Source organism: Streptomyces roseirectus (assembly GCF_014489635.1).
Taxonomy (GTDB): Bacteria; Actinomycetota; Actinomycetes; order Streptomycetales; family Streptomycetaceae; genus Streptomyces; species Streptomyces roseirectus.
Map to the genome: position 1 here is coordinate 3667188 of NZ_CP060828.1, position 57671 is coordinate 3724858.

Consider the following 57671-nt stretch of genomic DNA (forward strand, 5'->3'; position numbering starts at 1 on the left):
GAAGCAACTGCGGATGAAACGGAGCTTGTTGTCGACGAAGCGGCCGGAGAGGCGGTCGAAGCCGATGTCCTCGACGGGGATCCACTCCGTTTCCAGGCCCGCCTGTTCGGCCGTCTCCTTGAGGTAGGCGACGGTCATCAGGTCCTCGCCGAGTTCATCGGCGGTGGAGTGCGCGAAGTGGAGGGGGGCGCCCGGGGGAAGGAGGGCGGCCTGCTTCTTCCAAGCCGCTACCAGGCGTTCGTGGAGGGAGTTCCACTGGTCGGCGCCGGGGAAGCGGTCCTCCATCCAGAACCACTGGGGGGAGGCCGCCTCCACGAGCGAGGTCGGGGTGTCGGCGTTGTACTCCAGCAGCTTCGCCGGGCCCGTGCCGTCGTAGCGGAGGTCGAAACGGCCGTAGACGGACGGGAGTTCGGCCCGGCGGTGCCAGGACTCGGCGACGGCGGCGGCGACGCGGGGGTCGGTGATGCCGAGGTCCGCGAAGCGGTCCGTGTCGACCATGTGGGCCGCCGCCGCGAGGCACATGCGGTGCAGTTCCTCGACGGTCTCCTCCAGCGCCTCGACCTCGTCGAGGGTGAAGGAGTAGTAGGCGCTCTCGTCCCAGTACGGGCGCAGGGTGCCGTCCGGGTGGCGGGTGAGGGGGTAGATCAGGCCCTGCTCCTCGACCGTGCGCTGCCAGTCGGGGCGGGGGGTGATGGTGTGGCGGATCATGTTCGGGGTTCTGCTTCCGCTGCCGTCGCCGCTCAGCCGCCTGAGCTGTGGCCGTCGCCGCCGCCGAAGCCGCCTCGGTCTACACCGCTGCTGCCGCTTCCGCCGCTGCTGCTGGACGAGCCTCCGCTCGAACTCCCCGAGGACTTGCGGGACTTGCTCAGGGAGCCGCCCTCCACGTACGAGCCCTTCTTCTTTCCGCCGTAGTACCAGACCGTGTGCGAGGACGACGAACCGCCGCTGGAGCCGCCCGACTTGCAGTTCTTGTCCGCGACGACCTTGTAGCCCTTCGCCGCGTCGTAGCTGTCCCGGTCCACGCAGCGTTTGTCCGGGTCGGAGGAACAGGCGGTGAGGGCCACCGCGAGGATTCCGACGCCGCCGAGGACGACCGTGCTCGAACGCAGCCTTCTGGGCGTGTCCGCCATGTTCTGTTCTCCCCGTGTTTGTTCGATCTCTCGTTCGGGGGTCAGCCTAGAGATCGGTGAGAGTCCGTGTGCGGGCGCCCCCAGGGGGTGCCGCTCCCCTACAGTCCGTTTGTGATGTTTGGGATGGTGTGTGCGCTGGCTGCCTCGGTGTGTTTCGGGACGGCCACGGTCTGGCAGGCGGTGGCCACTCGGGCCGTGGTGGACGGTGGGGGCGGGGATACGGCCCTGCTGCTGCGGGCCCTTCGGCAGTGGCGGTATCTCGCCGGGCTGCTTCTCGACGGGCTCGGGTTCGTGTTTCAGGTGCTCGCGCTTCGGGCTGTGCCGATCTATGCGGTGGGTGCCGCCCTCGCCGCGAGTCTCGCGGTGACCGCTGTTGTGGCGGCTCGGATGCTTCGGGTGCGGCTCAGTCGGGTCGAGTGGGGGGCCGTCGGGGTCGTCTGTGCGGGGCTCGGCATGCTGGCGCTCGCCTCCGGCGCGGAAGGGTCTCGGGGCGGCTCCGAAATCCTCCGTTGGGGCATCCTCTGCGCCGCCCTCTGTGTCCTCCTCCTCGGCTCCCTCGCCGGGCGGCTGCCCGAGCGGGGGCGGGCGCCCCTGCTCGGCCTCGGCGCCGGGTTCGGCTTCGGGGTCGTCGAGGTCGGTGTCCGCCTGATCGACTCCCTCCGCGTCCCCGCCCTCCTCACCAACCCCTCTGTTTACGCGCTCCTCCTCGGCGGCGCTGCCGCCTTCCTCCTCCTCACCTCCGCCATCCAACGCGGGTCCGTCACCTCCGCCACCGCCGGCATGATCCTCGGCGAAACCCTCGCGCCCGCCGCCGTAGGCATCCTCTGGTTGGGCGACCACACCCGACCTGGCCTCACCTGGCTAGCCCTCCTGGGCTTCGCAGTCGCCGTGGCAGGCGCACTGACCTTGGCCCGATTCGGCGAGGCGCCGGAGGAAGTGGCCGAGGCGGTGCCGTAACCGCAGGTGCGTCGTGGCTGATCGCGCAGTTCCCCGCGCCCCTGGAGAGGGGGTGGCTGAGGTGGCTGTGTCGCCTGCGGGCGCGTCGTGGCCATTCGCGCAGTTCCCCGCGCCCCTGAGGAAGTGGCAGCTCAGGCGGTCATGTTGCCTGCGGGCCCGTCGTGGTATTCGCGCAGTTCCCCGCGCCCCTGAGGAAGTGGCAGCTGAGGCGGTCGTGTCGGCTGCGGGCCCGTCGTGGTTTTGCGCAGTTCCCCGCGCCCCTGAGGAAGTGGCGGCTCAGGCGGTCATGTTGCCTGCGGGCCCGTCGTGGTATTCGCGCAGTTCCCCGCGCCCCTGGGGCGGTGGTGGCTGAGGTGGTGGGGTGTGTGCTTGCGGTGGTAGTTGCAGAGCAGTCACAGGCCCGCGCCCCCTGACCATGGCGCGACAGCGCCTGTCAGGGGCGCGGGGAACTGCGCGACCAGCCACGGCGGACCCGCACTGCACCACCCCACATCAGCCCACCACTTCCTCAGGGGCGCGGGGAACTGCGCGAATGGCCACGACGGGCCCGCGCATGATCCACCACCCCCGTCGGCCCCCTCCTCATGGCAGGACTCTGCACAGGGCGTCCAGGGCCGGAGGCCAGGTGTGGTCGGAGGGGGTGCCGTAGCCGACTACGAGGGCGTCGGGGGATGTGGGGATCGTGGTGTGGCGGAAGCGGGAGAGGCCGTAGAGGGCGAGGCTCTGCCAGGCGGCGGCGTGGATGACGGAGTCTTCGGTACCGGGCGGAAGGAGGAGCACGGCGTGGAGCCCGGCGGCGATGCCGGTGACGTGGACGTCGGGAGCGTGGGCGGCGACGGCGGCGACCAGGTCGTCCCGGCGCCGCCGGTAACGGAGCCGGGACGCGCGGACGTGACGGTCGTAGGCACCGGAGTCGATGAATTCAGCGAGGGTCAGTTGCTCCAGGACGCTCGTCGACTGCGCCCCGCTCAAGCGCGCCGCCTCCGCCGTGAGCGCCGGCGGCAGAACCAGCCACGCGAGCCGCAACCCCGGCGCGAGGGACTTGCTGGCGGTCCCGAGGTAGACGACGTGATCGGGGTCCAGGTCCTGGAGCGCGCCCACAGGTTGACGGTCGTAGCGAAACTCCCCGTCGTAGTCGTCCTCAAGGATCAGTCCCCCCGTCCGCCGGGCCCAGTCCACGATCGCGGCCCGCCGCTCGGAGTGGAGGGCGACGCCCATGGGGAACTGGTGCGAGGGCGTGAGGAGGAGGGCCCCGGCGTCGGAGGGAAGGTCGGAGACACGCGTGCCGTGGGTGTCGAAGGGCAGCGGCGTCGTCGTGAGCCCGGCGTTCTCGAGGATCGCCCAGTGGGGCGGGAGCCCGTACGTCTCGACGGCGAGTGCGCGCACGCCGCGCGCGTGGAGGAGTTCACCGAGAACCCGGAGACTGTGGGAGAACCCGGTGGAGACGAGGATGTGCTCGGGATCGGCCCGCACACCCCGCACCCGCGCGAGGTACCCCGCGAGCGCGGCCCGCAGTTCGATCCGCCCCCGGGGATCCCCGTACCCGAGGGCGTCACTCGGCGCCGCGGTGAACGCCCGCCGCGCCGCCTTCAACCACTCCGCACGCGGAAACGCGGCGAGGTCGGGACTCCCCGGCAACAGGCTGTACCGGGGCCGCCCCGGCTCCCGCCGATGCCCCGCCCCCCGGACGACCGGCTTCGGCACGGCCCGCTCGGCGACCCGCGTCCCCGCCCCTTGCCGCGCGGTGAGCCACCCCTCGGCCACAAGATCCGCATACGCGTCGGCGACGGTGTTCCGAGCCACCCCCAGATCCACCGCCAACACCCGCGACGACGGCAACCGCGTCCCCGGCGCCAACCGCCCACTCCGCACAGCCTCCCGAATCGCGTCCGTGAGCCCCCGCCTCCGACGCGACCCGCTCAGATCAAGATGCAGATCAACCCCAAGCGCCCCAAGCCCACTCCCACCACCACCAACCTCACCGTCCCCGGCATCCCCGTAAACGGCCACAGCGGCATCCCCCACCCCGGCCGCCGGAATCCCCGCAAGCCCGGGGGTAACAACGGCGTCGTCCCCCGACACCCCCTCCTCCTGCGCCATCCCGCCTCCCAAATGGCCCACGTTTTCCGTGCCGGAGTGGACCATATCGCTGGGCTGCCCGGCTCCTAGGCTCGATGACATGAGTGCGACGGAGACGAAGCGGGAGAAGACGGACGACGAGGGGTACGTGGGGGAGCACTGTCCGAGGATGGTGCTGGCGGAGCGGGCGCCGGAGGTGTACCGGGCGCTGGTGAGGCTGGACGCGGCGGCCCGGCAGGGGGTCGAGCCGGCGATGAGGGAACTCGTGAAGGTACGGGTCTCGCAGCTCAACGGGTGCGCGTTCTGCGTGGACATGCACAGCAAGGACGCGCTGGCGGCCGGCGAGAGCGTGGAGCGGCTGATGCAGCTGACGGTGTGGGAGGAGTCGCGCCACTTCTACACGGAACGGGAGACGGCGGCACTGGAACTCGCGGAGGCGATGACGCTGCTGCCGAGCGGCCCGGTGTCGGACGAGGTGTACGGCAGGGCGGCGAAACTGTTCGGCGAGGAGGAGCTGGCGCAGCTGATCTCGGTCGTGACGGTGATCAACGCGTGGAACAGGATCGGCGTCACGACGAGGATGGTCGCGGGCCACTACCAGCCCGGGAACGCCGGGTGAGCAGGACGGAGTTCTTCCGCGCGCTGCACCGCAGACGCCGTCCGGACGACCCGCTGGTGCTGGCGGGCGCGTGGGACGCGGTGAGCGCGCGGGTGTTCGCGGACGCGGGCTTCCCGGCGCTGGCGACGCCCAGCGCGGGCGTGGCGGCCTCGCTGGGCTACGCGGACGGCCGGACCCCGGCACGGGAGATGTTCGCGGCGGTGACACGGATCGCGCGCGCCGTGGACGTCCCGGTGTCGGCGGACGTCGAGGACGGGTACGGGCTGGCGCCGAAGGAGCTGGTGGAACGGCTCCTGGAGGCGGGCGTGGTCGGGTGCAACCTTGAGGACTCACGTGGGGAAGTCCTCAAGGATCCGCACGAGCACGCGGACTGGCTCGCGGAGGTGAGGGCGGCGGCGGGCGCGAGCCTGTTCGTCAACGCCCGGATCGACACCTTCGTACGCGGTGTCGCCTCTCCGGAGGCGGCGATCGAGCGGGCCGCGCTGTACGTGGCGGCCGGCGCGGACTGCGTGTACCCGATCCTCGCGCCCCCGGTGACCCTGCCCCTGCTGCGGGCGGGCATCGCGGGCCCGATCAACGTCTTCGGCGACCCGACGGACGGCCCCACCCCGGCCGACCTCGGCACGCTCGGCGCGACCCGCGTGACCTTCGGCCCCGGCCTGCTGCGCTGCGCGACGGAGGCCCTGCGGGAGATCGCGACGGACCTCGCGCCATAACACCACCGCCGGCAGCGCGGTTCGGGCAGGGCCGCTCTCGCATATCGGCCCGAGCCGCGGCCGGCGTTCCGCGAGGGCGCTCTTCGGACGGACCTGGAAACGTCCGGAGAGCGCCCTCAACCCCCTTCGTGGCAGGGGAACTTCACGGCGAGGGCACCTCACGGCACCAGTACTTCCCGCACCACCTTCCGCAGCCACGCGTGCGCCGGATCCGCCTCATACCTCGGATGCCAGGCCATCCCGAGCCGCAACGGCGGCAGCGCGAGCGGCACGTCGAAGTGGACGAGCCCCAACGACCGTGCCAGCGGCGCCCCCCACCCCGTGTCGAGCCCGACGAGATCGGTGTCCCGCAGCACGAACAGGGACGACGGCAGCGACCCGACGGTGCCCACGACCCGGCGTTCCAGGCCGAGTTCGGCGAGCGCGGTGTCAACTGGCCCGTGCAGCCTGCCCCGCCGGGACACGATGAGGTGATCGGCGTCCCGGGCGAACCGCTCGGGCGTCAACTCGCCGTCCAGCAGGGGGTGTCCGGGGCGGCAGACGCCCACCATCCGGTCGTCCAGGAGGAGTTCGGTCCGTACCTCGGGCGAGGTCGTGTCGATGACGCCGACTTCGAGGTCGGCGGTGCCCTCGCGCAGGAACGGCCCGTCGAGGTGGCTCTCGGAGAGGAAGCGCAGGCGGACGCCGGGCGCCTCGGCGGCGGCGCGGGCGAGGAGGGCGGGGCCGTGGGCGGCGGCTATGGCGTCGTGGCCGAGGATCGAGAACGTCCGGACGACGGTCGTCAGGTCGGTGTCGGCCGGGGTGAACACCGCGCGGGCCCGTTCGACGACGGCGCCGACCTCCGCGCGGACGGCGAGGGCGCGGGGCGTGGGGACCATGCGGCGGCCCGCCCGGACGAGGACCGGGTCGCCGAGGGCCTTGCGGATGCGGCCGAGGGTGCGGCTCATCGCGGGTTCGGAGAGGTGCAGGCGGCGGGCGGCGCCCTGGACGCTCTGCTCTTCGAGGAGGACGTCGAGGGCGAGCAGGAGGTTGAGGTCGACATCAGCGGATTGCGTCACGCGCATTCATCCCTTGTGAAGGTTGCACTGGAGCGCAGGTCGGTCCGAGCCTACGGTGAGAGGGCCCGCCGGCCGGGAATCCCACACCGTCATCCGCTCCTGGAGGAGCCGTGCCCTCGCCTGCCCTGAAACGCTCCACCCTGCTCGCGCTGTGCGCCTGCGTGCTCGTCGCGCAGAGCATGGTCGCCGCGATCAACCTGCTCATCCCGCAGCTCGCGGGGTCGGGGCTGCGGCCGTCGCACGCGGAGATCCTGTGGACCGTCGACGCGTACGTCATCGTCTTCGCCGGGCTGCTGATCCCCGCGGGGGCCTTCGGCGATCGGTACGGCCGCAAAGGGGCCCTTCTCGCCGGGCTCGGGTTGTTCGGGGTCGGGGCCGGGGTCAGTGCGCTGGCGGGCGCGCCCGCGCTGCTGATCGCCGGGCGGGGGATCTCCGGGGCCGGGGCCGCGCTCATCACGCCGGCGACGATGTCCCTCGTCGTGCACCTCGCGGGGCCCGCGCGGCGGGCGCAGGCGATGGCGTCCTGGACGCTGGCGATCGGGCTCGGCGGGATGGTCGGCAACCTCGGGGGCGGGCTCGTGGGGCAGTTCCTCACGTGGCGGGCGCTGTTCGGGGTGATGGTCCCGCTGGCGGGCGTCCTCGCGCTGGCCGTCGCGACGACCGTCCCCCGTACCCCCCGTACCCCCCGTTCCCCCCACAACTCCCTCGACCCCCTGGGGACGTTGCTCCTCACGTCCGGTCTGGTCGCGGTGCTGTTCGGCATCATCGAGAGCCCCGAGCACGGCTGGACGTCCCCGTCGATCCTGACGGCGTTCGGGGCGGGGGCGGGGCTGGTCGGGGGGTTCGTGTGGAGGTCGTTGAGGGCGGCGGGGACGGTGTCGGCGGTGGGGTCGGTTTCGGGGCAGCCGCGCGGAGGCGAACCGCGTAGAGGCGGACCCCGTACCCCCCTCTTCGACCCCCGTGTCTTCCGCTCCCCCGCCCTCCGTGCCACCGTCCTCGGTCTGGCCACCGGCTTCTTCGGTCTCTTCGCGCTGTTCTTCGTCAACTCGCAGTACCTGCAAGAGGTGAAGGGGTACGGGCCCGGCGTCACCGGCGTCGCGATCCTCCCGGTGATCGTCGGCATGGCGCTGGTCCCGAAGTTCGCCGCGCGCTGGTCGGCGCACCCGCGTCCGGTGGTCGGCGCGGGCCTCGCCCTGATCGGCGTCGGCCTGCTCGCCGCGTCCACGGCGGACGCCGGTACCCCGTACCCCCTGTACGCCTGCTGGCTCCTGACGATCTCGGCGGGCACGGGGCTGGCCATGCCCGCCCTGACCCTGGGCGTCGCGACGTCCCTCCCCACTCCCCAGGCGGGCCTGGCCTCCGGCCTCGGCACCTCCGCCCGCGAGATCGGCGCGGCCCTCGGCGTCGCCGTCTCGGGCACGCTGCTCGCGGGGCACACGGACCTGGCGGCGGGGATGGGCGCGGCGCTCCGGGCGGTCGGCATCGGGGTGTTGGCGGCGACGGTGGTCGTGGTGACGGGGTTGCGGGGCACGGCCCAGCCGGGGACGGCACCGAGGAAGCCGACCCCGGCCGAGGAACCCGCAACGCCGGACCGCGTGTGAGGGGACGTCGGCGTGATCGCGGGTGGGCCCGACGCCGGACCACCCTGGAGGAGGTCCGGCGTCGTCGTCAGTCCAGGTCGCGCATGCCCCTTGCCTTGCGCCAGGCGCGTTTGCGTTCGCGTTCCGCGTCCCAGAGTTTGCGGTAGGCGTCGATGTCGGCGGAGACCTGGGGGTCGAGGGGGGTGGGGTCGTCCTCGTCCTCGTTCAGCAGGCCCTCGGCCTTGAGGCGTTCGGCTTGGACGTCGGCGGGGTCGTCGGGGTCGTAGTCGGAGGGGCGCGGGGGTTCGGGGCCGTCGGGGCCCATGCGGACGAGGCGTTCGACGCGGGTGACGCGGTAGCGGACGCCGTCGACGAGGAGGGCGTTGGCGCGGGTCTCGTCGAGTTTGTCGGCCAGCGCCGCCCACTCGGCCTTCTTCGCGTCGTCGAGGCCGAGTTCCCAGGGCCCGTGCAGGCGCAGCCACATCGCGAGGGCGTCGCGGGCGCCCTGTGCGGTGGGGTAGGAGCTGGCGATGTTGAACGCGCCCCAGACTCCGTCGCGGCGCTCGGAGACCGTGAACACGGGCGGCATCAGGACGCCGCCGGGGTACGCCCGCTTGGCCACGTGCGAGTCGATGTACCCCTCCTCGCTGTCGGAGTCGCGCGCGTTGACGAAGTCGAGGAGTTCCATCTTGAGGATGCCCTCGGAGAGGCCCGTCCAGTTGTAGACGTCGACCACGTGGCCCTTGTCCTTCGGCGTCAGGACCTCCTGATCGCCGACGTCCGGGCTGTCACGGTCGGAGGGGCGTGGCGGCTCCGGCCCGCCCTGCCCCATCCGCAGGAACCGGCAGACCCGGACGATGCGGTGACGTCGGCCCAGCACCGTGATCTCGTCGATGGCCTCGCGGTCCATCCGCTTCGCGGCTGCCTGCCACTTGCGGCGGATCTTCTCGTCCTCCTCGGACCTCGCCTTGATGTGGAAGTACGCGCCGAGGGAGTCCCGCGCGCCCTGAGGGAGCACGTGCCCGAACCCCAACGTCTCCCAACCCCCCGACTCGCACTCCCCCATATACAGAAACTCCGGCAACCCCAGCCCCATCACCTTCGGATACCGGTCCCTCGCCTGCCACGCCTCCTGCTCCGCGAACGCCGCGAGCGGGCCGTCCATCACGGTCATCCGAAACGTGAGGTAAGCCGGATGGTTGTCCTGGTAATCGGTCATGCACGTACCGTGCCCGGTGAAGGTGCCGGGCAGACCTCCCAATTACCCACTCTTGGCAAACCAGTTGCACTACTGTGCGTGCCAACGCCGCTACAGGGAGGGGTGCTCGCATGTCACGGAGGCGGCCGATCTCAGGCCGGAGCCAGAACCCACGCGCACGGTACGCGGAGGAGGTGAAGAAGCTGCGCCTCGCCCACAAGTTGACGCTCGTGTAGTTGGGCCAGCGACTGGGCTACGACTCGACGATGCTGAACAAGATCGAGAACGGCCATGTGCTGGGCGGGCCGGAAGTGGCCGAGGCACTGGACGCGCTGTATAAGACGCCGGGTCTGTTGCTGGCGTTGTGGGAGCTGGCGAACGCGGACGTGAGTCAGTTCCGGCAACAGTACCGGCGGTACATGAAGCTGGAGGGCGAGGCGCTGTGCCTATGGCACTTCGGCGTCAGCATCCTGCCGGGCCTGCTCCAGACCCCGGAGTACGCACGCGAGATCCTTGCCGTGGGCGGCCTCAAGGGCGATGAACTGGACCAGCAGGTCGAGGCGCGTACCAGCCGACGGAAGGTGCTGGAGGGCGATGACGCACCACCGTTCCGGGCGGTCCTCTCCGAAGCGTCGCTCCGCACGCCGCTGAGCGACCCGGCAGCGTGGCGACGGCAGTTGGAGTCGCTGCTGGAAGCCTGCGACCAGCCGGGCGTCACCATTCAAGTGCTGCCGCACAGCGCGGGGTTGCACGGGCTGGTGAACACCAACGTGATGTTCATGCGGCTGGCGAACGGGACCACGGTCGCATGGACCGAGAACGCCACACGAGGTGAACTGATCGAGGACAACGCCCGGGTCGAGGAATTGCAACGCAAGTACGATGCGATGCGTGACCTGGCGCTTTCCCCGGCCGAGTCGCGCAAATTCATCATGCGTCTGTTGGAGGAACTCCCGTGCGAGCCATCGACCTGAGCCACGTCACCTGGCGCAAGTCCAGCTACAGCAACCCCGATGGCGGCGAATGCCTCGAAGTCGCCGACCACATCCCGGCGTTGGTCCCCGTCCGCGACAGCAAGGCCCCCGCGCGAGGCACCCTCGTCTTCGGCGACGCCGCGTGGTCGACTTTCCTCGGAGCCGTCAAAGCCAACTGAGGGAGCGCCCATGCGGAACGCTGATCTGAGCAAGGCGAATTGGCGCAAGTCGAGCTACAGCAACCCCGATGGCGGAGCGTGCCTGGAAACCGCCATCACCTGGCGGAAGTCCACGCACAGCAACACCACCGGCGGTGAATGCCTCGAAGTCGCCGACCACATCCCCGCGTTGATCCCCGTCCGCGACAGCAAGGCCCCCGCGCGAGGCACCCTCGTCTTCGGCGACGCCGCGTGGTCGACTTTCCTCGGAGCCGTCAAAGCCAACTGAGGGAGCGCCCGTACGAAATACTGAACGGGACGGACTGCCACTGGGGGACGCGATGCCTCGTTGGAGCGCTCTGCCGGACGAACTCGACGCGCGTGCGGCCGAGTTCGTCGTCCATATGAGGCGTTCGGTGGACCGCAGTGGACTGAGTCTGACGGCGCTGGCGGAGCGCACGGGGTACAGCCGGACCTCCTGGGAACGCTTCCTGGACGGCCGTCTCCTCGCCCCCCGCCGCGCCGTCGACGCGCTCGCGGAGGCCACCGGCACGTCTCCGGTCCACCTCACGACCCTCTGGGAGCTGGCCGAACAGTCCTGGCACCACCCGGAACCGGCCCCCACCGACCGCACGACCACCCAACTCCGCGCCCCCCTCACGACGTTGCCGGTGAGAGAGGTGGGCGGCCCGACGGAGGGCAACTCGTGGGGGCTGGCGGGGTACAGGGGGCCGTCGAAGGCGAGGGACGCCACCAACGCGGGCACCTCCAACGCGGGCGCCACCGAGGCGAGTTCACCCGCGATCCCCGGCAACCCCGCCACACCGCCCCCACCCGCCCCGTCCACTCCCACCGAACCCGGCGCTGAAGGCCGCGCTGAAGGTGGCCCCCGCCGCTGGCTCACCTTCGCCGCCGCCACCGCAGCCACCCTCGCCCTCGCCACCACCGCCTTCCTCCTGACAGACACCGGCCCCACGACCACCCCGGCCGCCGCCACCAACTCCCCCTCCCCGTCGACCGATTCGCGTACCCCCCTCCCACCGGGCGTGAAGTGCGCCGGCACCACCTGCACCGGCGAGGACGCGGAGACGATGGGCTGCGGAGGCCCCCTCGCGACGACGGCCGAGCGGACGACCGTCGCCGGCACGGTCGTCGAGGTGCGGTACAGCAGGACGTGCGCGGCGGCATGGGGCCGGATCCTCCGGGCGGGCCCGGGGGACACCGTCCAGGTGAGCGCGGGACGCGACCGGCAGCGCGGGGACGTCACCGTCGCGGGGGACACGGACGCGTACACGCCGATGGTGGCCGTCCGGGCGGCCCGGGACGCGAGGGCGTGCGCGGTACTGGCGTCGGGGGAGCGGGGCTGCACGCAGTAATCCGGGCCGCAACGCCATGGTGCCGGGCGGCACGCCACAGCCGGGGGCCGCACGCCATGGCCCGGGGCCGCACGCCGTAGCCAAGGGCCGCACGTCGTACTCCGGGGCCGCACGGCGTAGCCAGGGCCGCGTGCCGTACTCCGAAGCCGCGAGGAACAGTTCCGGAGAACCCGCGTTTGCCCGCCCCACTCCGGGGCACGCGAACAGCAACCCCACGGGAGTTCGGCTCGCCCGGCCGAACAGCCCGTCCTGGCGACCGCCGGTCACTCCTCTCCCGGACCGGCGGTCGCTGTCTGCCGTGCGCCCCGTGAAACACCCCCACCTCACCCCGTCCCAAGATCTGTGGGCTGGGCCACACAACCCCGCGCGTCCGGCATCCCGGATGCGCGATAGCCTGACCGCGGATTCTCTTGATGCCGAGAGATCGATCAAAACCCCGGGGCAGGGACGCCCCACCGCCAGCTGTCATACGGAGAACGCCATGACCCGCACTCCCGTGAACGTCACCGTCACCGGCGCGGCCGGCCAGATCGGTTACGCCCTGCTCTTCCGCATCGCCTCCGGCCAGCTGCTCGGCGCGGACGTGCCGGTCAAGCTCCGCCTCCTGGAGATCACCCCGGCGCTGAAGGCCGCCGAGGGCACCGCCATGGAGCTGGACGACTGCGCGTTCCCGCTGCTCCAGGGCATCGACATCTCGGACGACCCGAACGTCGCCTTCGACGGCACGAACGTCGCCCTCCTGGTCGGCGCCCGCCCCCGCACGGCCGGCATGGAGCGCGGTGACCTCCTCTCGGCCAACGGCGGCATCTTCAAGCCGCAGGGCAAGGCGATCAACGACCACGCGGCGGACGACGTCAAGGTCCTGGTCGTCGGTAACCCGGCGAACACGAACGCGCTGATCGCCCAGGCCGCCGCCCCGGACGTCCCGGCGGAGCGCTTCACCGCGATGACGCGCCTCGACCACAACCGCGCGCTGACGCAGCTCGCGAAGAAGACGGGGACGACGGTCGCGGACATCAAGCGGCTGACGATCTGGGGCAACCACTCGGCGACGCAGTACCCGGACATCTTCCACGCGACGGTCGCGGGCAAGAACGCGGCCGAGGTCGTCAACGACGAGAAGTGGCTCGCCGAGGACTTCATCCCGACCGTCGCCAAGCGCGGCGCGGCCATCATCGAGGCCCGTGGCGCGTCCTCCGCCGCGTCCGCCGCGAACGCCGCGATCGACCACATCCACACGTGGGTCAACGGCACCGCCGAGGGCGACTGGGTCTCCATGGGTATCCCGTCGGACGGTTCGTACGGCGTGCCGGAGGGCCTGATCTCCTCGTTCCCGGTGACCGCGAAGGACGGCGTGTACGAGATCGTCCAGGGCCTGGAGATCAACGAGTTCTCGCGGGCGCGGATCGACGCGTCGGTGAAGGAGCTGGAGGAGGAGCGCGAGGCGGTGCGTGCGCTCGGCCTGATCTGAGGCTCAGCCTGTTCTGATCAGTTCTGATCGAACCTCGGCCCCTGGGTGACCGTAACGGCACCCGGGGGCTGTCGTTTTCGGGCCGCCTCGATCATGCAGGTCTGCGGCGCGGCCCGCTCGGGCACCGTAGACGCATGCGCGATTTTCGGGACAGTGCGCCCTCCTACCTCACCTTCCGGATCACCCCGCAGGACGGCCCCCTCGCGGCGTTCGCGGAGCAGGAGGCGACGGCGGCGATGAAGCGGTATCCGGAGGTCATGGGGCTGGGGCTGCCGCAGTTCTTCCCCACCCGTGAGTGCGAGACCGGCGGCTGGGAGATCCTGACCTGCGGCGCCGGCACGCCCCAGGGCGCCCGCGACTCCCTCGGCAGCCACTTCCGGGGCCTCGCGAAAGAGGCGGAAGAGGCCGGGGACGAGAAACTGCGCCGCAAGTGGATGGCGGCGGCGAAACGGATGGACCGGGAGGCCGTCGACGAGGTCCGCGTGCTCGGGCAGCGGTTCCGGATCGCTCGCACAGGGCGGTTCATCCGCATGGGGCAGGCCGGGCCCGAGCCGCCCCGCCCGTCCGACAAGGACATCCCGGACGTCGGCATCGCGGACAAACTCGCGGGGGACGACGTCGGCCACGTCATCGACTCCTACACGTCCACCGGGCTCTCCGACGGGCTCCTCAAGGTCGAGCTGCTGAGCCTCATCGGCGTCCCCTCCGCCGACGCGCCCCCCGAGATGCGGGCGGAATCGGAAGCGGCCCAGATCAACTACCCCGGCGGAGTTCTCCTCCCCCCGGTCTTCATCATCTCCCAACGCCAGCACGGCCGTTGGACGACCTTCCACCCCGAGTCGTCCTACTCCACCCCCCAGGGCGCCCGCGACTCCCTCGCGATGTACCTCCGGGTGACGGGCCCCTGGAGCCTCGGCCTGGACGACGAAACGAAGGCGGCCTGGGCAGCCCGAGCGGACCACCTGGACGAAACCCGAGCGGACGTCCTGCTGGTGGACGACATCCGCTACCGCGTCACCCGCGTCGAACGCATCGTCCGCATGGGCCCCGACGGCCCGGAAGGCTCCCGCCCCTCCGACTACGACCCCGAACCCCCCATCGACGTCCAGGTCCGCCAGCTGAAGGAAGAGGGCCTGTGGGAGGAGAACGACGACGCCCCCGTTGAACTCCCCGAGGGCGTACCGGACATCTTCCGCATGCAGGCCATGCTGGAAGCGGAACGCGACCGCCAGCGGGAGTGGAGGAAGGCGCGGGGGATGCGGGAGTTGGACTGAGGGACCACACACCCGCCGCCGAGGGTGATGTTCGCGTGGGCGGTGGTCCCGGCGGAGATCTGGCGCCAGATCAGGTTCCAGGGCCTTCCTGGAGACGGTGGAGCTCGGCGAACAAGGAGTCCTGGTTGAGGAGTTCCTGGTAGGTGCCGGTTTCGGTGATCTTTCCGTCCCGCATGACGATGATGCGGTCGGCTGTGCGGGTGTTGGCGAGGCGGTGGGTGATGACGAGGGCGGTGCGTCCGGTGGCCAGGAGGCGGAAGGCGTTGAAGACCTGGTGTTCGGCGCGGGCGTCGAGGGCGGCGGTGGGTTCGTCGAGGATGTGGACGGCGGCGTCGGCATGGAAGGAGCGGGCGAGGGCGATGCGCTGCCACTGGCCTCCGGAGAGGTCGTGTCCGCCCCACCAGGAGCGGGCGAGGGAGGTGTCGAGTCCGTGAGGGAGGCGGTCGAGGACGTGGTCGGCGCCTGCGGCTGCGGCGGCGTCGTGGATGGCGGTGTCGCCCAGGGGGTGGGGGGTGCCGAGGGTGATGTTCTCGCGGGCGGTCAGGGGCCAGCGGGTGTAGTCCTGGGGAGTCATGGCGACGTGCCGCCACACGTCGGCGGGGGCGGCGTCGGCCAGGGGGGTGCCGTCCCAGGTGACGGTGCCGGTGTCGGGGAGGTAGAGGCCGGTGAGGAGGTGGACGAGGGTGGTCTTGCCGGAGCCGTTCTCTCCGACGACGGCGACGATCTCGCCGCGTTTGAGGTCGAGGTCGACCTGGTCGACGGCGGGGCGGTCGCTGCCGGGGTAGGTGAAGGTGAGGTTGCGGGCGCTGATGACGGTGGGGCCTTCGGGAGGCAGGGGGCGGGTGCCTCGGTGGGTGCGGTGCTGGGCGGCTTCGTCGAGGAAGGCAGACCAGTCGTCGAGGTGCAGGCCGGTGCGGAAGATACGGGCGGCGGCGCGGGTGAGGGTGGTGAGGGCGGCGGTCGCGGTGCGCAGCGCGAACAGCGCGGTGCCGGCGGCTGCGGGTTCGAGACGGCCGGTGGTGACGAGGAGGGTGAGGGCGGCGAACGCGGCGAGGAGGGTGAGGGCGGAGAGGGTGTCGCCGGCGAGCTGGACGCGCAGGCCGCGCAGCGCGGCCGTGACCGCTTCGGTTTCGAGGCGGTCGGAGACCTGGCGGTAGCGGGCGGACAGGAAGGGGCCCATGCGGGCTGAGCGGATCTCGGCGGCGGTGTTGCGGTCGGTGCTGTAGCCGCGCAGGGTCGCGCGCAGGCGGCTGTCGGAGCGGGCGGCGGTGACCGCCGCGTGTTCCAGGCGCGCGGCCCGCAGCGAGGCGTACGCGCGGGGGACGGCGGTCAGCAGCAGGAGGGCGACGAGGAGCGGGTCGAGGACGGCGACGACGGCGGTGACGGCGGTGAGCTGCGCGAGGACGGAGATGCCGCTCTGGACGTCGAGGACGAGGTCGCGGGCTGACTCGGCGCCCTTGCCCGCCGCTTCCAGGCGGTCCTCGAAGCCGGGGTGTTCGTAGGCGATCAGCTCGACGCGGGCGGCGGCGTCCAGGACGCGCAGATCGGCCTCCCGGAACACGCGGGGGCTGAGGCGGGCGGCGGCGGCGCGGGCCGCGGTGTCGGCGAGGGCTGCGGCGGCGAGCGCGCCCGCGACCCAGGCCGCCGGGGCTGCCGCGTCGCGCAGGAGGGGGCCGAGGGGTTCGTGGCGGTCGTAGGCGCCGGCCGCGTCCAGGGCCGCGCCGATCAGGGCCGTGGTGGCGGTGAGGGCAAGTGCGGCCAGGGCGGCGGCGGCCGTCTGGGCGGCGAGCATGGTGGTCAGGGCGCGGCGGTCCGCGTGCCAGGCCAGGCGCAGGGTGCGGGCCAGGACGGCGGGCAGGCGGCGCGCGGTGGCGGCCAGGCCCAGGGAGGCGGGTTGGTCGTCGGCAAGCCGCATGACTGGCGCGGGGCCGACGGCGGCGGGCAGGGGCTCTGTCACCCGTCCGGTTTAGAGGCCCTGCCCGCCGCCGCGCACGCCGTTTCCTGATCCGCTGTCACAGGCGGGCAGGCAGACGGCACTGGCGGTCAACTCCGGTCAGTTCCGTTCATCCTGCGGGGGGATGGGGGGTGCGGCGGCGACGGCGGTCCACGGGCGGCGGGGGTCGTCGGCATCGCGTCCGGACAGGCCGAGCGCGCCGGCCGGGGTCCACACCCAGGCGTGCGCCTCGTTCGGCAGACGCCGCGCCCCGATCACCCAGTGCGCCCGACGCCCGCGCAAGGCCATGGTGAGGACGGCGGCCAGCGACACCTCCATGCACGCGATCCGGCCCGGCCACCAGGGCGGGCGCACGGCCGAGACGGCGGCCACCGCCTCGGCGGCCACGGCGGGCGGGGCCGGCGGGAGGCGGTGCAGGAGGCCGAGCAGCCGCATCCGCGCCCGCAGCGGCAACCGCATCAGCGCGAGCGCGAGCACGAGGGCGGGAGCGGCCAGCACCCGCACCAGGCGGCCGGGCCGCGTGCACGGTTCGGCCGGTGAGGTTGCCGGGGGCATCGGCGGCGGCAGCACCGGCGATCCGCTCTCCGCGTCCGTGAGCAGCCCCGCCTGCGTCAGGCGCTCGACGGTCTGGGCGACGACCGCCTCGACGTCGCCTCCCATCCCCTCCGCCCGCAGTTCCTGCGCCACCTGGGGCAGAGTCCCGGCGAGCGCGGCCGACCAGATCCGTTCGGTGGCGGTGTTCATCCACTGCCACCGGCCGCTCGGCGCGTGCAGGACGGCCACGCAGCCCTCGCCGAGGTCGGCCCGGTGGACACCGGGTGGTACCCGCATCACCGCGCACTCCCTGCCGGGACGGTGATCCGCGACAGCCACCAGGAGGTGATCAGGAAACTCTCCAGGGCACCGAGCGGCGGCCGTCCGACGCCCTCGACCGCCGCGTCCAGCGCCGCGTGGACCGCGTCGGCGTCCATGAGGCCCGCCGCGGTCAGCGCGCTCGCGTCCACCACGGCGTGCAGCTCCCGGCGGTGCGCGCGCAGCCCCTCGTACAGCAGCGGCGTGAAGTTGCCCTTCGACTGCCGTCCGGCCAGCCATCCCGGCAGGTCGGGGCGGGCCAGCGCGAGCAGCGGCTTGTAGCGGCCGGGGCGGCGGCGTTCGCCGGCCCCGATGCGCAGGCACGCGGCGACGACCTCGTTGTCCAGGAACGGGGTCACCGGGACGATCCCGTGCTCGGCGTACAGCGGTGCGCTGTCGTGCAGGGCGCCGCCGTTGTAGCGCAGTGCGGCCCAGTCCTCCCATTCCCCGGCGTCGACGTCACCCACCGTCCGCCCGGAGGCGTCGAGCATCGCGGCAACTGTCCGCCGCCCGTGGCCGGTGAGCCAGCGGGCGGGCGCCCCGATGGGGCACCACGTCCACACCCCGGGCCCGTCCCCGTACGCCTGCCCGGCCGCGACAGCCTCCGCCGCCCGCTCCAGGGCGTAGGGCCGCCCGCGCCGGGCTGCCTCCTTCACCGCCCGCCACAGCGGGCCGGGCGCGGTGTTCACCCGGCGGGCCCGCTCGGCGACCGCCGCCTTCGCCTGCCGGGTTCGTCCGTTCTGCGCGAGGGAGATCCACGCGGCCGTCGACGACTCCAGCACCACGTCCCCGCCGTGTCCCGTCAGGTGCACGGGCGAGACACCGCGTGCGGGCGGGAGGTAGTCGGCGTCCAGCGCGCTGGAGGCGACCGTCAGGACCGGCGCGTGGGGCACCGCGCGCGGCCATCCCGTGTAGTGCGCGCTCGCCGCCCCGCCCGCGCTGACGTGGTGTTCGGCCCCCGTGTAGGCGGCGACCTGCCGGGCCAGGCGGGTGTCCTCGCCGTCGGCGAGGGGGCCGCCGTAGGTGACGGCCACGACCGGGGTGACGGCCGAGGCGGCGATGACGACCGTCGAGGAGTCCAGGCCGCCCGACAGGTCCGCGCTCACCCTGGGACCGGCTGTGCCGGCGTAGTCCTGTACGGCCGTCCACAGCGCGGCCCCCGCCTCCGGGGCACCACTCTCCATGCTCCGCCCGTCCGGGCGGGGCCGTACGTCGACTGTGCGCGCGACGCCGTCCTCCAGGACCAGGGCGTACCCGCCGGGCACCCGGTCGACGCCGGTCCACACCGAGCGGTGCGGCCAGTGCGACGCCGAACCCGCCGCGACCGTGGCCGCGAGCAGGTCCAGGTCCGGGCCCCGGCCGAGTTGCGCGGCCAGCAGCTCGGCGTCCGTCGCCCACACCATGCCCCGCCCGTTCTGCGCCGTGAACAGGGGCCGCATGCCCGCGAGGTCCCCCGAGACGACCGTCCGTCCCCGGACGGCGTCGTGGACGGCCATCCAGTACGAACCGCCCAGCGCACAGACCTCGCCGTACCGGCCCCCGGCGACCGCCTCAGCCGTGCGGGCGATCGCGTCGTCGCCGCCCCGGCACATCCCGGCCACCACCGCGGTCACCGCCCCGCGCTCCACCACCCGCAGTACGGCACCGGGCGGATGCCACACCCCCGACGTCCGCACCGCTCCCGCCGGAGCCTCCACCGTGCCCCCGGCCAGCCACACCGTCGTCATTCCGTCCCCTCATTCTTTTCGTCGGTCGCGGACATGCCTGGGGCGGCACGGTGTGACACCGCGCCGCCCCAGGGTGTTCAGCCGGTCAGCCCTCGAAGTAGTTCGACTTGTCGGAGTCGTTGAAGGTCTGCCGGCCGAGGGTGACCTCGTCGACGTCGGCCGACGACAGCACCGGCACCGGCACGGCCTCGATCGAGACCACCGCGCTCGTGCCCGGGTTCGTGTTCGCGTTCATGACGGGGTGTCCTTCCTGTTACGGGGACGGCTGGCACCGGGGCGGCGCCGGCCGGTGGTGCGGGAGTGGTCCACGGGGACCCGCCCCGGAGAAGGAGCGGTCAGTTGTAGTAGGCGACGTCCGCCTCGCGGGCACCGTTCTCACGCTCGCCGAGCGTCACCACGTCGGCGTCCTCCGCGTACAGCACGGGGAAGACGATGAGGATGTGCTCCATGGCGTGTTCTCCTTCCGCGGCCGGTGTCTCCGGCGCCCTCACAGCACACCGCCCCGAACGCCTGCGCGGTAGCCCGGTGGGGTGCGGTGAACAGCGGTGCTCGACGCGACACCGCACCCTGCGCCCGGCCCGGCGCTTTACGGCGAACTACCATCAGGCACGGGCGAGTTGACGAACCGGCCGATAGCCTGGAAGGCCCGCCGCCAGGCACAGAAGGGCACAGCCATGGGCAGGCCCCCGCTCGACCGGCAGCCGAACACCCGCCTGGCCTACTGGATGAGCCGGGCACACATGGGCAACAACCGGCTGGCCCGCCTGATCACCGAACGCGCCGCCGCCCAGGGCATCACCGGGATCGCCACCGACGAGAGCCGCGTCCGGGCCTGGCTGAAGGGCACCGTGCCCCGTGACCCCGTGCCCCGCCTGCTGGCCGACGTCCTCAGCGGCGCGACCGGCACCGACCTCACCCTCGCCGACGTCGGTCTGCCCGGAGAGACAGGCCCCACCGGTATCCGGAGCCCGTGGACCCGTACGGGCGCCCTCACCTCCCTCAGCCAGATCATCCGGAGCGAACTGATGCTGCCCGACACCCGCACCGGCCCCGATGCCGCCGACGTCCTCACCAGCAACGACCTCCTGGCCCCCTTGCAGGAATGGCTCCTGTCACAGCCCGACGACGCCGACACCGCCCGGCCCGGCCACCGCATCGGCATGTCCGAGGTCGACGGCATCCGCCAGATCACCACCGCGTTCCGCGACCTCGACAACCGGCACGGCGGCGTCCTGTCCCGCTCCGCCGTCCTCGCCCAGACCGACACCGTCCTCACCCTGCTGAAGACCAGCACCTACACCGAGGCGGTGGGACGCGAACTGTTCTCCGCCGCCGCCGACCTCGCGAGCGTCGCCGGCTGGATGACTTTCGACGCCGGCCGCCACACCGCCGCCCAGCGCACCTTCGTCTCCGCCCTGCGCGCCGCCGCCGAGGCCGGCGACAAACGCATCGGCGCCCACATCCTCCAGTGCATGGCCCGCCAGATGTCCCACCTCGGACACGTCGACGACGCCCTCGACCTCGTCGCACTCGCCCAGTACGGCGCACGCCGCGACCTCACCCCCGCCGCAGCCTCCATGCTCGCCGCCCTCGAAGCCCGCTTCCACGCGATCACCGGGAACACCGCCGACAGCGAAGCCGCCGCCGCCCGCGCCCTGGACGCCTACGAGCGCGTCCAGCCCACCGCCGAGGCCCCCTACATGGCCTTCTTCGACCTCCCCGAACTCCAGGCGACCCTGGGCATGGCCCACCAGATCGCCGCCCGCCACCTCGACGGCACCGCCCGCACCCGCCACGTCCGCCGCTCCGCCGACCTCGTCCAGCAGGCCCTCGACGCCCGCCCCGAACACCGCCGCCGCAGCAAAGCCTTCGACCACCTCGGCCTCGCCCGCACCCATCTCGCCGGCAGCAACCCCGACGCAGCCGCCGAGGAAACCGCCCGCTGTCTCCAGCTCCTGGGCGCCGTCCACTCCCGGCGCGTCACCGACCGCCTCGGCGAGCTCTACCGCGAAGCCGAACCCTTCACCACCACCGCACCCGGCCGCGACCTCCGCGAACAGATCCACGACCGGCTCACCACCCCGACCGGCCCCGGCATCTGAGCGCCGCTCTCAGTCACTTATTCACGCAGGGACTCCGTGGACAGCGGTACGCCGGGGACACCCCGGGATGTACCTCAATGGCTCCCGTACCTTGTGCGGGAGCCATTGACGTCCCCTGGGGGAAGAGGTGGTGCCAGTCCGGTTTCCGCCTCACGTCTGCACGGTGAAGTGGAGGGTGTCCTTGAGGAAGGGGATCTGAAGCAGCGGATCGGGCTGCGCCATCAACGCGAGCAACACGATGACGACCCCCAACACCCCGTACGTGACGATGTCGGTGAACCGGGACCGCACGGCGAGCATCCCCACATCAGGCATGACCCACCGCATAGCGGCCCCCCCGATCAACGCCACCCCCACAAGAATGCTCCCCACCCGAAACTGATCGAACGCCGTAACCAACAACCCCACCCCCACAGTGCCCAACACAGCCAACATCGGCCACTGCCTCGCCTGCACCGACCGCGCCCCCGCGACCGCCCTCCCACTCCCCTCCGGCCGAGCCGTGTCCCGCGTGATCCGCGGAAACCTCCGACTACGCCGCACTACCTCTTCGCCCACAGTCCCCTCACCTCGCTCGATGTCGCCCTGCCGCACTGTCGGCCGCTCCCCAGTCTCCTGCCCGAGGACGCCGTCCCGCCCCACCGGGGTTCCCCCCGAAGCCGCCGCCCGCCGTTCACCCCCGCTCACCTCACCCAACCCCCCGCTCAGCCGCCTCCACCACGTTCACCAGCAACTGGGCGCGGGTCATGGGGCCGACGCCGCCGGGGTTGGGGGAGAGCCAGGCGGCGACTTCGCGGACGTCCGGGTGGACGTCGCCGAGGATTTTGCCGTCGGGGCCTCGGGAGACGCCTACGTCCAGGACTGCGGCGCCTGGTTTGACGTCTTCCGCTCGGATCAAGTGAGGGGAGCCCGCTGCCGCGATGATGATGTCGGCGCGGCGGAGGTGGGAGGGGAGATCGTGGGTGCCGGTGTGGCACTGGGTGACCGTCGCGTTCTCGGTGCGGCGGGTGAGGAGGAGGGGCATGGGGCGGCCGATGGTGACGCCTCGGCCGACGACCACGACGTGGGCGCCGGCGATCTCCACGCCGTGGCGGCGCAGGAGGGTGAGGATGCCGTTGGGGGTGCAGGGCAGGGGCGCGGGTTCGCCGAGGACGAGGCGGCCGAGGTTCACGGGGTGGAGGCCGTCCGCGTCCTTCGCGGGGTCCATCAGCCCGAGGACGCGGTTCTCGTCGAGGCCCGCGGGCAGCGGGAGTTGGACGATGTAGCCCGTGCAGGCGGGGTCCTCGTTGAGTTCGCGGACGACCTTCTCGACGTCGTCCTGCGTGGCCGTCGCGGACAACTCGCGTTCGATGGAGGCGATCCCGACCTCCGCGCAGTCCCGGTGCTTGCCGGCGACGTACTTGCGGCTGCCGGGGTCGTCCCCGACGAGGACGGTTCCGAGGCCGGGCGTGACGCCCCGCTCTCTCAGCGCCGCCACACGTGCGGTGAGGTCCGACTTGATCTCGGCCGCGGTGGCCTTGCCATCGAGGATCTGGGCGGTCATGCGGCCATCCTCGCGGATGACGGGGCCCGGGTTCCAATCCGGTCACACCCCGGGTGGATGTTGCACTTGCACAACACCCGGCGAATCGGGCTGGACAAGAACTGACCGATCGATCAACGATGAAAACCGCAGATTTGCGGTCCGGTCGGGGGGCAAACCGCTCAAGAATTGACATTCCTCCGCTCTGTCCGCTTCGTCCCCGCGCACACCAACGGAGGAATCCAGCCATGAGTTTCGGCGCGCCGCCGCCCGGCAACCCCTACGGCCAGCAGCCCCCGCAGCCGCAGCCCGGCGGCTACGGACAGCCGCAGCCCGGGTACGGCCAGCCGCAGCAACCGGGGTACCCGCAGCAGGGCTACGGCTACCCGCAGGACCCGTACGCGCAGCAGCAGCCCCCGCAGCCCGGCGCCTACCCGAGCTACCCGCAGGCCCCCGGCGGCGGCTACCCGCAGGGCTACGGCACCGGCCCCCAGGTCGCGTCCATGGGCCGCCGCTTCGCCGCGCGCCTGATCGACGGCGTCATCATCGGCGTCCTCTACACCGCCTTCGCGATAGCCGGCGTCGCGGGCAGCATCAGCTCGATGCAGGACTGCGACCCGAACGCCTCCACAGCCGTCTACAACGCCTGCATGGACGGCGCCGCGAACGACTTCGCCTCCAAGTTCGGCGCGGTCCTCGCCGTCCTCGGCATCGTCAGCCTCCTCTACGAGTGGCTGATGGTCGGCCTCAAGGGCGCGACCCTCGGCAAGCTCGCCCTCGGCCTGCGCGTCGTCAACGTCGAAACGGGTCAGAAGCCCGGTCTCGGCTCGTCGTTCATCCGCTGGATCATCCCGATCGTCGGCAGCTTCGCCTGCGGCATCGGCCAGCTCCTCGTCTACCTGTCCCCGTTCTGGGACAAGTCGGGCCGCCAGCAGGGCTGGCACGACAAGGCGGCCAAGACGATGGTCATCCACAACCAGTAGCCCGCCGCGACTCAGGCGTGCACCCCCGGTACCGTTCCGGGCGTGCACGCCTGAGTGCTGTCCGCGCGCCTGACCCTCCGGTATCGGGCATAGCGTGGCGGAAAGCGCCAAGGCACCTTTACTCTCACTCCCATCGGATCGGGGGCCGAGCCCCCCGACCTGTCTGGAGAAGGGGGACGTCTCCATGCACAGCCTCATCGTCGTACCGCCGACGTGTGCGGACGCGAACGGGCAGATCAAGCTCCGCGCGGGCGAACGGCTGACGTTCGGCAGAGCGGACGCCGGACTGGTCATCGCGCACGAGGGGGTGCCCCGCGTCGCCGGGGAACTCACTCCCGACCGCACCTTCTGGCTGCTGAGCAACCACAGCGAGGACCAGACCTACGTCGTCGAGAACCCGGAGGGCGCCGGCGAGCACGTGAAGGTCGCGCCGGGCCGGCTGGACGCGCCGGTGCCCTTCGAGTTCTCCCGCGTCGTCCTGCCCGCCGCCGGCGACCTCCTCACCTTCGACGTGTGGGCCCCGCGCCACGCCTTCCGCAGCGTGTCCCGGCACGGCCTCGCGGGCGCGCTCACCGCTCCCGCGTTCTCCCTGGACCGCACGAAGCGCTACTTCGCCGTCCTGACGGCCCTGTGCGAGCCCCGCCTGCGCGGCGAACCGCACGCCCCGCTGCCGGCCGTCGAAGACCTCGTCGTGCGCCTGCGCGAGGTGTGGCCCGGCGTGACCCGTTCCGCCGTCTACTGGAACATCGACTACCTCGCCGTCAAGCTCCGGCTGCGCGAGGACACCGCCGAGCCCGGCGGCCGCCGTCTCAACGGCAAGAAGGAGACCCTGGTGGCCCTGGCCCTGCGCTTCGACCTGGTCCAGGAGGACGACCTGAGGCTGCTGTCCGCGCCGGCCCTCAGGGAGGCGTGATGAGCGTCGACGTCCCCCAGGGGTACCGGGTCGGCGGCTGGGAGGTCCGCGAGCCGCTGGCGTGCGGCGCGTTCGCCACGGTGTACGCGGGCCGGCGCGCCGGGGACACCCCCGGGCTGCCCCGCCAGGTCGCCCTGAAGTTCCTGCCGACCGGCACCCGCACCCCGCGTCAACTCCACCACCTGCGTGAACTAGCCGAACGTGAGGTCGAGTTGCTGTCCCGGCTGCGGACGCCCCGGCTGATCCGCCTCTACGAGACGCTGACCGTCGAGGACCCCGGCCGGCCCGAACTCGACGGCGCCACCGTCCTCGTCCTCGAACGCGCCGAGGGCTCCCTGGACAACCTGCCGCTGGGGAACGTCCGGGTGCTGGCGCAGATCTGCGAGGGCCTGCACCAGCTGCATCACGCCGGCTGGGTGCACGGCGACCTCAAACCGGCCAACGTCCTGCTGATGAAGGACGGTTCGGTACGGCTGGCCGACTTCAGCACGGCCGCCGAACTGGAGGGCACCTACGCCTACGCCCCCGCGTTCACCACCCCCGACTACACCCCGCCGGAACTCCTGTGGCCCGAGGTCAGCGAACGCGGCACCCGGACCCGTCCGTCCGCCGACATCTGGGCCTTCGGCGTCCTCGCCCACGTCCTGCTCACCGGCACCTACCCGCTCCCCGGCGCCACCCCGCAGGCCCGCACGGACGCCGCCCTGCGCCACGCCCAGGGCACCGAGGAACTGCGCCTGTCCCCCGAACTCCCCGCCGGCTGGCCGGAGATCGTGCGGGACTGCCTGGCCCCGGCGCACACCGAACGCGTCTCCACCGAGGCGCTGCTGCGCCGCGTGGAACACCTGGCCGGCACCACCCGCTCCCCCCGCCTCCCCCGCCTGCGCCCCCGCCGCCTGCGCCGCACCGCCCTGGTCACCGCCCTCGCCCTCGCCCTGCTGGGCGCGGGGACGGCCACGTACGCGGCCCTGCGCGAGCAAGAGCCGACGACCAGCACCGCCCCGCCGACCTGCGAGAAGCCCGCGCCGCACACGGACACGAAGAACCGCACCGGCTACACGGCCGGCTGGAACACCACCTGGGACTTCACCGTCCGACGCGGCGACGGCGGCAGCCAGGTCCGCGAACTCCAGTGCCTGCTCCGCCACTTGCACGACATCCCCGAAGTCGGCACGGTCGACGGCGACTTCGGCCCGATGACCGACGACGCGGTCGTCACCTTCCAGAAACGCGCGGGCCTCGACGCGAACGGCGTGGTGGACGCGCGCACTTGGACGGCGCTGCGCAAGGCGGACTAGCCGGGGCTGGGCGTGGGCGTCGGCGAAGCGGGCGAACGCGGTGCGGGTCAGCGGGCCGGCCTTGCCGTTGATCGCGCCGGTGTAGTCCGACGTCTCCGTCAACTGCCGCTGGAGCGCCTTGACGGTCTCGGTGCCGAGCAGACCGTCGATCGCCCCGTCGTACTCCCAGTACTCGGCCGGCCGGCGCTGGACGTTCTTGGCCTGCTCGATGCTCAGGCCGAGGTTGACCACCGCGGCGGCGCTGACCAGCGCCTTCGGCAGGGGATGGCGTCGCATCCCGTGTTCCTTCCCTCGGGCCCGGCGTGTCGCCCGCCAGTCTGCTCGCACGAACGGGCGCCCGGAACCTGGAATGTTCCAGGTTCCGGGCGCCCGTCGAGTACGGCTCGGCTCAGTGGAAGAAGTGCCGCGTCCCCGTGAAGTACATCGTCACGCCCGCCTTCTTCGCGGCCTCGACGACGAGTTCGTCGCGGACCGAGCCGCCCGGCTGGACGACGGCCTTCACGCCGGCGGCGACGAGGATTTCGAGGCCGTCGGGGAAGGGGAAGAACGCGTCGGAGGCGGCGTAGGAGCCCTGCGCGCGCTCGGCGCCGGCCCGCTCGACCGCGAGCTTCGCGGAGTCGACGCGGTTGACCTGGCCCATGCCGACGCCGACGGAGGCGCCGTCCTTGGCGAGGAGGATCGCGTTGGACTTGACCGCGCGGCACGCCTTCCAGGCGAACGCCAGCTCGGCCAGCTCGTCGGCGGACAGGGCCTCGCCGGTCGCAAGCTGCCAGTTCGCCGGATCGTCGCCGTCGGCCTGGAGGCGGTCGGTGACCTGGAGGAGCGCGCCGCCGTCGATCGGCTTGACCTCGGCGGGGTGCGCGGGCGCGGCCGGGGCCTTCAGGACGCGGATGTTCTTCTTCTTGGCGAGCGCTTCGAGGGCGCCGTCCTCGTAGTCGGGCGCGACGATGACCTCGGTGAAGATCTCCGCGACCTGCTCGGCCATCTCCTTGGACACCGGCCGGTTGACCGCGATCACCCCGCCGAACGCGGACAGCGGGTCACACGCGTGGGCCTTGCGGTGCGCCTCCGCGACGTCCGAACCGACCGCGATCCCACAGGGGTTGGCGTGCTTGATGATCGCGACGGCCGGCTCGTCGTGGTCGTACGCGGCACGGCGCGCGGCGTCCGTGTCCGTGTAGTTGTTGTACGACATCTCCTTGCCGTGCAGCTGCTCGGCCTCGGCGAGACCGACACCCGTACCGTCGACGTAGAGCGCGGCCGGCTGGTGCGGGTTCTCGCCGTAGCGCAGGGTGCTCTTGCGCTCCAGGGACGAGGCGATGAACTCGGGGAACTGAGAGTCGTCCGCGGGGGCGTAGGTGCTCGCGAACCAGCTCGACACCGCGATGTCGTACTCGGCGGTGTGCCGGAACGCCTCGGCGGCGAGCCGCTTGCGGGCGACGAGGTCGAAGCCGCCGTCCGCCACGGCCTTCAGGACGTCCGCGTACCGGGCCGGGTCCGTGACGACCGCCACCGACGGGTGGTTCTTCGCGGCGGCGCGCACCATGGACGGGCCGCCGATGTCGATCTGCTCGACGCACTCGTCGGGGCTCGCGCCCGAGGCGACCGTCGCGCGGAACGGGTAGAGGTTGACGACGACGAGGTCGAACGGCTCGACCCCCAGCTCGGCCAGCTGCTCACGGTGGCTGTCGAGCCGCAGGTCCGCGAGGATCCCGGCGTGCACCTTGGGGTGCAGGGTCTTGACGCGGCCGTCCAGGCACTCGGGGAACCCGGTCAGCTCCTCGACCTTGGTGACGGGGACGCCCGCGCCGGCGATCCGGGCGGCGGTGGAGCCGGTGGAGACGAGCTGGACCCCGGCCGCGTGCAGGCCCTGGGCCAGCTCCTCCAGGCCGGTCTTGTCGTACACGCTGACGAGCGCGCGGCGGATGGGCCGCACGTTCTCGGAGATTGCAGCCTCGGCGGTCACGGGATAACTACCTTTCGTCCCTCAATGCGGTGGCCGCGGCGGGCGAGCCGTCCCACGACCTCGACGAGCAGCCTTCGCTCGACTTCCTTGATGCGCTCGTGCAGCGCGCTCTCGTCGTCCTCGTCCCGGATCTCGACCACGCCCTGGGCGATGATCGGGCCGGTGTCGACGCCGTCGTCGACGAAGTGGACGGTGCAGCCGGTGACCTTGGCGCCGTACGCGAGCGCGTCGCGGACGCCGTGGGCACCGGGGAAACTCGGCAGCAGCGCCGGGTGCGTGTTCACGAACCGGCCGCCGAACAGGGCCAGGAACTCCTTGCCGACGATCTTCATGAAACCGGCGGAGACGACGAGGTCGGGTTCGTGCGCGGCGACGGCGGCGGCGAGAGCGGCGTCCCAGTCGTGCCGGGTGCCGTGGTCCTTGACGCGGACGACGAACGTCGGGATCCCGGCGCGTTCGGCTCTGGCCAGGCCCTCGATGCCGTCGCGGTCGGCGCCGACGGCCACGACACGGGCCCCGTACTCCTGCTCGCCGGTCTTCTCGATGTGGTCGAGGAGGGCCTGGAGGTTCGTACCGGAGCCGGAGACCAGGACGACCAGGCGGTGCGGCTCGGCCACGTTCAGGCCCTTTCGTGCGGTGGTTTCGTGCGGGGGTTTCGTGCGGGGGTGCGCGGTGGTGCTGCGCGGTCTTTGTGCGGTCTTTGTGCGGTCGTACAAATGCTTCGTCGCCCGGGATACGGGGAAGTCTACGAAGCGGCCGACCGGCAGCAACGATACCGGCACACCCGGCGGCCCCCACGGGACGGGGGCGGGGGCGGAGGGTAGCGTCTGCGGGGAGCGGGGCCTGTGACGCGGTGGAGCGGGCTCGGGAACGCGGCGGGGTTGTGGCACGTTTCCGCTGTGACAGCTCGTTTAGCAGGACATCCACCCGACCGCCCCGACTTGTCCGACTGACCTCCGACTCACCTAGGGAAGACGCTCACTTGATGCCGGACCGCAGTCTGCGACCCACCCCGACGACCTCGCAGCCCCCCACGCCCTTCGCCCACCGGAACAGCCTTGCGGGGGTGCTGTTGAGGGAGGGCCGCGTCTCCTCCCCGGGCGCGGAGGGGTCCACACCGGGGTCGGAGGAAACGGTTCCCGAGGCGGGGGGTCAGGGGGCTGCGCCGGGCGCTGGAGGTTCGGCGGGCGGGGGCGGGGCTCAGGGGGCGGAGTCAACTCCGGTGCCCGGGGCGGGTGTTGGCGGGGGCGCTGGGGCGCCGGGTGCTGGGCCGGGGGGCGTGGCGGGTGCCGCGTCCGGCGGGCCGGGTTCTGGTGCGGGCGCTGCTTCCGGAGGGTCGGGGGCTGCTGCCGGGCCTGGTGCGGGTGGCGCTCCTTCCGGGCCGGGGGCCGAGGGTCAGGGGGGTTCGGCGCGGGAAGGGTCGCAGGGGGGTCGTGGGTCTCAGGGAGGTCAGGGGAGCCAAGGGGGTCAGGAGCACGGGGGGAATCCGTTTGCCGCGCCGCCCGAGGGGGCGCCGGATCAGCCCTGGCGGCCTCGTCAGCCCTCGCAGGGGGAGGGCGGGGGCGGTGAGGGGGGTTCGCCGTGGGGGCGGTGGAGTGATCGGCAGCCCGGTCGGTCGCAGGGTGGCTTCGGGGAGCGGCCCGGCGCGGGGCCCGAGGGACAGGGGGGCGGTCAGACGCCGGGGCCCCGGTGGGATCCGACGGATCCGTCCCAGCGGCGTGCGCGGTACTCGTTGCTCGGCGGCATGTGGTCCATCTTCTTCGTCCTCTTCGGGTGGACGTACGTCGCGCTGCTCCTCGGCGCGCTCTCCGTCTACTGGGCGCTCAGCGCGCTGAAGGCACGGCCGCGTCCGGGGTCCCCCGAGAACGCCGCCGCCGACAACGCCGCCCCCAACGGCTCCCGTCCCCAGACCACCGCCGCGATCAGCGGTCTCGTCACCGCGTCCATCGCCCTCGCCTTCGTCGGCACGATCTTCACGACGCAGATCGTGTACCGGGACTACTACACGTGCCGCTCCGACGCCCTCACCAACGAGGCCCAGCAGTCGTGCGAGGACCTGCTGCCGAAGCAGTTGAGGGATCTGCTGGGGACGACGGAGTAGCCGGGGGATCGAGGTCGGCCGGGGGTGTGGTCTGCGGGCGGGATCGGTGAGGTGGGGTGGGGTGGGGTTCGGGGGCCGCGCCCATGAGTCCTGACCGGCGTGCGTCCAGGTCTGATCACGCCCTCGCCACAGGTACGGGCCCGTCGCACGGTGTGCCGTCGGCCCTGTCGTCGCCGGGCTCCCGCATCACCCCGGCGCAGTTGAACTCTCGGGCTCGGCGCGGCTGATCCGGCAACCCGCTGCCGCCGGCTCCTGCGCCCCGGCTCAGTTGCGTCACGTGCCGGAACACCACCTCGCAGCCCTGCCGTCGCCCCGCCCTCACCTCGCCGGGAGCGTCCCCATCAGCGTCCCGGGTTCTCACCCCGTTCCTCCTCCGGCGTCTCTCCCTCCGCTTCCTCCCACGGTCTCGCCGCCTCCCTGAGTGCGGCCCAGCGGGTCTCGCGGGCGGAGTCGTCGTGCCAGGCGGGGTCGGGTGGGGTGGTGAAGTCGTAGGGCTCGAAGAGGGCGTCGGGGGTGCCGGTGTCGTACGGGGCGTCTTTGAGGAGGGACGCGTAGACGGGGTCGTCGGCGAGGGAACTGGCCGGCTGGGGCACCCCGTTCGCCTCGGACTTCGTCCCGTTCGCTTCGGACTTCGTCCGGAATGCCCGCCTCGGCGACAGGAACCGCGTCCAACGACGTCCACGTCCACGTGGCCCCGGTACGGCGTCGTACGCGTCCCAACTTCCGTCCGCCTCACCGGCGTCCACACCCCGCGCACCTCGACTCGCCGGCACCTGAGCCTCGTCCGCGTTCCACGCGTCCCAACTCCCGGACGTCTCGGCGTCGTACGCGCCTTCCGCACCCCAACTCCCCGGCGCCTCAACCTCGTCCGCGTGCGGCTCGCGGCACAGCCACCCCCGTACCGCGAGCGCGACCGGCACGCCGACGCCCGCGCCCCAGGCGAGCGCCGCACCTCCCGTCTGCCACCACACGGGGCCGAACTGTGCGAGCGCGCCGGTGCCGAGGGGGCCGCCGGCGGCGCCGGCGGTGAGGGACGTCGCGGCGGCGAGGACGAGGGACGAGGCGGCGGCGGAACCGGCGGTCAGACCCCAGGACCAGGGGACGTCGGCGTCGCAGGCGCCCCGCGCGACGAACCACCCGAGGACGAGCCCTCCGGCGACGGGAACCGCCCCGGCGGACCAGGTCAGCGGCCCGCCCGCACCCGCGTCGGGGACGGCCGCGAGGAGCGGGAACGGCGGGAGGAGGGACGCGGGGTCGGAGGCGAGGGGGGAGACGAGGTGGCCGGCGCCGAGGGTGAAACCGGGCCCGAGGGCGTAGGCGGCGCCCCAGACGGCCGCGTTGGGGACGAGCGCGACGCACAGGAGGAGGACGGCGAACCTGCCTGACCAGCCTTCGGTCAGGTCGAGGAAGGAGGCGCGGGCGGCGCCGCCGTGGAGGACCGTGGAGACGGCGACGAGGAGGGCGCCGCCGGCGAGGAGGACGCCGGTGGCGGCCAGGCCGGCGCGGAGGGTGGTGGGGAGGGTGGTTCGGAGGGTTGCGGTGTGGAGGGTTGCGGTGTGGAGGGTGGCTCGGGGGTGTTCCCCGTGCGCCTGTGCGCCGGTCGCTCGCGCCTGGGCGCCGTCCGATCGGGGCTCGGTGCCGCCGTCCGGCCGTGCCGGTGTGCCGACCGCGAGGCCGAGCCATCGCGCCGCGCGGGCCAACGCCCCGGCGGGATGGGCCAACGCCCCGGCGAGGTGGGTCAACCTTCCGGCGGGGTGGGTCAACCTCCCTGCGGCGGGCGGCGTCTCTCTGGGTGAACGCCGCTTGTCCGAACGTCCCTCGCCCGAACGCCCCTCGTCCGCGCCGTCCTCGCCCTCGCCCCTCTCACCCCCGCCCCAGACCCCCACCGCGGCGGCACCCGCGACGACGACCGGCAGGCACACGCCCGTCCACCCCCAGGACGGCCGCAGCGCACCCCCGGCCGCGTACCCGGCTGCCCCGGCGGCGACGACCAGGTACCCGCAGACGACACCGCCCCACGCCGCGACACCCCCCTCCGCGTCCCGCGCGGCACGCCGCACGAGCCACACCGGCAGCAGCAGAAGCAGCAACGGCGTCACCCCCACGGGCGCGGGAACACCCGAAAGTGTGTCGACGCGGACGAGTTCCGCGCCGTGCGCGAGGAGCCAGAGGGACGCGGCGACGTGGAGTGCCCCGCCGGGCCCGCTGTCGGGGTACGGCGAGCTGATCCACAGGACCATGACGAGCACGGCGACCGACCCGAGCCCGAGCCCCGCGGCGAGCACGCCGCCGAGGAACCCTGCGGCGAGCCCGGGTGAGCGGTCGCGCAGACGGGCGGGGAGGGACGACAGGGCCGACAGCGGCGGGCGGCGGGCGGTCATCGGGTTCACGCCCGTCATGCTCCCAACGACACGCGCTTTCCCGTCGTAACAGGCGAACATTCGCCGTGTCACTCAAAATACGTTTATGTACTTTTTCGTACGGAAGGGTGCCCTGTGACACAGAGTCAAGCCACCCCTCTCCCCCCTCCCAAGGAACGCCGACGCCTGCGCGTGGCCCACGCGCTGACCCAGGCTCAGATCGCCTCCACGGTCGGCGTCACCCGAGAGACGGTGCGCGCGTGGGAGACCGGCCGTACGACACCGCGCGGCACCAAACGGGAGGCGTACGCGCGGCTGCTGGCGTCGCTGGAGGGTGAGGTGACGGGGGTTCGGGGGGTGACGGAGCCTCAGACGGCGGGGGCTCAGGTCTTCGTGACGGACATTCAGGGGCCGACGGCTCAACCCCCGGTGCCGGTGGCGGCGTCTTCCCAGTCAGCACCCTTCAAGGAACCCGGTCGGCCCCAGGAACCCGCTCCGCCCCAGGAACCCGGCGAGCGCCCGCCCCTCACCCCCGCGCAGGCGTTCGACGCGCTGTACGCCTTCTGCGCCCCCGCCCTCGTCCGCCAGACCTACCTCCTCACCGGCCGCCGCGAGCTGGCCCGCGAGTCGGTGGAGCGCGCGTTCCAGTCGGCGTGGCAGCGCTGGCCCGAGGTCGCGACGGACCGCGACCCGGCGGGCTGGGTGCGCGCGACGGCGTACGAGTACGCCCTCTCCCCCTGGCACCGGCTGCGCCCCCGCTACCGTCACCCCGAACCCCCGCCCGCCTCCGCCCCCGACCGCGCCCTGCTCGACGTCCTCCTGCGCCTCCCCCCGTCCTACCGCCGCACACTCGTCCTGTACGACGGCGTCGGCCTGGACCTGCCGGAGACGGCGGCGGAGACGGAGGCGAGCACGCCCGCCGCGGCGAACCGCGTGCTGCACGCGCGCGAGGCCCTGGCCATCCGGCTGCCCGAACTCTCCGACCCGGCGACCCTCCACCGCCGGCTCGCGGAGGTCGCCTCGGCGGAACGCCTGCGCGCGCCCCGGCCCGCGGCGGTACGGCTGACCGGCGAGCGCCGCGCCAGCTTCTGGACGCGGGCGGCCATCGCCTTCACCGTCGCGATCATCGGCGCGACGGCGCTGACGCTGAACACGGCCCCCACGCACTACGAACCCCCGGTTCCCCCGGGCGCGACGGTCAGCGGGGTTCCCCCTCGCCAGGCCCCCGGCGCCCTGTCGGACGCGGAGCTGGCGCTGCGGGCGAAGCTGCGCAGGGAGACGGCGCACGGTCCGGAGAGGCTGGTGCCGGAATCTAAGTGACGGTGCGACGGTAGTTTTTTAGGGGCGCGGGGCTGCATCCATATGCGGCTCCGCCGCGCGAGCGCGACCAGCCACAACGAACCCGCACCCAGCAACGTTGAAGGGCCCGCCCCACCTGGGAAACGGGCCCATCAGCGTTCAGTCAGCCAAGCTTTCAGCCGGCCAGAATCTCTCGCGCCAGCTTGGCCGTCTCCGTCGGCGTCTTGCCGACCTTGACGCCCGCGGCCTCAAGGGCCTCCTTCTTCGCCTGGGCGGTGCCGGACGAACCGGAGACGATGGCGCCCGCGTGGCCCATCGTCTTGCCCTCGGGCGCGGTGAAGCCCGCGACGTAGCCGACGACCGGCTTGGTCACGTTCTTCGCGATGAAGTCCGCGGCCCGCTCCTCGGCGTCGCCACCGATCTCACCGATCATCACGATCAGCTCGGTGTCGGGGTCGGCCTCGAACGCGGCGAGCGCGTCGATGTGCGTGGTGCCGATGATCGGGTCGCCACCGATGCCGACGGCCGTCGAGAAGCCGATGTCACGCAGCTCGTACATCATCTGGTACGTCAGCGTGCCGGACTTCGAGACGAGCCCGATGCGGCCCGGCTTGGTGATGTCGCCGGGGATGATGCCGACGTTGGACTGGCCCGGCGTGATGATGCCGGGGCAGTTCGGGCCGATGATCCGGGTCTTGTTGCCCTTCTGGCCGGCGTACGCCCAGAAGTTCGCCGAGTCGTGCACGGCGATGCCCTCGGTGATCACGACGGCCAGCTCGATCTCGGCGTCGATCGCCTCGATGACGGCGTCCTTCGTGAACTTCTCCGGCACGAAGATGACGGTGACGTTGGCGCCCGTCTTCTCGATCGCCTCGGCGACGGTCCCGAACACGGGTACCTCGGTGCCGTCGAAGTCGACGGTCGTACCGGCCTTGCGGGGGTTCACGCCGCCCACGACGTTGGTGCCGTCGGCGAGCATCAGCTTGGTGTGCTTCTGCCCGGTGGCGCCGGTCATGCCCTGGACGATGACCTTGCTGTCCTTGTTGAGCCAGATAGCCATGGTGTGTCGGTGTCCTCGTCCTGAGTGCTTACTTGGCGGCGGCCAGCTCGGCGGCCTTGTCGGCCGCGCCGTCCATGGTGTCGACGCGCTGCACCAGCGGGTGGTTGGCGTCGGTGAGGATCTTCCGGCCCAGTTCGGCGTTGTTGCCGTCGAGGCGGACGACGAGCGGCTTCGAGACGTTCTCGCCGCGGTCCTCGAGGAGCTTCAGCGCCTGGACGATGCCGTTGGCGACCTCGTCGCACGCGGTGATGCCACCGAAGACGTTCACGAACACGGACTTGACGTCCGGGTCGCCGAGGATGATCTCCAGGCCGTTCGCCATGACCTGGGCGGAGGCGCCACCGCCGATGTCCAGGAAGTTGGCGGGCTTGACGCCACCGTGGTTCTCGCCGGCGTAGGCGACGACGTCCAGGGTGCTCATGACGAGCCCGGCGCCGTTGCCGATGATGCCGACCTCGCCCTCCAGCTTGACGTAGTTGAGGCCCTTCTCCTTCGCCGCGGCCTCGAGCGGGTTCGCCGCGGCCTTGTCGTGAAGTTCCTCGAAGTCGGGGTGGCGGAACTCGGCGTTGTCGTCCAGCGAGACCTTGCCGTCCAGCGCGATGACCTCACCGGAGGCGACCTTCGCCAGCGGGTTCACCTCGACCAGGAGGGCGTCCTCCTTGATGAAGGTGTCCCACAGCTTGACGAGGACGTCGGCGACCTTGTCCGCGACCTCGGCCGGGAACTTCGCGGCCTCGACGATCTCGCGGGCCTTCGCCGGGGTGACGCCCTCGATCGCGTCGATGGGCGTCTTGGCGACGGCCTCGGGACGCTTCTCGGCGACCTCCTCGATCTCCATGCCGCCCTCGACGGACGCGATGGAGAGGAAGGTGCGGTTCGCGCGGTCCAGGAGGAAGGAGACGTAGTACTCCTCCACGATCTCCGGCGCGGTCTCGGCGATCATCACCTTGTGGACCGTGTGGCCCTTGATGTCCATGCCGAGGATGTTGCCCGCGTGCTCGACCGCCTCGTCGGTGGTCGCCGCCAGCTTCACGCCGCCGGCCTTGCCGCGGCCACCGACCTTCACCTGAGCCTTGACGACGGACTTGCCACCCAGACGCTCGGTGGCTGCGCGGGCCGCCTCAGGCGTGTCGATGACTTCACCGGCCAGCACCGGTACATCGTGCTTGGCGAAGAGGTCCCTCGCCTGGTACTCGAACAGGTCCACGCGCTTCCGTCCCTATCAGTGATCTCGCGGTTCGTTGGATGCGTGGGCGTGCCGCGAAGGGCAACGTGACGACCGCATGTGTCACAAGCAGGGCGCACACGGTGTCCGAGCGCGCGGCATGTCCGTCTCGCAGGTTATCCCCGCGACCCGAGCCCTTCTAAATCGCGAGTCCCGCCCGAGCGGTGATACCTGTCACATGATGCCGCCCACCCCCCTCCCGCCTGGCACCGCGTGCCGTCCCCAACGGTCCCCTGAGGTAGGGGGCTCGAGGGAGACGGGAGGCGCGGAGGGGCGAGGAGGGGGTGAGGAGGGAGGTGGGAGGCGGAGCTTCGGATGAGGGGTGTGCGAGAGGTGGGGGCGAGTCGACAACTTCACCCACGGAGAGGAGTCGCAAAGATCCGGAGAGTTACCACTCTCGGGTGTGCCGGGCCCTCCACGACCCAGCCTTTCCGAGCAGTCCCCCGCCAGAACCCCCACGCCCCACCCCCGACGGCCTCACCCGACCGCCCCGCACCTCTCACCCCGCACCCTCGGCCCCACCCCGGCCCTCTCAGGCCGGCCTCCCTCAGGCCACCTCCCTCAGGCCGTCTCCGGTATCGGCAGGGGCCTCCTCTCCAGTGCCGCCGCCATCACCTCGGGAAACAGCTCCGGGGTGCAGGCGAAGGCGGGTACTCCCAGGGCCGCGAGGGCCGCGGCGTTCTCCCGGTCGTAGGCCGGTGCCCCCTCGTCGGAGAGGGAGAGCAGGGAGACGAACTCCACGCCGGCCGCCTTCATCGCGGCGACCCGCTTGAGCATCTCGTCCTTGATCCCCCCTTCGTAGAGATCACTGATCAGTACGACGACGGTGTCGGCGGGCCGCTCGATCCGCGCCTGGCAGTACGCGAGCGCGCGGTTGATGTCGGTCCCCCCTCCCAGCTGCGTCCCGAACAGGACGTCCACCGGGTCGTCGAGTTGATCCGTGAGATCAACGACCGACGTGTCGAACACGACGAGTCGCGTGCTGATCGTCGTCATGGACGCCAGCACCGCTCCGAACACCGACGCGTACACCAGCGACGACGCCATCGAACCCGATTGATCCACGCACAGCGTTACCCCCTTGTTGAGTGACTGCGCCGCCCGCCCGTATCCGACGAGCCGCTCCGGCACGACCGTCCCGTGTTCCGGGAGGTAGTGCTTGAGGTTGGCGGCGATGGTGCGGCCCCAGTCGATGTCGCGCGGGCGTGGCCGCCCCGTCCGCGCGCTTCTGTCGAGTGCTCCCCTGAGCGCGGCCCGGGTCCGCCCGGCGAGCCGCTTCTCCAGATCCCTGACGACCTTGCGGACCACGGCCCTCGCCGTGTCCCTCGTGGTCTCCGGCAGGGCCCGGTTCAGTGAGAGCAGGGTGCCGACCAGATGCACGTCGGCCTCGACGGCCTCCAGCATCTCCGGCTCCAGCAGCAGTGACGCGAGTCCGAGCCGTTCGACGGCGTCCCGCTGCATGACCTGGACGACCGGCGAGGGAAAGTACGTCCGTACGTCTCCCAGCCAGCGGGCCACCGACGGTGCGGACGCCCCCAGCCCCGCTCCCCTTCCCTGCCGCTCCCCCTCCTTTCCGTACAGGGCTCCCAGCGCGCCGTCCATCCCCGCGTCCCGCCCGTCCAGCACGCATCCGGTCCCCTCCGCGTCCGCTCCCCCGAGCACCAGCCGCCACCTGCGCAGCCGCTCCCTCGCCTCGCCCTCTTCGACGAGGCCGTCCGTCTTCTTCACCGTCCTTCACCTCCCCCTCGGTCGCCGGCCGCCATGACCCCCGTGGTCCTGTCCGAGCCGTCAGGTCTTTGTGATGAGTCGTCAATTCGTCGTGTGAGTCGGGTAGTTGCCTTGTTTTCTTGCCCCTCACCCATTCATCGCTCCAGCCTCCCTCATCGGTTCACAGATCCGCCCATCAATTTCTCAACCCTCGAAAATCTCCTCCAATCACGGCCAACCCCCGCTAACCTCCGCCCTCACAGGTCTCCTCTCTCACCGACGCCGAGCAGCAGCCGCACCACGGGAACGACCGCGTCGGCTCGTTCCTCGTCGAGTTCGGCGGCGAACCCGTCGGTTCCCGGCCCGGTGCCGGCCGCGTTTCCTCTTCTCACGACCTCGCCGAGCGTTCGGCGCACCCCGGGTCCGAAGGCCGCGAACGTCCGCCGCAGCAACGGCAGTACGTCGACGAACTCTTCTTCTGAGACGCCGGTGAGCCAGGTGTCGACGATGCCGAGGAGCCGTTCGTCGTGGACCAGGAGCAGGCCGCCGCCCGATCCGCCGCCGACGAATCCCTCGACCCAGTCGGCGGCCTCCCTCGGCACGGTCCCGGGAGACAGAGCGAGCCCCATCCACCGGGCGGCCTCCTCCGGTCCCGCCTCTCCGCCGTCCAGCAGGAGCCGCGCCGCCCGGCCCCGGATCACGGCGGCGACACTGTCACGCCCGGCCAGCGTCCGCAGCACGGTCCGCCAGCGTCCGCCCAGGTCTGTCCGGCCTCCCTCGGCGAGGAGGGCCACGGCGCCGTGGACGGCGTCCACATGACTCCGTATCTCCTGTGCCGCGTCGGTGTCGAGGCCGGTGCAGGCGGCGGGCAGGCCGACGCAGATCCGCAGGGCGAGCCCGGCGGCGACCTCGGCGAGCGCGCGCGTGTCGGTGCCTCGGACGTCGCCGTAGCGCAGGGCGCGGACGAGGGCGGGCAGGGCCTGGGCGAGGTGGCCGACGTCGGTGTCGAGGGCCGCCCGGTCGGCGAGGGCCCGCATCACCTCGGGGAGGGCGTCGGACAGGCCGGCCAGGAGGCAGTGCTCGGCGAGCGCGGTGACCTCGGCGAGGGCTGTCGCGGCGTCGGCGTCGGCCCGCGCCTTCGCGGTGGCGGCGGCCTGTACCGTCGTCCCCCAGCCGCCCGCCTCGGCGATCCGCACGGCCAGTTCGGGTTCCCAGCGCAGCCGCCAGGCTTCCCGGAACGTCCCCGTGCTTCCCCGGGCCTCGGCCGGTGTGCCCCAGTCCACGCCGAGCAGCCGCAGCCGGTGCAGCAGGCGGCTGCGCGCGGCGTCGGTGTCGCCTCGCAGGTCCAGGTCGATGTCACGCCCGGCCGCCTCGGGGCGCAGCCGCAGCCTCCGCTGCTCGCGCTCCAGGTCCCGCTGCAACGGCACGGCGGGCACCCCTTCGGGCACCTCCCCCATGACGTCCCCGACGACGAGCCGGTCCCACACCAGCGCCAGCGGCACGTCCGACCCCTCGCACAGCACCGCGCGCGCCGCGTCGGTCGCCTCCCCGAGCCCGGCCAGCGGGCGCCCGCGCACCGCCGCCAGCGTCTCGGCGAGCCGTACGGCCTCGATGACGTGGGCCGGGGAGACGACGCGGTCCTCGTCCCTGAGCAGGCGCGCCACCTTCGTCATCCACCGCTCGACCGGCCGGTCCGGCGCGCTGAACAGGTGCCCGTACCAGCCCGGCGACTCGATGCCCGCCCCGTAGCCTCCGGCGCGCGCGAGCCTGCGGTACGTCCACGGCACCCAGGTCAGTTCCGCCTTGGCCTTCGGCAGCCCTTTCAGGAGCGCCCGGTCGGCCGCGACGGTCGTCCGGCGGCGCAGCGCGGGCACGTGCCACGCCCCGCACACCACGGCCACCCCGTCCGCTCCGAACTCCTTGACCGCCGCCCGCACCTGGAGCCGCATGTACGCCTCCCGGACGGCGTCCCGCTCGTCCTCCTGGTCGTCGTAGGTCTCCCGGACCGCTTCCATGGCCTCCTCCACGGCCGTGAACGGGTCGCCGGTGCCCCGGTGTTCGATCACGTCCTCCCACCAGCGCTCCGGGTCGTCGTACCCGGCGGCCTCGGCGAGGGCGCGCAGGGGGTCGACGCGTACGGCGGCGGGGCCGGTGGCGGGCGGCAGCGCCAGGGTGTGGGCGGCCGGCAGATCGACGAAGCGGACCGGTGCGCCGTGCGCGAGCGCCCACTTCATGGCCGCCCACTCCGGCGAGAACTCGGCGAACGGCCAGAACGCGGACCTCCCGGGCTCGTCGACGACGTGGGCCAGCAGGGCGACCGGCGCGCGCATGCCCGCGTCGGCGACGAGCGGCACCAGCGCGTCCGCGTCGGCGGGGCCCTCGATCAGCACGATCCGGGGGCGGGCCTCCTCCAGCGCCCCGCGCACGGCACGCGCCGAACCCGGCCCGTGGTGGCGTATCCCCAGCAACCTCATCCTGTTCACCTCCCTCTCGTCCTCAGCCACTCGGTAGCCACTCGGTCTCACCCACGCTCACCCGGTGCCGTCGCCGGTCACGCGCTCGCCTCGCGGCAGGCCCGGTAGAAGTCCGTCCACCCCTCGCGCTCCCGGACGACGGCCTCCAGGTACTCCTGCCAGACGCCCCGGTCGGAGGCCGGGTCGCGGACGACCGCGCCGAGGATCCCGGCGGCGACGTCGGCCGGGCGCAGCACCCCGTCACCGAAGTGGGCGGCGAGCGCCAGGCCGTTGGTGACGACGGAGATCGCCTCGGCCGTGGAGAGCGTGCCGCTGGGCGACTTGACCTTGGTGCGGCCATCCGCCGTGACCCCGTCGCGCAGTTCGCGGAAGACCGTCACGACCCGGCGGATCTCCGCGATGCCGTCCGGCGCGGAGGGCAGGTCGAGGGAGCGGCCGATCTGCTCGACGCGCCGGGCGACGATCTCGACCTCCGCCTCCGCGCTGGCCGGCAGCGGCAGCACAACCGTGTTGAACCGGCGGCGCAGCGCGCTGGACAGGTCGTTGATCCCCCGGTCGCGGTCGTTGGCCGTCGCGATGAGGTTGAAGCCGCGTACGGCCTGCACCTCCTGGCCCAGCTCCGGCACGGGCAGGGTCTTCTCCGACAGGATCGTGATCAGCGAGTCCTGTACGTCGGCCGGGATGCGCGTCAGCTCCTCGACGCGGGCCGTCATCCCCTCCGCCATGGCCCGCAGCACCGGGCTCGGGACGAGCGCGGCGCGGCTCGGGCCGTTCGCCAGGAGCTGCGCGTAGTTCCAGCCGTAGCGGATCGCCTCCTCCGGCGTCCCCGCGGTGCCCTGCACCAGCAGCGTCGAGTCGCCGCTGACCGCCGCCGCGAGGTGTTCCGACACCCAGGTCTTCGCGGTGCCCGGGACGCCCAGCAGGAGCAGCGCGCGGTCCGTCGCGAGCGTGGAGACGGCGACCTCCACGATCCGGCGCGGGCCCACGTACTTCGGCGAGATCACCGAGCCGTCGGGCAGCACGCCGCCCAGCAGGTACGTCGCCACCGCCCACGGCGACAGCTTCCAGTTCGGGGGGCGCGGACGGTCGTCCTGCGCGGCCAGCGCGGTCAGTTCGGACGCGAAGGCGATCTCCGCGTGCGGTCGCAGCACAGGCGTCTCACCAGCCGGTCCCGGGTCGTTCCGGGTCGGTTCGGTGTGGTTCTCGGTCGGTTCGGCGGACGTCGGTCCAGCGGCAAAAGACATGGCTCAAGCCCCCTCCAGCTCGGCCGGTTCCAAAGCTGACTCCACCATGCACCACACCACTGACAATCGCCCTGACCTGCATGAACGCCCTTTCGAGGCCGATTGTCAGTGGTGGGTTCTACCTTCGATGTCATGACTCAGCAGGGGGTGCGTCCGACCGCTGATCAGGTGCCGGCAACGGCGTCTGACGACGTGTCGCGTCCTACGGGGAGCGAACTCGCCGGGCCGTGGTCGGGAGCGGGGCAGGAGAACGAGGCGTCACGGGAAGGGAGTTCCGGCTCGCGCACATCACGCGAGAAAAAAGAAGACGCGCTCGCCGACCCCGAGGCCGCCCGGCGGCGGGCCGAGCGGCGTGCCGGGCGGATCACCGCCGGGGTCGTGGAGCTGGAGCAGCGGCTGGCCGATCTGGTCAGGTCGGGGCTCGCGGCGGCGGAGCGGGAGGGGTACGGGCTGTGGGAGGAGACGGCGGCCCGGATGGTCGACGCACAGGCGCCGGGACTCGCCGCGCGCGTGCGCGAGTTGGGCGCGATACCGGCGTCCGGTCCCGGGTGGCCGGCGCGGCTGCTGGAGGAGTGCGCGCTTCTGCACCTCCTGAACCAGGCGTGGCTCCACCGCGACGGCCTCCCCGAGGACCTGGCCTCGGCGGTCCGCACCCACATCGGCCTCCCCACGACGCCGACCGGCCCGCCGCTCCTCGACGACTGGCTCGTCCTGGCCCGCTACGACACCTCCGACGGCCGTCTGACGACCCGCCGGATCTGGCTTCACGGCGCCACCAGCGCGCGTACGGCCCTGGTGCTCTCCTACGGTCCGGCCGGGCGTGCCCCCGAACTCGCCCTGCCGGTCGGCCGCTCCGTACGCGCGCGGGTCACGCCCTATCCGGTCGGCCCCAGGGTCGCCCTGGGTGACCTCCTCACCGACCCCGCCCCGACGTCCGTACGCCCGCCCGGCATCAGCCCGGCCGAGGCCACCGCCCGCTACGGCACCGCCCTGCGGACCGACCCCTGGCTGAACTCCGTCCCGGTGACCCTCGACGACGTCGTACCGACTCCTGCGGGAGACACCTGGCAGCTCGTGGACACGGAGAGCAAGACCGCCCTCCCCCTCACCCCGGCCGCCCTGTCCCGCCCCGGTCTCTGGCGGCTGATCGCCCTCTCGGGAGGCGGCCCCGTCAAGGTCTTCGGAGAGTGCGGACACCGCGGTTTCACACCGCTGACGGCCTGGGCTTCCGGGACGAGTGAACCGATCGGCGTCTTCGAAACGATGCATGAGTGACGGAGAGGAGCAGACCATGAACAGCACACCATCACCCGAGATCTGGGACGAGCTGGTCACCACGGCACTCCTGGGAACGGACCGCCGACCGCTGCCGGAGCGGGGGACGGCATCGAGCGCGGGAACGAACGCCCCCACCGCCCTCCTCGACGCCGCCGCCACCGAAACCCTCCGCCGCAGAGCCGGTCTGCTCCCCGCTCCCGCCGCGCCCCCGCTCCCCGAGTCCCCGGAGGATCCCCGCGCACCTCTCCCCGCCCCGGCGGCCAAGCGGCTGGCGCTGCTGCTGGCCGACCGGACCGCACAGTCAGGAGGCCGCCGGGGCGCTGCTCCGGACCTGATGGAGCTGCTCCCCCAGTGGCTGGCGGCGGCCAACGGCCACCGGTACGCGCCACCCCCACAGCTCCTCCCGGCACTGTTGGACGCGGCCCGGGGCAGGACGGATCTGCGGCCGGCGGCGCTGGAGTTCGCGGGACCGAGGGCGCTGTGGCTGGCGCGGCTCAACTCGGACTGGCGGTTCGCGCTGCGGGCGACGGCGGGGGACGGGGCGGTGCTGCCGGCCCCGGAGGAGACCGAGCGGGTCCGGCGGCTGTGGGAGGAGGGCCTGTTCGCGGAACGGGTCACGCTGCTCCTCGCACTCCGCGCGCGGGACGCCGACGCGGGCCGTGACCTGCTGACGGCGACCTGGGCGACCGAGCGCGCCGAGGACCGCCTGATGTTCCTGGACTCCCTGCGCACGGGGTTGGGCCCGCGTGACGAGCCGTTCCTGGAACAGGCCCTGTCCGACCGCAGCCGCAACGTCCGGGCGACGGCGGCGGAGCTGCTGTCCGCGCTCCCCGGTTCCGCGCTCGCCGGGCGGATGGCGGCCCGCGCCCGCACGTGTGTCGCGGTCGACCGCACCGCCGAGGTCCCGACGATCGTGGTGGAGGCACCGCACGAGTGTGACGCCGGGATGGAGCGCGACGGCGTGATCAGGACGGCGCCGACGGGCCGGGGCGAACGGTCTTGGTGGCTGGGCCAGTTGGTGGAGGCGGCACCGCTCGACACCTGGTCGGCGCGGCTGGGCGGGCGTACGCCTCAGGAGATCGTCGCGCTGCCGGTGTCCGACGGCTGGCTGGGCGAGCTGCACGCGGCGTGGTGCCGGGCCGCCGTGCGGCAGGGCGACGCGAGCTGGTCCCGGGCCCTGCTCGGTGCCCCGTCCGCACCCGACGCGGGTGGTCCAGGCGCCGTCTCCCTCGCCGAGCGCGCCCGGCTCCTCGGGACGCTGTCGCCGCCCGAACGGGCCGACTGGGTCGCCGGTTTCATCGCCGCGCACGGTCTCTCCGAGGCGTTCCAGCTCCTCGGCGTCTGCGCGGTGCCCTGGGCCCCGCCCCTGGGCCGTGCCGTCGTCGACGCCCTCGACATCGCCCGCGACGCCGGCAGCTACCCGTGGAGCTTCAGCGGCGTCATGGGCCTGGCCGAACGCTGCCTGGCCCCCGAGGAAGCCCCTCGCCTGGACGCCCTCCTGGCCGTCCCCGAGGAGTCCGAGAACACCGCCCCGGGCGCCGGGAGCTACTGGGCGGAGGCGTTCCAGCGACTCGCGGCGACACTGCGCCTCCGGGGCGAGATGCGGCGGGAGTTGGACCCGACGTGAGGGGGATCCTGGCAGACGCGCACGCTGGAGCAGGAGCGGTGTGGACGGTGCGGGCGGCGCTGATGGTGGGGGCGGCGCTGACGGCAAGGGCAGCTCGGGCGGCAAGGCCGTCAGGGGCGGGAAGGCCGCGAGGTACGGACAAGGTGCGCTGTCAAAGGGCCGCGCTCCGGCCGTGGGCCACCGCGAGCGCGCGTCGCCCACCCCCGTCAGCCCCCGGAGACCGCCGACTGCCGGACGTTCTCCCGGACCCACTCCACGATCGACTGGGTCGTCGTGCCCGGCGTGAAGATCTCCGCGACCCCTTGTTCCTTGAGGGGCGGGATGTCGGCCTCCGGGATGATGCCGCCGCCGAAGACGAGGATGTCGCCGGCGTCGTGGGTCTTGAGGAGGGAGAGGACGGCGGGGAAGAGGGTGTTGTGGGCGCCGGAGAGGATGGAGAGGCCGATGGCGTCGGCGTCCTCCTGGATCGCGGTGTCGACGATCTGCTCAGGGGTCTGATGGAGCCCGGTGTAGATGACCTCCATCCCGGCGTCGCGCAGCGCACGCGCGATGACCTTGGCCCCGCGGTCGTGCCCGTCGAGCCCCGGCTTGGCGACCACGACACGGATCCGGCCGGCTTCCACACCCATCACTGCCTCCCTGAAGCGACTGCCCCGCTCGTGCCACTGTGGCACGGACGCCGCGCGCCCACAGCGGTACGAGAAGTGAACGAACGTTTCCTACAGCTTCCCGCACGCTGCCGTTTCGCAACGCGGGACGAGGGGCACATCACACGGTGGGACACGTTCGCCGCGCACCGCTCCCTCGCCACACGGGGGAACAGGCGCAACGGGAGCCGCAACGAGGTCGCCGTACCGCCGCGCCGAGGCCGCGCGACGTGGCGGTACGGCGAGTCGGCGCAGGCACGACGGGCACGAGAAGAGCAGGTACGGCACGACAGCGGGGAAGCCTCGTCGCCACACCGGCAAGGAGCCTCGCAGCGTCACGGGCAGCAGCACAGGCACCACCCGAGCCGCCCGACCGCCCAAGCCCCCTTCTCCTCCTCCGTCCACGCCACCGCGCCGACCCCCTCCGCCCGGACTCCCACGAGGGCACACGGGGGAACGGAGCGGTTCCTCCCGTGCGCCGACAGGAGGTCGGCCATGACACGCGCCGCACAGGCCCCGACGCCCACCGCCCAGACCCGGACCCGGGAACAGAGCGGCCGGACCCGGGACCAGGCCCAGGACAGTCCCACGGCGCCCCCGGCCCCCGCGGCGAACACCCCGACCAGCACCCCGTCTCCGCCTCTCCCCCTCGGCCTCCCCCTCCCCTTCGGCCTCAACCGCCTCCTCCCGGCCTGCCTGACAACCCTGTCGACGGCCCTGCTGAAGGCGACCGCCCTGGAGTTGGCGATCCTCGCCGGCCACCTCCTGCTCTACCCCACCGGCGTCCGCCAGGAGCGCCCGGCCCCGCCGCCGGACGACGAGACACCGCGCCTGCCGACCCAGCCCCGCCCGCCGGTCGTCCTCCTGCACGGCTTCATCGACAACCGCTCGGTCTTCGTCCTCCTGCGCCGGGCCCTGTCCGGACACGGCGCCCGTTCGCTGACGTCGCTCAACTACTCCCCTCTGACCTGCGACATCCGCACGGCGGCGGAACTCCTCGGCCGGCACATAGAGGACGTGTGCGAGCGCACGGGCAGCCGTGAGGTGGACGTCGTGGGCCACAGCCTCGGCGGCCTGATCGCCCGTTACTACGTACAGCGCCTGGGCGGCGACACCCGCGTCCGCACGCTGGTGACGCTCGGCACGCCGCACGGGGGCACGCGCGCGGTCCCGCTGGCGAACGCGCACCCGATCGTGCGCCAGATGCGCCCCGGCTCAGCGCTCGTCGAGGAGTTGAAGCGGCCCGCGCCGGGCTGCCGTACGCGCTTCGTGAGTTTCTGGAGCGACCTCGACCACGTGATGGACCCGCCGGAGACGGCGTGTGTCGACCACCCCGACCTGCGCGTGCGGAACGTCAGGGTCACCGGCATCGGCCACCTCGCACTGCCGGTGCACCCGGCCGTCGCGGCGGGCATACGCGACGCGCTCGACGTGGACGGCCACCCGGACTCGGCGTCCGACACGCGGAGAAACGGCTTGACGGTCGCCTGAGACACCGCTCGGGAACCCGCCCGAAAACCCGCCGGACCAGCACCGACCCCTGTCCACCCCCTGTCCGACAGCCCCCGAACTTCGAACAACTGTCGAACACATCACCAAACCCGCGCCCGCCGTTCCCCGAAACAGGGCCGAATGCCCGTTTCCCGCAAGGGGGAAACCTGACGAAGATTGTCGTGCCCGCATACCGCCGGGTACAGTCACCGCACTGCTCTGGCAGCCCCTGTTGTCGAGGCGAAAGAGAAGTTGGTGAACGATCGTCACCCGTCGGGGACCCTGACCACCCCGGCCCCGGCTTCCGACGCCGACCCGGCGCACACGGCGTCGTACGGCACCCAGGAGGCCCCGTACGACGACTTCGCCACCCCCTCGCCCTACAGCGGCTACGACACCGGCACCTACGCGACCGGAGCTCACGACACCGGCGCCTGGCAGACCGGCGGTCACCAGACCCTGAACTACGACCCGTACGCGGCCCAGCACCACGCCGCCTACGACACGGGCGCGTACGACACGACCGGCTGGCAGGCCGACTACCAGCAGTTGTCGGCGATCCCCACCCAGACCCCGGCGCCCGACGGCAGCGGCGAGTGGGACACGCGGACCTGGCTCCCCCCTGAACAGACGGGCGGGACCGCCGACCAGACCCAGCAGTGGGAGTGGGGCAGCCAGGGTTTCGACACGGGCGCGTACGACGCGACGGAGTGGAACTCCGCGAGCACGCCGGACGTTGACGACACAACCGGCGAACCGCACGACACCGGCGAGCTGCCCTTCCTCCTGGACGACCAGGAGGAGACCACGCCGTACACCGAGGCGTCCTACACCGAGGCCCCGTACTCGGACGCGCCCCACCCGGACGCCCCCCAGGCTCACCCCGGCGCCCCCGCCCCCCGCCCCGGTGGCCGCGCGGCGAACCGCGCCGCCCGCCGCAAGCCCCCCGCGAAGCGCTCCGCGCTGCTGACCGTCGCCGTCCCGTCGGCGTGCGTGATGAGCGTCGCCGGCATCGCCGCGGCCTCGGTCGGCACGTTCAGCGACGACGGCCAGGAGACCACCGCCTCCGCGGCGGAGACGAAGTCGGTCAAGCCGTCCACCGCGAACAACAAGCTGGACAGCCAGCTCGCGAGCCTGAGCGCGGAGGCCGACGCCTTCGCCGACCGCGCGAGCCGTACGCAGGAGCGCATCGACCTCAAGGCGCAGCAGGAGGCCGAGAAGAAGAAGGCCGCCGCGGAGGCGGCCCGGCTGGAGCGGCTGCGCCCCAAGTACGCCCTCCCGGTGGCGCAGCACGGTCTGAGCGCCTACTACGGCCAGTCCGGCGTCAACTGGATGTCCATGCACACGGGCATCGACTTCCCCGTCGCCTACGGCACCACCGTGATGGCCATGACCGACGGCGTCGTCCGCACGCAGTGGAACAGCGCGTACGGCAACATGATGATCGTGACGGCGAAGGACGGCACGGAGACCTGGTACTGCCACCTCTCCAGCTACCGCGTCGCCTCGGGCACGAAGGTCAAGGCCGGCGATCCGATCGCGTACTCCGGCAACTCCGGCAACTCCACGGGGCCGCACCTGCACGCGGAGGTCCGGCCCAACGGCGGTTCGTCGATCGACCCTCTGGCATGGCTGCGCAGCCACGGCCTCGACCCGACGTAGACGGCGTCAACTCCTGGCGTCGACTTCCCCGGCGTCGATTTCCGCAGAGCGGGCCCCTGTCGAGAAACAGGGGCCCGTTCTCGTCGGAGCCCGCTCGGCTCAGAGCTTCTCGACCGGCGCGTACCGCAGCAGCAGCCGCTTCGGCTTCCCCTCGCCGAAGTCGATCGTCGCCTCGGCCTTGGCCCCCGCGCCGCCCACGGCGACGACGGTGCCGAGCCCGAACTGGTCGTGCGTCACCCGGTCCCCGACGGCCAGCGCGATCGCCGGCTTCTCCTGCGCGCCCCGCCGCGTGGCGAACCCGGAGGCGCCCTTCGCGGAGGACCGGGACGTCGAGAACGAGGACGTCACGCTCGGCGGCGGCGCGGCGGGCGCGCCCGTGCGCTTCCAGTCGACATGGGTCCCCGGGATCTCCTCCAGGAATCGGGAGGGCGGGTTGTACGAGGGCTGGCCCCAGGCGCTGCGCAGGGTGGAGCGGGTGAGGTAGAGGCGTTCGCGGGCGCGGGTGATGCCGACGTAGGCGAGGCGGCGTTCCTCCTCCAGTTCCTTGACCTGGCCGAGGGCGCGCATGTGCGGGAAGACGCCGTCCTCCATGCCGGTGAGGAAGACGACGGGGAACTCCAGGCCCTTGGCGGTGTGGAGGGTCATCAGGGTGATGACGCCCGAGCCGTCCTCGTCCTCGTCGGGGATCTGGTCGGAGTCGGCGACCAGGGCGACGCGTTCCAGGAAGTCGGCGAGGCCGCGCGGCTGTTCCGCCTCGCCGGACTCGCCGGTCTCCTGCTCGAACTCCAGGGCCACGGAGGCGAGTTCCTGAAGGTTCTCGATGCGGGTCTCGTCCTGGGGGTCGGTGGAGTTCTGCAACTCGGCGAGGTAGCCGGTGCGTTCGAGTATGGCTTCGAGGACGGTGGCGGGGCCCGCGCCGGACTCGACGATCGTCCGGAGGTCGTCCATCAGCTCGTTGAACCGCTTGACGGCGTTGGCGGAGCGGGCGGCCATGCCGTACGCCTCGTCGACGCGCCTGAGGGCCTGCGGGAAGCTGATCTTCTCGCGCTGCGAGAGGGCGTCGATCATCGCCTCGGCGCGCTCGCCGATGCCCCGCTTGGGGACGTTGAGGATGCGGCGCAGGGGGACCGAGTCCTCGGGGTTGGCGAGGACGCGGAGGTAGGCCAGGACGTCCCTGACCTCCTTGCGCTCGTAGAAGCGGACGCCGCCGACGACCTTGTAGGGCAGGCCGACGCGGATGAAGACCTCTTCGAAGACACGGGACTGGGCGTTGGTGCGGTAGAAGACCGCGACGTCGCCCGCCTTGGCGTCGCCCGCGTCGGTGAGGCGGTCTATCTCGTCGGCGACGAACTGGGCCTCGTCGTGCTCGGTGTCGGCGACGTAGCCGGTGATGCGGGCGCCCGCGCCGGCGTTGGTCCACAGGTTCTTGGGTCTGCGGGACTCGTTGCGCTCGATGACCGCGTTGGCCGCGGAGAGGATCGTCTGCGTGGAGCGGTAGTTCTGCTCCAGCAGGATCGTCGTCGCGTTCGGGTAGTCCTCCTCGAACTGGAGGATGTTGCGGATCGTCGCGCCCCGGAAGGCGTAGATGGACTGGTCGGCGTCGCCCACGACGCAGAGTTCGGCGGGCGGGAGGTCGTGCTCGGCGGGCGGTGTGTCCTCGGAACGACCAGTGCCGCCGACGAGTTCCCGGACGAGGGCGTACTGGGCGTGGTTGGTGTCCTGGTACTCGTCGACCATCACGTGGCGGAAGCGGCGGCGGTAGTGCTCGGCGACGTCCGGGAAGGCGCGCAGGAGGTTGACCGTCGTCATGATGAGGTCGTCGAAGTCGAGGGCGTTGGCCTCGCGCAGGCGCGACTGGTAGAGCGCGTACGCCTGGGCGAGGGTCTTCTCGAATCCGTCGGCCGCTCGGGCTGCGAAGTCCTCCTCGTCGATCAGCTCGTTCTTGAGGTTGCTGATCTTGGCGCTGAAGGACTTGGGCGGGAAGCGCTTGGGGTCGAGGTCCAGGTCGCGGCAGACGAGGGCCATCAGGCGCTTGGAGTCGGCGGCGTCGTAGATCGAGAAGGACGAGGTGAAGCCGAGCTTCTTGGACTCGCGGCGCAGGATGCGCACGCACGCGCTGTGGAACGTCATGACCCACATCGCGTTCGCGCGCGGGCCGACGAGTTGTTCGACGCGCTCCTTCATCTCGCCGGCGGCCTTGTTGGTGAAGGTGATCGCGAGGATCTGGCCCGGGTGGACGTTCCGCGCGGCGAGCAGGTACGCGATGCGGTGGGTCAGGACGCGGGTCTTGCCGGAGCCGGCGCCGGCGACGATGAGCAGGGGGGAGCCGGCGTGGACCACCGCCGCGCTCTGGTTGTCGTTCAGCCCGTGGACGAGCGCCGCAGGGTCCAGCACCGGGCGGGGCGCGCCGTCGCGGTAGTGGGCGTCCCGCTCCGGCGGCAGGTCGAACTTCCCGCCGAACAGGTCGTCCGGAATCGCCTCCGGGGTCTGCTCGTCCTCCGGCGGCGGAGGGGGTTCCTCGCCGTGCCCGCGGGGGGCTTGGAGGTCGGCCAGGAAGCTGTCGTCAAAGAGGCTGCTCATCGCTCTCCGAGTCTAGAGGCCGCCACTGACAACCGGACCGGGTCCCCGGCAATCTCCACGCTCACCTTCCGGATAGCCCCTATCACAACCCGTGATGACCTGCGGGGACTTCGACAGAGGTCACAAAAACGTATCGGGCATATCGCCCGCCAACCTTCACAGAAGCCACACGAGTTGGCTACCGTTTTGGTCAAGGCCGCCTGTCCCCCACCGGCGAACGTCGCCGGGCGCGCGGCCTCCGCCGAGTCCGGCCCGCCCCCGTGCGCGAGGCAGCCGGAGCCGGGGACCCACCGAGAGACTTGGGGTGAATCGGCCGACCTCCGCCGGGGAAGGCCGTAGGGCAACCTTCCGCAGCACCATCCCCGCCCGAACCCGACAGCTAACCCGGTAGGCGGTACAAGGAAGGAGTCGCCTCCTTTGGCGTCGCATCATCGCAAGCTCCGCTGGATGGGCATGCGCGCGTCAGGCATCAGCACCCCCGCTCTCGCCACGGCCGCCCTCACGTCCATGGCGATGCTCTCCCAGCCCGCCGCCGAGGCCGCCCCGCCCACGGACGACGGCAGACCGAGCCTGGAGGACGTCGAGCGCAAACTCGACGCCTTCTACAGCCAGACGGGGTCGAGGAAGGACATCGCCGCCAAGGAGAAGGAGACCAAGCGCGCGAAGACCTTCCTGGACGCCTCGGCCCGCTACCGCGCCCAGGAGCCGCTGCTCCCGCCGCCGCCCGCCCTGCCACCGCTTCCGGCGTTCCCGCCGTCCGTCGCGCACGACTTCGCGGCCGACGACTTCACCGCCGCCCCGCAGACCCGCGCGGGCGCGCCGAGGGGGCACGAGGACGTCCCTGAGCGTCTGGCGAGTTACACGCCGGGCATGACGTCGAGCATTCTCGAAGCCTTTCCCGAAGCCGTTCCCGATATCGTTCCCGAAGTCATCCCGGAAGCCGCTCCCGAATTCGACACCGACTTCGATTCTGCTTCCGGCACCGAATTCGAGACCGACCCCGAGAGCGACCTCAAGTACGCGAAAGCGGCCGTCCAGGGAAAGCTGAGCAAAGCCCAGGCCCTCCTGTCGTTCCACACGGCCGGACAACCGAAAGCCACGCACCGGCCGAAGGAATCCGCCCCGATATCCGCCGAGGCGGAAAGGGCCCTCGCGTTCGCCCGGGAACAGCTCGGCAAACCTGTCGTCCTCGGCGCTGCGGGCCCAGGCTCCTTCGACGGCCCGGGGCTCACCCAGACCGCCTGGAAATCCGCCGGTGTCGCCCTGCCGCGCACCACGTTCGGCCAGGTCACAGCGGGCACCCCGATCCGCCTGCCGGACGCCCGCCCCGGTGACCTGATCTTCTTCCACGACGCCATCACCCACGTCGGCATCTACATCGGCGAGGGCCGGATGATCCACGCACCGCGCCCCGGCGCGTACATCTGCGAGGAATCCATCCATTTCGCGGGCACCTCGGAAATCCACAGCGTGGTGCGCCCGGCCTGAACACGTGTCACCAGGCGCCCTTTCCCCCAGGAGGGCGTCGGTGGTATCAGGTCCAGAGCACCGCGATGAAGATGTTGACGACGGTCAGCAGACCGACGAGCCCGAAAAGGGGTTTCTCGACCTTCTCGTCGTCCCTTTTCACATACGTCAGCCCGAGAATGACGACCAGCAGCGCCAGCTTGACGCCGATCTTGACGTTGTCGACGTGCTGGTCGTCGGCCTGGTTGAGGCCGACCAGGATCACGCCGGTGACCAGCATCGTCGCGGCACCGTGCAGCATGCCGGGAACGAAGCGGGCGGTGCCCTGCCCCATCGCCTTCAGCTGGGTGAGGAACCCGCCGAGCAGCGCGGCGATCCCGATGATGTGCAGGCCGACGAAGAAATGGATGAGTACGTCCATGGGTCCGGAGCCTAATCAGCGCCCGCGCGCGTACCGGCAGCCGCCCCCGTAGCACCCGCGCCCGCGTGGCGGGCCGGAACGCCCGCTTCGGTCAACACGGCGACCCGACCCGCCCTCGAAGGCAGGACCGGTATGCACATACGGTCACCGGAAAACTCTCTGACGTCACTTCCGCACATCGCGTTACCCAAACGTCACGTCGCGGCCTAGCGTCCTGCCCCAGGTGCCCGGCTCCCCACCGCCGCCCAGGCCAGGGGCGGCAGTCGGACACCACCGCCGAGAAGGTCCGGCGGCGCCGCGCTCCCCCTGTGCGGGGCGCCGCCGGACGCGCCCGCCCCGTCCCGCTCTCCCCACTCCGACGGGCCCCGGCGCGCAGGGCGGTCATACGGAAAGGACGTGCAGGTCCAACGTGGCAGCGCACCGCAAGCCCCGTCAGCGCGCGACCGTCGCGCACACCGCCCGCACCGCGGCGACCCTCGCCCTCGCGGGCGCGGCGACCGCGACGGCCTTCGACGGGACCGGACACGCCGAGCCGGCGCCGACGGCGGCCCAGGTGAAGGCGAAGGTGGACAAGCTGTACCGGGAGGCCGAGGTAGCCACCGAGCAGTACAACGGCGCGCGGGAGAAGGCCCGTTCCGCCGAGCGCCGACTCGACTCCCTGCGGGACGAGGCCGCGCGCCAGGAGGCCCGGCTCAACACCGAGCGCGACGCGCTGGGCGCGCTCGCCGCCGCCCAGTACCGCGACGGCGCCCTCGACCCCGCCGTACGGCTCGCCCTGTCCGGCGATCCCGACCGCTACCTCGACGGTGCCGCCTTCGCCGAACGCGCGGGGGACCGCCAGTCCGCCGCCGTCTCGCGCGTGCGCCAGCAGCTCGGCGAGGTCGAGCGGCTGCGCGGCGCCGCCCGCGTGGAGCTGGCCTCCCTGTCCGCACGCCGGGCCGAACTCCGGCGCCACAAGGAGACGATCACCGCGCGCCTCTCCTCGGCGCGCAGCCTGCTGGCCCAACTGACGGAGCGGGAACGGGCGCAGGTCACCGGCGCGGGTGCGCAGGCGGTCGGTTCCGCCGCCGAGCGTGCCTCCCGGGGCGCCCGCGTCCCCCTCCAGCCGTCCGTCCAGGCGCCGGGCTCCCGCGCGGGCGCCGCGGTCTCCTACGCCTACTCCAAGCTCGGCAGCCCCTACGTCTGGGGCGCCACCGGGCCGGACGCCTTCGACTGCTCCGGCCTCGTCCAGGCCGCCTACCGCTCCGCCGGACTCTCCCTGCCCCGCACCACGTACGCCCAGATCGGTGCGGGCCGGCGCGTCTCCCGGGACCAACTCCTCCCCGGCGACCTCGTGTTCTTCTACTCCGGCATCAGCCACGTCGGCCTCTACATCGGCGGCGGCAAGATGATCCACGCCCCCAACCCGTCCGCCCCGGTCCGTATCGCCCCCATCGACGAGATGCCGTTCGCGGGCGCCACCCGGGTGTCGTGAGGGCACGCGGCCACCGAGACGCCGACCCGGACGGACGCCCCTCAACCGCCGCCCCGCGCACGCCGGTTCGCCCACAGCAAGCCCCTCACACCAGCCGACGAGCCGTCGCCCACCGCGTCAGTTCGTGCCGGTTCGACAGCTGGAGCTTGCGCAGCACCGCCGACACATGGGACTCGACCGTCTTGACGGAGATGTAGAGCTGCTTGGCGATCTCCTTGTACGCGTACCCGCGCGCGATGAGACGCAGCACCTCGCGCTCACGCTGGGTGAGGCGGTCCAGGTCCTCGTCGATCGGGGGCGCGTCGGTGGAGGCGAAGGCGTCGAGGACGAACCCGGCGAGCCTCGGCGAGAAGACGGCGTCGCCCTCCTGGACGCGGAAGATCGACGCCACCAGGTCGGTCCCGGTGATCGTCTTGGTGACGTACCCGCGCGCACCGCCCCGGATCACGCCGATGACGTCCTCGGCGGCGTCCGACACGGACAGCGCGAGGAACCGCACCGGCTGTGCGGGGTCGCTCGCCAGGTCGGCGCACCTGCGCAGGACTTCGACGCCCCCGCCGCCGGGCAGGTGCACGTCGAGGAGGACCACCTCGGGCCGCGTCGCCGTGATGACGGTGACGGCCTGGTCGACGTCCGCGGCCTCGCCGACGACCTCCACCCCCGTCTCGTCCGTGCGCCCGATCTCGGCCTGGACGCCCGTGCGGAACATCCGGTGGTCGTCGACGAGGACCACGCGCACGCGCCGCTCGCGCGCCTCCTCCCGAGGCGCCGCCTCGGCCCCCGTCGTCTCAACCTCCGCCACCTCGACCCCCGACTCCTCGGCCTCCGCCGGCTCGGCCCCCGGCTCCTCGGCCCTTGTCTCCTCTGCCCCCAACACCCGGTTCTCCTCGCTCGGTTCGCTCGTCACGTCTTCTCCACCCTCTCCATCTCCAGCTCGACTTCCGTACCGCCGCCGGGCACGGCCCGCAGCCGCGCCGTACCGCCGTTGCGCTCCATGCGCCCGATGATCGATTCTCTGACGCCCATGCGGTCGGCGGGTATCGAGTCGGGGTCGAAGCCCGGGCCGCGGTCTCGGACGGACACGAAGACCGTCCTCCCCTCGACCTCGGCGTAGACCTGGACGGCCCCTCCCTCGCCACCGTACTTGGCGGCGTTCACCATCGCCTCGCGCGCGGCCTGCATCTGCGCCGAGGTCCTTTCGTCGAGCGCGCAGTCGCCGACGACGACCACCTCGATCGGCACCCCGTGCTTGTCCTCCACCTCGGCGGCGTTGCGCCGCACCGCGTCGGCGACGGTGGCCGGTTCGTCCTCCTCGTCCTTGCCGGTGCCCTCGGGCTTGTAGAGCCAGGTGCGCAGATCCCGCTCCTGCGCGCGGGCGAGCCTGCGGACCTCCGCCGCGTTCTCCGCGTTGCGCTGGATCAGCGTGAGCGTGTGGAGCACCGAGTCGTGGACGTGGGCCGCGACCTCCGCGCGCTCCTGGGCCCGGATGCGCATCAGGCGCTCCTCGGAGAGGTCCTGCGTCATCCGTACGAGGTACGGCCCGGCGAGCAGCGTGATCCCCACGAGGACGGCGAGGGCCGCCTGGAGGACCGAACCGAGGTGCGCCGCCGAGCCCTTGAGGACGAAGACGCCGGAGACGCCCGCGGCGACCAGGAGGATCCCGCCGAGCGTGCGCACCAGCGTCAGCGTGCGCCGGCGGCGGCCGACCTCGACCCAGCGGGCCCGGCGGGCGTTGTCCGCCTGCCGCCACACGAGGGCGACGCCCGCGCCGACCAGGACGATCGGCAGGAAGTACACCCGCGCGCCACTGCCGACGTCGACACTGCCGATGAACACCATGGCCACGACGACCATGAAGAGCAGGGCGAGCATCTGGCCCCGGTCGGGCTTGCGGGCGACGAGCCTGCGGCGGCCGTCGGGCGCGGTCTCCGTGGAGACCAGGGACGGCGGGCGCTGGTCGCCGACGCCTCCGACGCCGAGCGGCACGAAGAACCAGAACGCCGCGTAGAGGAGGCCGCCCAGGCCCTCCGCCATGAACAGGCCGGCGAACACGAGCCGCACCCAGATCACGGGCAGCCCGAGGTGCCCCGCCAGCCCCCGCGCCACTCCGCCCAGCCAGCGGCCGTCGCTGCTGCGGTAGAGCTTGCGCGGTGGCCGAGGTTCTACGTGGGGTGCTGCTGCGGCTTCCGGCATGGCAACGATGGTCACACGAGGAGCGGCCCCGGACATCAGGGTTCGCCCCCGAGAATCCCCTGATCCCGCCGCCCCCAGGAGTCGAACGGTCCCCTGGTGTCGTCTCAGGGCCGATATCAGGGTCCGACCAGGGTCGTCCCGACTCCCGTGCGGGGGTCCGACCCGCCACCATGGGGACATGGCAGATCACGAGGACGCAGAGCCGGCGAAGTCGGCGGGAGAGGCTGGGGTGACGGCGACAGCGGAGCGGCCCGAGCCGGCCGGGCCCGGCCGGCTCGCCTTCCGCCGCGACCGCGACCACAAATTGATCGCGGGTGTGTGCGCGGGTCTGGGCCGCCAGTGCGACATGGACCCGGTGATCTTCCGCATCACCCTCGCCGTGCTCTCCGCGACGGGCGGCGTCGGCCTCATCTTCTACGGCTTCGCCTGGCTCTTCGTCCCCTACAAGGACGACGGGGAGAACGAGGTGCGCAGGCTCCTCACCGGCCGGGTCGACGGCCAGGCCCTGGCCGCGGTGCTGTTCTCCCTGGTCGGCTGCGGGATCTTCCTCTCGATGCTGAGGAACGGCGGGGTCTTCACCTTCGCCGCCGTCCTCTCCCTCCTCCTCGCGGGAGCCGGCTACTGGTCCCGCAACCGCGACACCTCCGAGACCGCCCCGCTGACGGCCCAGGCGGCGGCGGACGCCCCGCCGGAGCCCAAGGCCCCGCCGATCACGGCCACGCTCCCCTCGTGGTGGCGCGACCCGATCGTCAAGGACGGCACGCATGTAGGGGGGACGGGCTATCTGTGGGGCCCGGGAGACACCGGCGCCCCGGACCTCGGTTCGATCACGACCGTCGACCTCTCCGGCCACCGCCACCAGCACGCGCACCCGCACCGCCCCGCGCACTCCTTCCACCCCCGGCGCCATCTCCCCCAGGCCACCCGGGGCCCCCGCTGGATCGGCGGCTGGCTGTTCTTCCTCTCCCTCGGCGCGGGCGCCCTGGTCACCCGCCTCACCTGGGACGACCACCCGCTGGGCACCACCCTGCAAGCGGGCCTGTCCGCCACCCTGATCGTCCTGGGCCTCGGCATCGCCGTCAGCTCGTTCCTGGGCCGCACCGGCGCGGGCTCCCTCTTCCTGGCCCTGGTCACGGCGGGCCTGCTGGCCGCGACGACCGCGGTCCCGAAGAACATCACCACCCACTGGTTCGACACGACCTGGCGTCCCGCCACCACCGCCCAGCTCCAGAGCTTCTACGAACTGGGCACCGGCCAGGGCACCCTGGACCTGTCGGCCCTCGGCATCGCCGAGAACACCACCGCCCGCACCGACGTCAACGTGGGCGTGGGCAAGGTTCGCGTGATCGTGCCCCGGGGCGCGACCGTGCGCCTAACCGTCGACGTCGGCCTGGGCGACATCCGGCTGCCGGGCGAGAACCAGAAGGATGTGGACGTGGAACCTGGCAGGCACA

The 57671-nt window shown here is 72.3% G+C and carries 47 protein-coding genes and 1 riboswitch (2 of these 48 cut by a window edge); of the genes, 23 read left to right on the forward strand and 24 right to left on the reverse strand.

Annotation, left to right across the window (positions count from 1 at the left end):
• Together IAG44_RS15220 and IAG44_RS15225 are read right to left on the reverse strand one after the other, a co-directional pair.
• On the reverse strand, window positions 1-708 hold the 5' portion of the coding sequence (locus IAG44_RS15220; protein ID WP_187747663.1) for a glutathionylspermidine synthase family protein. The gene continues 468 nt to the left of window position 1, outside the view; only the first 708 of its 1176 coding nucleotides appear in the window; its start codon is at window positions 706-708; its stop codon lies beyond the left edge, outside the window.
• 32 nt (window positions 709-740) lie between these two features.
• Complete coding sequence (locus tag IAG44_RS15225; protein ID WP_187747664.1) at window positions 741-1130, reverse strand: hypothetical protein; 390 nt, start codon at window positions 1128-1130, stop codon at window positions 741-743.
• A 123-nt stretch (window positions 1131-1253) separates the two neighbouring features.
• Between IAG44_RS15225 and IAG44_RS15230 the strand changes: the two genes are divergently transcribed.
• Window positions 1254-2087 carry a DMT family transporter gene (locus IAG44_RS15230; RefSeq protein WP_187752698.1) on the forward strand — a complete coding sequence of 278 codons (834 nt, stop codon included), beginning with the start codon at window positions 1254-1256 and terminating at the stop codon, window positions 2085-2087.
• A gap of 582 nt (window positions 2088-2669) precedes the next feature.
• On the opposite strand, the gene pdxR is transcribed toward IAG44_RS15230, so the two are convergent.
• Window positions 2670-4187: a MocR-like pyridoxine biosynthesis transcription factor PdxR gene (gene pdxR, locus IAG44_RS15235; RefSeq protein ID WP_187747665.1), complete on the reverse strand. Its 1518-nt coding sequence runs from the start codon at window positions 4185-4187 to the stop codon at window positions 2670-2672.
• Between the two features lie 79 nt (window positions 4188-4266).
• Between pdxR and IAG44_RS15240 the strand changes: the two genes are divergently transcribed.
• Both IAG44_RS15240 and IAG44_RS15245 read left to right on the forward strand, forming a co-directional pair.
• Entirely contained in the window at window positions 4267-4785 is a 519-nt protein-coding gene (locus IAG44_RS15240) for a carboxymuconolactone decarboxylase family protein (protein ID WP_246561734.1), read from the forward strand.
• Window positions 4782-5501 (forward strand): isocitrate lyase/PEP mutase family protein, encoded by a 720-nt coding sequence (locus IAG44_RS15245; RefSeq protein WP_187747666.1) that lies wholly within the window; start codon window positions 4782-4784, stop codon window positions 5499-5501. Before IAG44_RS15240 ends, IAG44_RS15245 begins: the two co-directional genes overlap by 4 nt.
• 158 nt (window positions 5502-5659) lie before the next feature.
• Here IAG44_RS15245 and IAG44_RS15250 read toward each other — a convergent pair whose 3' ends face one another.
• On the reverse strand, window positions 5660-6565 hold the full coding sequence (locus tag IAG44_RS15250) for a LysR family transcriptional regulator (protein WP_187747667.1): 906 nt from the start codon (window positions 6563-6565) through the stop codon (window positions 5660-5662).
• Between the two features lie 104 nt (window positions 6566-6669).
• Between IAG44_RS15250 and IAG44_RS15255 the strand changes: the two genes are divergently transcribed.
• Complete coding sequence (locus tag IAG44_RS15255) at window positions 6670-8160, forward strand: MFS transporter (protein WP_187747668.1); 1491 nt, start codon at window positions 6670-6672, stop codon at window positions 8158-8160.
• 67 nt (window positions 8161-8227) lie between these two features.
• On the opposite strand, the gene IAG44_RS15260 is transcribed toward IAG44_RS15255, so the two are convergent.
• The gene (locus IAG44_RS15260; protein WP_187747669.1) at window positions 8228-9358 is read right to left on the reverse strand and encodes a DUF5954 family protein; all 1131 of its coding nucleotides are present in this window, start codon (window positions 9356-9358) and stop codon (window positions 8228-8230) included.
• A gap of 215 nt (window positions 9359-9573) precedes the next feature.
• On the opposite strand from IAG44_RS15260, the gene IAG44_RS15265 reads away from it, so the two are divergent.
• From IAG44_RS15265 to IAG44_RS15290, 6 genes are all read left to right on the forward strand, one after another.
• The gene (locus tag IAG44_RS15265; protein ID WP_246561735.1) at window positions 9574-10311 is read left to right on the forward strand and encodes a DUF5753 domain-containing protein; all 738 of its coding nucleotides are present in this window, start codon (window positions 9574-9576) and stop codon (window positions 10309-10311) included.
• Entirely contained in the window at window positions 10293-10490 is a 198-nt protein-coding gene (locus tag IAG44_RS15270; RefSeq protein ID WP_187747670.1) for a DUF397 domain-containing protein, read from the forward strand. Before IAG44_RS15265 ends, IAG44_RS15270 begins: the two co-directional genes overlap by 19 nt.
• Window positions 10491-10500: 10 nt before the next feature.
• Entirely contained in the window at window positions 10501-10758 is a 258-nt protein-coding gene (locus IAG44_RS15275; RefSeq protein ID WP_187747671.1) for a DUF397 domain-containing protein, read from the forward strand.
• A gap of 52 nt (window positions 10759-10810) precedes the next feature.
• Window positions 10811-11845: a helix-turn-helix domain-containing protein gene (locus tag IAG44_RS15280; protein ID WP_246561736.1), complete on the forward strand. Its 1035-nt coding sequence runs from the start codon at window positions 10811-10813 to the stop codon at window positions 11843-11845.
• Window positions 11846-12326: 481 nt separating this feature from the next.
• On the forward strand, window positions 12327-13316 hold the full coding sequence (locus IAG44_RS15285; RefSeq protein WP_187747672.1) for a malate dehydrogenase: 990 nt from the start codon (window positions 12327-12329) through the stop codon (window positions 13314-13316).
• Window positions 13317-13450: 134 nt separating this feature from the next.
• Window positions 13451-14590, forward strand: a complete 1140-nt coding sequence (locus IAG44_RS15290; protein ID WP_187747673.1) for a DUF5954 family protein — start codon at window positions 13451-13453, stop codon at window positions 14588-14590.
• 70 nt (window positions 14591-14660) lie between these two features.
• On the opposite strand, the gene IAG44_RS15295 is transcribed toward IAG44_RS15290, so the two are convergent.
• The 4 genes from IAG44_RS15295 to IAG44_RS15310 all read right to left on the reverse strand — a co-directional run bounded on the left by IAG44_RS15295 (window position 14661) and on the right by IAG44_RS15310 (window position 19358).
• A complete protein-coding gene (locus IAG44_RS15295) occupies window positions 14661-16547 on the reverse strand; it encodes an ATP-binding cassette domain-containing protein (RefSeq protein ID WP_246561737.1) in 1887 nt (628 codons plus the stop codon).
• 96 nt (window positions 16548-16643) lie between these two features.
• Entirely contained in the window at window positions 16644-17375 is a 732-nt protein-coding gene (locus IAG44_RS15300) for a lasso peptide biosynthesis B2 protein (protein ID WP_246561738.1), read from the reverse strand.
• Window positions 17375-19123, reverse strand: coding sequence for an asparagine synthase-related protein (locus IAG44_RS15305; RefSeq protein ID WP_187747674.1), 1749 nt, complete (start codon window positions 19121-19123; stop codon window positions 17375-17377). The genes IAG44_RS15300 and IAG44_RS15305 overlap by 1 nt, the downstream gene beginning before the upstream one ends.
• Before the next feature lie 85 nt (window positions 19124-19208).
• Entirely contained in the window at window positions 19209-19358 is a 150-nt protein-coding gene (locus tag IAG44_RS15310; protein WP_187747675.1) for a hypothetical protein, read from the reverse strand.
• A 439-nt stretch (window positions 19359-19797) separates the two neighbouring features.
• Between IAG44_RS15310 and IAG44_RS15315 the strand changes: the two genes are divergently transcribed.
• Window positions 19798-21225, forward strand: coding sequence for an NsdA family TPR-like regulatory protein (locus tag IAG44_RS15315; RefSeq protein ID WP_246561739.1), 1428 nt, complete (start codon window positions 19798-19800; stop codon window positions 21223-21225).
• A gap of 150 nt (window positions 21226-21375) precedes the next feature.
• On the opposite strand, the gene IAG44_RS15320 is transcribed toward IAG44_RS15315, so the two are convergent.
• Window positions 21376-21819: a DUF3017 domain-containing protein gene (locus IAG44_RS15320; RefSeq protein ID WP_246564003.1), complete on the reverse strand. Its 444-nt coding sequence runs from the start codon at window positions 21817-21819 to the stop codon at window positions 21376-21378.
• 94 nt (window positions 21820-21913) lie between these two features.
• Window positions 21914-22768 carry a bifunctional methylenetetrahydrofolate dehydrogenase/methenyltetrahydrofolate cyclohydrolase gene (locus IAG44_RS15325; RefSeq protein ID WP_187747676.1) on the reverse strand — a complete coding sequence of 285 codons (855 nt, stop codon included), beginning with the start codon at window positions 22766-22768 and terminating at the stop codon, window positions 21914-21916.
• Between the two features lie 227 nt (window positions 22769-22995).
• Between IAG44_RS15325 and IAG44_RS15330 the strand changes: the two genes are divergently transcribed.
• From IAG44_RS15330 to IAG44_RS15340, 3 genes are all read left to right on the forward strand, one after another.
• On the forward strand, window positions 22996-23730 hold the full coding sequence (locus IAG44_RS15330) for an RDD family protein (RefSeq protein ID WP_187747677.1): 735 nt from the start codon (window positions 22996-22998) through the stop codon (window positions 23728-23730).
• A 184-nt stretch (window positions 23731-23914) separates the two neighbouring features.
• Window positions 23915-24643: an FHA domain-containing protein gene (locus IAG44_RS15335; RefSeq protein WP_187747678.1), complete on the forward strand. Its 729-nt coding sequence runs from the start codon at window positions 23915-23917 to the stop codon at window positions 24641-24643.
• Complete coding sequence (locus tag IAG44_RS15340; RefSeq protein ID WP_187747679.1) at window positions 24643-25941, forward strand: serine/threonine-protein kinase; 1299 nt, start codon at window positions 24643-24645, stop codon at window positions 25939-25941. The genes IAG44_RS15335 and IAG44_RS15340 overlap by 1 nt, the downstream gene beginning before the upstream one ends.
• Before the next feature lie 388 nt (window positions 25942-26329).
• On the opposite strand, the gene purH is transcribed toward IAG44_RS15340, so the two are convergent.
• Together purH and purN are read right to left on the reverse strand one after the other, a co-directional pair.
• Window positions 26330-27907: a bifunctional phosphoribosylaminoimidazolecarboxamide formyltransferase/IMP cyclohydrolase gene (purH, locus tag IAG44_RS15345; RefSeq protein ID WP_187747680.1), complete on the reverse strand. Its 1578-nt coding sequence runs from the start codon at window positions 27905-27907 to the stop codon at window positions 26330-26332.
• Window positions 27904-28689 carry a phosphoribosylglycinamide formyltransferase gene (purN, locus tag IAG44_RS15350; RefSeq protein WP_425508453.1) on the reverse strand — a complete coding sequence of 262 codons (786 nt, stop codon included), beginning with the start codon at window positions 28687-28689 and terminating at the stop codon, window positions 27904-27906. The genes purH and purN overlap by 4 nt, the downstream gene beginning before the upstream one ends.
• Window positions 28690-29186: 497 nt before the next feature.
• Between purN and IAG44_RS15355 the strand changes: the two genes are divergently transcribed.
• Complete coding sequence (locus IAG44_RS15355) at window positions 29187-30008, forward strand: hypothetical protein (protein WP_246561740.1); 822 nt, start codon at window positions 29187-29189, stop codon at window positions 30006-30008.
• A 341-nt stretch (window positions 30009-30349) separates the two neighbouring features.
• On the opposite strand, the gene IAG44_RS42950 is transcribed toward IAG44_RS15355, so the two are convergent.
• Window positions 30350-32407 carry a cell division protein PerM gene (locus tag IAG44_RS42950; protein WP_246561742.1) on the reverse strand — a complete coding sequence of 686 codons (2058 nt, stop codon included), beginning with the start codon at window positions 32405-32407 and terminating at the stop codon, window positions 30350-30352.
• A 96-nt stretch (window positions 32408-32503) separates the two neighbouring features.
• Here IAG44_RS42950 and IAG44_RS15365 point away from each other — a divergent pair, with 96 nt between their 5' ends.
• A complete protein-coding gene (locus IAG44_RS15365; RefSeq protein ID WP_187747683.1) occupies window positions 32504-33688 on the forward strand; it encodes a helix-turn-helix domain-containing protein in 1185 nt (394 codons plus the stop codon).
• 154 nt (window positions 33689-33842) lie between these two features.
• On the opposite strand, the gene sucD is transcribed toward IAG44_RS15365, so the two are convergent.
• The 5 genes from sucD to IAG44_RS15390 all read right to left on the reverse strand — a co-directional run bounded on the left by sucD (window position 33843) and on the right by IAG44_RS15390 (window position 41377).
• Complete coding sequence (gene sucD / locus IAG44_RS15370; RefSeq protein ID WP_187747684.1) at window positions 33843-34727, reverse strand: succinate--CoA ligase subunit alpha; 885 nt, start codon at window positions 34725-34727, stop codon at window positions 33843-33845.
• Between the two features lie 28 nt (window positions 34728-34755).
• Window positions 34756-35934 (reverse strand): ADP-forming succinate--CoA ligase subunit beta, encoded by a 1179-nt coding sequence (gene sucC, locus IAG44_RS15375; protein WP_187747685.1) that lies wholly within the window; start codon window positions 35932-35934, stop codon window positions 34756-34758.
• A gap of 579 nt (window positions 35935-36513) precedes the next feature.
• Entirely contained in the window at window positions 36514-37680 is a 1167-nt protein-coding gene (locus IAG44_RS15380; protein ID WP_187747686.1) for a VWA domain-containing protein, read from the reverse strand.
• Window positions 37681-37916: 236 nt separating this feature from the next.
• Window positions 37917-40133, reverse strand: a complete 2217-nt coding sequence (locus tag IAG44_RS15385; protein WP_187747687.1) for a DUF5682 family protein — start codon at window positions 40131-40133, stop codon at window positions 37917-37919.
• Between the two features lie 77 nt (window positions 40134-40210).
• The gene (locus IAG44_RS15390; RefSeq protein ID WP_187747688.1) at window positions 40211-41377 is read right to left on the reverse strand and encodes an ATP-binding protein; all 1167 of its coding nucleotides are present in this window, start codon (window positions 41375-41377) and stop codon (window positions 40211-40213) included.
• 132 nt (window positions 41378-41509) lie between these two features.
• On the opposite strand from IAG44_RS15390, the gene IAG44_RS15395 reads away from it, so the two are divergent.
• The gene (locus IAG44_RS15395) at window positions 41510-42652 is read left to right on the forward strand and encodes an SWIM zinc finger family protein (RefSeq protein WP_187747689.1); all 1143 of its coding nucleotides are present in this window, start codon (window positions 41510-41512) and stop codon (window positions 42650-42652) included.
• Window positions 42653-42668: 16 nt separating this feature from the next.
• A complete protein-coding gene (locus IAG44_RS15400; RefSeq protein ID WP_187747690.1) occupies window positions 42669-44282 on the forward strand; it encodes a DUF5691 domain-containing protein in 1614 nt (537 codons plus the stop codon).
• Between the two features lie 206 nt (window positions 44283-44488).
• Here the strand turns inward: IAG44_RS15400 and icmB are convergent, their stop codons facing one another.
• The gene (gene icmB, locus IAG44_RS15405) at window positions 44489-44911 is read right to left on the reverse strand and encodes a coenzyme B12-dependent isobutyryl CoA mutase small subunit (RefSeq protein WP_187747691.1); all 423 of its coding nucleotides are present in this window, start codon (window positions 44909-44911) and stop codon (window positions 44489-44491) included.
• A gap of 513 nt (window positions 44912-45424) precedes the next feature.
• Here icmB and IAG44_RS15410 point away from each other — a divergent pair.
• Window positions 45425-46420, forward strand: coding sequence for an esterase/lipase family protein (locus tag IAG44_RS15410; protein ID WP_246561745.1), 996 nt, complete (start codon window positions 45425-45427; stop codon window positions 46418-46420).
• A 255-nt stretch (window positions 46421-46675) separates the two neighbouring features.
• Window positions 46676-48082 (forward strand): M23 family metallopeptidase, encoded by a 1407-nt coding sequence (locus IAG44_RS15415; protein WP_246561747.1) that lies wholly within the window; start codon window positions 46676-46678, stop codon window positions 48080-48082.
• A 99-nt stretch (window positions 48083-48181) separates the two neighbouring features.
• On the opposite strand, the gene pcrA is transcribed toward IAG44_RS15415, so the two are convergent.
• A complete protein-coding gene (gene pcrA, locus IAG44_RS15420) occupies window positions 48182-50662 on the reverse strand; it encodes a DNA helicase PcrA (RefSeq protein ID WP_187747693.1) in 2481 nt (826 codons plus the stop codon).
• Between the two features lie 261 nt (window positions 50663-50923).
• A riboswitch (cyclic di-AMP (ydaO/yuaA leader) is annotated at window positions 50924-51071 on the forward strand.
• A gap of 8 nt (window positions 51072-51079) precedes the next feature.
• Here pcrA and IAG44_RS15425 point away from each other — a divergent pair.
• Entirely contained in the window at window positions 51080-52150 is a 1071-nt protein-coding gene (locus tag IAG44_RS15425) for a C40 family peptidase (protein ID WP_246561749.1), read from the forward strand.
• A 46-nt stretch (window positions 52151-52196) separates the two neighbouring features.
• Here IAG44_RS15425 and IAG44_RS15430 read toward each other — a convergent pair whose 3' ends face one another.
• Complete coding sequence (locus tag IAG44_RS15430; RefSeq protein WP_187747694.1) at window positions 52197-52550, reverse strand: hypothetical protein; 354 nt, start codon at window positions 52548-52550, stop codon at window positions 52197-52199.
• A 409-nt stretch (window positions 52551-52959) separates the two neighbouring features.
• Here IAG44_RS15430 and IAG44_RS15435 point away from each other — a divergent pair, with 409 nt between their 5' ends.
• Window positions 52960-54024 carry a C40 family peptidase gene (locus IAG44_RS15435; protein WP_187747695.1) on the forward strand — a complete coding sequence of 355 codons (1065 nt, stop codon included), beginning with the start codon at window positions 52960-52962 and terminating at the stop codon, window positions 54022-54024.
• An 85-nt stretch (window positions 54025-54109) separates the two neighbouring features.
• Here IAG44_RS15435 and IAG44_RS15440 read toward each other — a convergent pair whose 3' ends face one another.
• Both IAG44_RS15440 and IAG44_RS15445 read right to left on the reverse strand, forming a co-directional pair.
• Window positions 54110-54826, reverse strand: coding sequence for a LuxR C-terminal-related transcriptional regulator (locus tag IAG44_RS15440; protein ID WP_187752707.1), 717 nt, complete (start codon window positions 54824-54826; stop codon window positions 54110-54112).
• 101 nt (window positions 54827-54927) lie between these two features.
• Window positions 54928-56217, reverse strand: coding sequence for an ATP-binding protein (locus tag IAG44_RS15445; RefSeq protein WP_187747696.1), 1290 nt, complete (start codon window positions 56215-56217; stop codon window positions 54928-54930).
• Window positions 56218-56395: 178 nt separating this feature from the next.
• Here IAG44_RS15445 and IAG44_RS15450 point away from each other — a divergent pair, with 178 nt between their 5' ends.
• Window positions 56396-57671 carry the 5' portion of a PspC domain-containing protein gene (locus IAG44_RS15450; protein ID WP_187747697.1) on the forward strand. Its footprint extends 107 nt past the window's final position, so only the first 1276 of its 1383 coding nucleotides appear in the window; its start codon is at window positions 56396-56398; the stop codon falls past the right edge of the window.

Coding starts and splice junctions, on each gene's coding strand:
- sucD (WP_187747684.1), bottom strand. CDS start 34,727: ATGGCTATCTGGCTCAACAAGGACAGCAAGGTCATCGTCCAGGGCATG.
- IAG44_RS15390 (WP_187747688.1), bottom strand. CDS start 41,377: ATGTCTTTTGCCGCTGGACCGACGTCCGCCGAACCGACCGAGAACCAC.
- IAG44_RS15315 (WP_246561739.1), top strand. CDS start 19,798: ATGGGCAGGCCCCCGCTCGACCGGCAGCCGAACACCCGCCTGGCCTAC.
- IAG44_RS15430 (WP_187747694.1), bottom strand. CDS start 52,550: ATGGACGTACTCATCCATTTCTTCGTCGGCCTGCACATCATCGGGATC.
- IAG44_RS15310 (WP_187747675.1), bottom strand. CDS start 19,358: ATGAACGCGAACACGAACCCGGGCACGAGCGCGGTGGTCTCGATCGAG.
- IAG44_RS15275 (WP_187747671.1), top strand. CDS start 10,501: ATGCGGAACGCTGATCTGAGCAAGGCGAATTGGCGCAAGTCGAGCTAC.
- IAG44_RS15410 (WP_246561745.1), top strand. CDS start 45,425: ATGACACGCGCCGCACAGGCCCCGACGCCCACCGCCCAGACCCGGACC.
- IAG44_RS15300 (WP_246561738.1), bottom strand. CDS start 17,375: ATGCGGGTACCACCCGGTGTCCACCGGGCCGACCTCGGCGAGGGCTGC.
- IAG44_RS15280 (WP_246561736.1), top strand. CDS start 10,811: ATGCCTCGTTGGAGCGCTCTGCCGGACGAACTCGACGCGCGTGCGGCC.
- IAG44_RS15240 (WP_246561734.1), top strand. CDS start 4,267: ATGAGTGCGACGGAGACGAAGCGGGAGAAGACGGACGACGAGGGGTAC.
- icmB (WP_187747691.1), bottom strand. CDS start 44,911: ATGGGTGTGGAAGCCGGCCGGATCCGTGTCGTGGTCGCCAAGCCGGGG.
- pdxR (WP_187747665.1), bottom strand. CDS start 4,187: ATGGCGCAGGAGGAGGGGGTGTCGGGGGACGACGCCGTTGTTACCCCC.
- IAG44_RS15290 (WP_187747673.1), top strand. CDS start 13,451: ATGCGCGATTTTCGGGACAGTGCGCCCTCCTACCTCACCTTCCGGATC.
- IAG44_RS15385 (WP_187747687.1), bottom strand. CDS start 40,133: ATGAGGTTGCTGGGGATACGCCACCACGGGCCGGGTTCGGCGCGTGCC.
- IAG44_RS15260 (WP_187747669.1), bottom strand. CDS start 9,358: ATGACCGATTACCAGGACAACCATCCGGCTTACCTCACGTTTCGGATG.
- IAG44_RS15335 (WP_187747678.1), top strand. CDS start 23,915: ATGCACAGCCTCATCGTCGTACCGCCGACGTGTGCGGACGCGAACGGG.
- IAG44_RS15325 (WP_187747676.1), bottom strand. CDS start 22,768: ATGACCGCCCAGATCCTCGATGGCAAGGCCACCGCGGCCGAGATCAAG.
- IAG44_RS15330 (WP_187747677.1), top strand. CDS start 22,996: ATGAGTTTCGGCGCGCCGCCGCCCGGCAACCCCTACGGCCAGCAGCCC.
- pcrA (WP_187747693.1), bottom strand. CDS start 50,662: ATGAGCAGCCTCTTTGACGACAGCTTCCTGGCCGACCTCCAAGCCCCC.
- IAG44_RS15250 (WP_187747667.1), bottom strand. CDS start 6,565: ATGCGCGTGACGCAATCCGCTGATGTCGACCTCAACCTCCTGCTCGCC.
- IAG44_RS15400 (WP_187747690.1), top strand. CDS start 42,669: ATGAACAGCACACCATCACCCGAGATCTGGGACGAGCTGGTCACCACG.
- IAG44_RS15395 (WP_187747689.1), top strand. CDS start 41,510: ATGACTCAGCAGGGGGTGCGTCCGACCGCTGATCAGGTGCCGGCAACG.
- IAG44_RS15230 (WP_187752698.1), top strand. CDS start 1,254: ATGGTGTGTGCGCTGGCTGCCTCGGTGTGTTTCGGGACGGCCACGGTC.
- IAG44_RS15340 (WP_187747679.1), top strand. CDS start 24,643: ATGAGCGTCGACGTCCCCCAGGGGTACCGGGTCGGCGGCTGGGAGGTC.
- IAG44_RS15225 (WP_187747664.1), bottom strand. CDS start 1,130: ATGGCGGACACGCCCAGAAGGCTGCGTTCGAGCACGGTCGTCCTCGGC.
- IAG44_RS15285 (WP_187747672.1), top strand. CDS start 12,327: ATGACCCGCACTCCCGTGAACGTCACCGTCACCGGCGCGGCCGGCCAG.
- IAG44_RS15305 (WP_187747674.1), bottom strand. CDS start 19,123: ATGACGACGGTGTGGCTGGCCGGGGGCACGGTGGAGGCTCCGGCGGGA.
- IAG44_RS42950 (WP_246561742.1), bottom strand. CDS start 32,407: ATGACGGGCGTGAACCCGATGACCGCCCGCCGCCCGCCGCTGTCGGCC.
- IAG44_RS15445 (WP_187747696.1), bottom strand. CDS start 56,217: ATGCCGGAAGCCGCAGCAGCACCCCACGTAGAACCTCGGCCACCGCGC.